This is a genomic window from Blautia hansenii, assembly GCF_013304445.1.
In the GTDB taxonomy this organism is placed as follows: domain Bacteria; phylum Bacillota; class Clostridia; order Lachnospirales; family Lachnospiraceae; genus Blautia.
The window spans coordinates 1-43006 of record NZ_JAAITA010000023.1 but is presented as its reverse complement, the minus strand read 5'-3'; the positions used below and the strand labels follow the sequence as shown (position 1 = coordinate 43006).

The following is a 43006-nucleotide window of genomic DNA, read 5'->3' as shown; positions in this document are numbered from 1 at the left end:
ACAGCAACTATGTGGCTTTCAGCCACTTTCACGGCTGTGCCGTGAATAATCTAGGTTTATTATAGAAATTGCAAACACGTAGATGGCATCTTTCATCTACGTGTTTGATGTAAATATTGCTTAGTATGGATTAGTTTCTTGGCAATTTTAAAAGATTATCATTCGGAGTATCATTTGGCTCTGAACGAACATATTTTTCTTGATTACTGCTGAGTGCAGGGATTAAGTTTGGATAAGGATAAATGTTTACCTGAATGGAATCAGGGTTATTTTTTAGGTAATCATATAAGGATTCTTTAGCAAAGTATCCTGGGTTAGTACATCCTTCTACGTAAATTTCGGATATTTCAGTTGTATTGTTGGACTGTGCACATCCTGTTTTCATTTTTATTTTTGTTGCTTTCATTTTTTATTTCCTTTCAAATTTTTTTGTGAATATTCTATATAAACAATAAGAAAAGAAATCAAGTCGAACAAAGGTTTTGGTTGTCTGGGAAATTGTTCTGTGTTAAACTTACTTTGGATGAAGTACATTTGTACACAGAGGCCAGTATTCTATTCGCTTAGATGCTGGTTTCTTTTTTATTGAAATTTTTTATTTGTTTTAATTTCATAATCACTATAACACGACTTAACAAAAAAAGTCAATTTAAATTTTGTCCCAATATTGACAAAAATGTCCCGTGGAGATATAATTAAGAAAAAGACAGGGGTGGCACATTATGAAGAAGAAAAGCATTCTTAATTTGATAAAATATTATTCAGAAGAAAATGATGCAGGTTTTAGAAGTGAAGCATATGAGATTGCAAAAGACTTTGATAAATCAGGAGATTACCAATTAGCTGAGTATATTATGGCATTAATGTCAAATGCGAATACATTTGTACCTCAAATGAATGAAAGTGACTCAGCGTTATTTGAAAAAATTGAATCATCTGGAGATAGTTTATGGCTTCCAGATTCGGTCACACAGGATATTCTTGGAATTGTACATGCAGTTGCACATAAAGCTGGAATAAATAAATTCCTATTTCAAGGATCGCCGGGAACAGGGAAAACGGAAGCGGTCAAACAATTGTCTCGTATCTTAAATAGAGATATTTATATGGTGGATTTTGCTGCTGTTATTGATAGTAAATTAGGGCAGACACAAAAAAATATTTCTTCTCTATTTAAAGAAATAAATAATTTTGTTCATCCAGAAAATGTAATAATACTATTTGATGAAATAGATGCAATTGCACTAGACAGAACTAATACAAATGATTTGCGAGAAATGGGAAGAGCGACATCTTCTATGCTTAAAGGAATGGATTATATGGATGAAAGAGTTGTACTAGTTGCGACAACCAATTTATATGAACATTTCGATAAAGCTTTAATTAGAAGATTTGATTCTGTGATAGATTTCAACAGATATACAAAAGGAGATTTAATGTCAATCGCAGAAGAATTTTTAAATAAGTTTTTAGTAAAATTTAAATTAGCAAGTAAGGATATCCGCTTATTTCGTAAAATCATTGGATTGATGGAACCAATTCCATATCCAGGAGATTTAAAAAATTTAATAAGGACAGCGGTTGCGTTTAGTGATCCTGATGATGGAATGGATTATTTTAGACGATTGTACTATGCAGTTAATGGTAAACAGCCTCAAAATTTGAAAGAATTAAAATCTCAGAAATTTACAATTAGAGAAATAGAAATTTTATCGAGGATTCCTAGGAGCACTGTAGCTAGAGAACTTAAGGAGAGCATGGATGAATGATATATTACAACTTAGAGGACAGTTTCAGAAGCGGAAAAATGTGAATGGTTTTGGACCGACGAATCTTCCAAAAGGTTCAAAAGTTACAGCTGAGCATGTCGGAAATATGAAACAACAGTTAAAACAATTAGAGAACTATTGGAAAAATGAGATGACGATAGGTGGAGTTCTAATCAGCGTTCATTATAAGTGCATTGTTGCAAAGAGCAATAGGTTGCAGATTTTGCTTGGAGAAAAAAGTTCACATCCCAACATGTCAATTAGAGGGGCAAAATTTGTGGATGAGAATAACGCAAAAAATGAAAAAGTAAAGAAGCATGTTTTTACGTATTTTATTTCTTTTGAAGCTTTGCGGAAATCAATACAATATTTAGAAAAATGTGAATTGGTTCTAAATAAGTATTATAATGGTGAAATAACAGATAAAGATACCCAATTAATAAATAGTGGAAAATATAATGTAAATATAATGGCTAAATCTAGTTTTTTAAGAGTAGTTGTAGATTCTAATTATGTAGAAAGTTTTAGATTAGATCGTGTAGATGAAACAATCAAAGATAGATCAATTGTAACGATTTATAAAACAGGAGTAAATACAGTAGAATTATTAAGCAAATTTGGCATTGATATGATACATGCTAAAATGATTGATGAAACAACTCTTAGACTTGACGGTAGAGAAATTCAGATTTTGCAAAATAATGCCCCATATTTGATTGCAATGCATGTTAGAGATTTAGCAGAAATTGTTATAGATGAAGATATTGTGAAAGATGAATCAGAAAGTTTAATATCGATTCCAGAACCCACAAATGAACCAACAGTTGGTGTTATTGATACTCAATTTGACAAAAGGGTATATTTTCATAATTGGGTCGTTTCACACAATATGGTTGATCCGAACATCACAATTACTACAGAAGATCGTTTCCATGGAACAGCGGTAACTTCAATAATTGTGGATGGACCAGCTTTTAATCCAAAACTGGATGATGGCTGTGGACGATTTAGGGTAAAACATTTTGGAGTAGCAACAGCAGGTGGATTCAGTTCGTTTACAATCCTTAAAATGATTAGAGATATCATAGCGAGTAACAGAGATATTAAAGTATGGAATCTTTCATTAGGATCGGCGATGGAAATCGATCCCAATTTTATATCGCCCGAAGCAGCAGAGTTAGATAAGATTCAATGTGAGTATGATGTTATATTTGTTGTCGCAGGGACAAACAAAACAAGAAAAATGACAGGAACTGTGAAAATAGGTGCTCCAGCAGATTCACTTAACTCATTAATAGTTAATGCTGTTGATTTTAACGGTAAACCAGCTTCATATACAAGGGTAGGACCGGTACTATCTTTCTTTTATAAACCAGATATTTGCTACTATGGGGGAGATAAACAGGAAAAAATTACAGTTTGTGAACCTTTAGGCATGGCAACAGTATGTGGAACTTCATTTGCTGCACCTTGGATTACAAGAAAAATGGCATATCTTATCCATATCGTAGGATTAAGCAGAGAAGTTGCAAAAGCACTGATAATTGATTCGGCAGCAGGATGGAATCGTCAGGATAATAAATATTTTGCCATGGGGTATGGGGTTGTACCAAAACGTATTGAGGATATTACACATTCCAAAGATGATGAAATTAGATTTATTATGAATGGAACCATTGATGAATATGAAACATATACGTATAATATTCCAGTTCCACAAGATATGAAGGCACATCCTTTTTTTGCAAAGGCAACATTGGCATATTTTCCAAAAAGCGATAGAAATCAGGGTGTAGATTATACAAGTACAGAAATGGATCTCCACTTTGGAAGAATAATTGAAAAAGATGGAAAAGCCATGATTAAAGCTATAGATTACAACAAACAAGCAGATGAAGGAATTCAAAATATTTATGAAGAAGATGCACGTAAACTGTATCGAAAATGGGATAATATAAAACATATTAGTGAGGCAATTAAAGAAAATGCAAGGCCTCGAAAAGCTTATTCAGCGGGAATGTGGGGATTGAGTATTAAAACGAAGGAACGACTTGTTCCAAAAGCAGGAAGAGGATTACAATTTGGTGTGGTTGTTACGTTAAAGGAGATGAATGGTATAAATCGTATTGATGAATTTATAAAATTGTGTATGGTAAGAGGATGGCTTGTCAATAGAATCGATATAGAAAATCAGATTGATGTATACAGTAAGGCAGAAGAAGAAATTGAATTTGAATAGAAAATTCAATGAAATAAGTAAGTGTATGGTTTAATGATTGTGCTGAGGAATGGGTATCAATTATTGAAAATGATTTAAATATTGGTTTGGACGACGATGAACATGTTGAAAGTATCGTGTTGCTTTCAAAACTTAAATCAAATAAGTTGAAGCATATCAATGTGGAATACAAGTAAAGAATATTGACATGGATGTAGAATTTCCTTTATTGATTATGCAGACATGGTTATACAGTTATGTGAAAATGTTTTACAGATGAAGATAGAGACTTTGAGAAAACAATGGGGCATAGAAGATGAGATTTCAAAATTGATTATATCTTTATATGATGAGACAGCTAATTCTAGTAAAATGGAAGATAAACAGATTGTTATTCGGCAAATTAAACGCTGCCTTTTCCGTCAGATTAAAACGGGTCTTTCAGAGCACCTAACGATGGGATGAAGCATATATTTTTGGACGCTTCAGGCACGTTATTTTATGAGAAAAAACCATCATGCAGATTATCTTACATGATGGTTTCTAAAGCTATCCGAGTTCACAGTCATTGATTGCCTGCATGACGGCATCGGCGGTTATGATATTTAAATTTGAGCTGTTTCCAACCAACAGACTTGCATTACACAGTTTGTTGATCATACGTGGGGTCCCATTCGCTGCATTGAGGATTGCTTCCAGTGCATTGTCTTCGAATACCGTTTGTGTGCATCCGGCGCCATTCAGTTTGGCAGCAACATAGGAATGCCCTTCTGCTTTTGTCATGCCTTCCAGATTATAATTCATGACAATTCTCTGGCGGAAAGGTTCGTGGATGCTTAGACGCAGGGTGCTGTTGAGCTGTGGCAGACCGGAAAGAAGAACAACAGCCCGGTCTTTGGAATCCATTTCAAAGTTGAACAGCATTTTTAAGTCATTGAGTACAGCGTTTCCGATATAGTTCGCTTCATCTATGATGATGACAGGCGTCTGTCGTTTCTCAAGTACGAGACGGTTGATTTCATCCTGAATGATTTTGAAGTTATCGGTCTTGCGGAATGCAGGCTGGGCTCCAAGTTCAGCGGCAAGATTCCGGTAAAAATCATTTACAGTCAGGGTGGAAAGACTGGAATAAACTACTTTATAAAGGGAAGTATTCAGTCCCGAAGCCCAGTTCCTGACAGCGGTGGTCTTTCCTCTTCCGGCGCTTCCGGTCAGGAGGCCGAAACCTTTTGTGGTAAGCAGGTAGTTCAGACGGAACAGAACCTCCTTGTATTCCTGTGTTTCTACGAGGACTTCCTTTGAGTTCTTTAGGAAAGGATTGAACTCCAATCCATATCTTGCAGTGTAATCCATAATCATTCGTCTCCTTTGCATAAGCGTACTTTTTCTCTTTTTATCAATGCGTTTTCGGTTTTATTGAGAAGCCGGATTGGTGTCAGCGTCCCGTCAGCTTCCACAATGAAGATTTCTTTCATATCCGGGGAATAGCGCAGGCGGATACGCTGCCGTGCAAAACGATAATCAACTTCGTATTCAATCTGGTCGATGACGATTACACTGTCAGCAGATACCCGGCGTTCAATCTCCAGAAGGAAATTTTGACGGATGTCTTCCTCAGAAAGTCTGCGGATCTGCTCCGGTTCCGAAAAGAAACGGTCCTGTGGGGACAGTCCACGGAGGGAAGAATGGGGGGATTGGTTGTATTGCTGGACAAAAGCGTACAGACTTCCCCTCAGTTCTTCCAGTGAATGGAAATCCCGCATATCAAGGGCTGCCATCCACTGATCCTTCATCGTCCGGAACCAGCGTTCAATCTTGGCTTTTCCGGTGGGAGTGTATGGCTGGCAGTAACTGAGTGTTGTACCGATTCTTGCGGCAAGGAGTTCCATCTGCCTGTTTTTGTAAGATTTACCATTGTCAAAGTTGAAAACTTTTGGGCGCCCATACTTTGCTATGGCTGATTTCATAACCGACATCAGGTTGATAAAGTTATCATGATAGAACACATCAATTCCGGTAATGAAGCGGCTGGCATCATCAATCAGGGCAATGATATAGATCCGGTGTTTTTTGCCATCCGAATCTGTAAGGCGGGGACCGACGCTGCTGTCCCCGCACCAGACCTCATTGATATGAGGGCGTTCATAGCGGCGCATATCCTTGTTCGGTGTCTGCCGCAGTTCCGACTGAAGCCGTTTCACAAAGCGGCTGACGGTGGATTCGGATACCTGTCCGTTTATTACAGAGCCATCGGATTTCAGCTGCCTGTAAATAGCGGCCGCAGACATGCGTGGATAGTTGGTCTTGAAATACCGGATTCTCTCCTGAAGTTCTTCGTCAAGCTTGCGGCTCATGCCGGCATCTGACCGCCCTTTCGGGACGAGACCTTCAAAACCATGGTTCTGATAGTCCAGATACCATTTTTCAATGGTGGCGGGAGCATAATGATGGAGCTTCCCGTCGGGTCCCATGAGTCCTTTTGCAGAAATTTCCGTGTAAAAAGCGGTCTTGCTTGGATAACGTTCATCAAGTCCTGCAATAATAGGTGCGATGGCGCCATAGCGCATCAGTGCGATTTCCTGTTGCTTTTCTTGTTTCATAAGTTTCATCTGCCTCCTTTTTCTAAAGGATAAAGGATAAAAGCAGACCTGTCGTGTAAGGTTATGTTGGCAGGATAAAAAGTTGATTGGAGGTTGATTTCATCTGCATGAACTGTCTGGAAAAGAGGGAAAAACATCCTGAAATCAGGCTGGGGATATCGGGGAGGTGAAGCCTCATGGAAAGCAGCCGCTGCTTCCAATGTAAACGGTAGTTCCGGATGATGGATTTCAGGTTGTTTTCATCCACGAGGTATTGTTCTGCCAGTATGTTCCGGAATCCGGTTTCATGCTCATAAGCATGAATCAGACGGACGTGCAGAACCAGAGGGATCTGTGAATAAGAGATCATGGATGAAAGTAACAGTGCATGGGTATGCCCGCATGCCTTGCAGTACACACGAATGACTGAAAGGGAGAGAACCCTGTCAGCAAGCTGGATGCTGCGTCTGTAAGAGCCATAACGGATAAGACAGCCGGAGTGACCGCAGACACATGAAATAAGGTTCAGATCAAGAGAATCTATTGTTTTATTGTAAAAATCCTGAGAAATAAGGTTGTAGTTTTCTGTTTTAATTGTTATCATAGGTATGCATGAATGTAGCGTAAGCTATGTTTGGGTGAAAGCAGAAATCAAACTTTGGTCGGGGAGGTTTCTGCTTTTTTATTTCACGGTTACAAAACCATATGATAACACAAGAGGTCTCAGGATAAAATAATCTGATGGAAAATACGTCAGATTCCTTTATTCCAAGACCTCTTTTATTTTGCATGAAAATTGAAAAATCGGTTTGTTATAAAGTGACTGATAACACAGAGGATGGATGACAGCGTAGCTGAAATTAAAGCATATATTTAGCAGCATAAGAAAATGTTTCCATACCTTGGTGGAAATAAAATTAATAATTATTGGCTTTATGTTATGGAACAGTATACGGACACAAAATTCCATGACCGGGAAAATATTACCGTAGCTCCGGATACTCATGTAATACAGGCGAGTACAAAATTGGGTATTATTACATTGGAAGAGGCGGCACTGCCAAATGTACAGATGCTTGTTGCAGATAGATGGAAGGCAATACTTAAAGATACGGAATATGTACCAATCGATATACATACGCCTATGTGGTTGTGGAGCAGAGGAAAATTTAAGATTGAACTATAATTTAGAATAGAGTGTATTGGGGATTTCATGAGCAAATTAATTGCAAAAGAATATAAGCGATTTGAAGATATTAAGAATATGCGTGAAAATGGATTGGAATTTTGGAGTGCAAGAGAATTAACACTGGCGCTTGATTAGACACGATGGAGACCCCGGTACCCCAGACAGGTTTGAAACTATGAATTTAGATGGAATCAGAGTAATTCAGGGCGATGCCATGAATTACTCTGATGTAGGAAATTCACAAATCCGATACCTTTTACACACACATCTTCGCCAATTCCACAATCACATCCACGCACTTCTCCATGGCCTGCACACACACAAACTCAAAGTGCCCATGGCAGTTATGGTCGCCGGTGCCCAGGTTCGGGCAGGGAAGTCCCTTAAAGGAAAGCTGTGCGCCGTCTGTACCGCCCCGGATAGGAAGTACCTGGGGCCGGATATCCAGCTTCTCATAAACAGTCAGCACATTCTCAATGAGATTCATATGCGGCTCAATCTGCTGCTTCATATTAAAGTAAGAATCCTCAAGCTTCAGTTCCACAGTACCTTTTCCGTACTTCTCATTCATATAAGCTGCCGTCCGTTCCATAAATTGCTTTTTCTCCCGGAACAATTCCATATCGTGGTCACGGATAATGTATTCGGAAACAGTTTTTTCCACAGAACCTTCAATGCCGTCCAGGTGAATGAAACCTTCTCTGTCCTGGGTATACTCAGGCTTCTGGTTTTCAGGCATCATACTCTGAAATTCCATGGCCAGAAGAACGGCATTTATCATTTTGTTCTTGGCAGAGCCGGGATGAATACTGACGCCATGAAATGTAACAAAAGCGCTGGCTGCGTTGAAGTTTTCGTATTCCAGTTCGCCGCATTCGCCGCCGTCCATCGTATACGCAAAATCCGCACCGAATCTTTCTACATCAAAGTGGTCTGTTCCCTGGCCTATTTCCTCGTCCGGCGTGAAACCGATACGAATGGGACCGTGGGGAATTTCCGGGTGAGCCAGCAGGTATTCAGCGGCTGTGAGAATTTCGGCGATTCCCGCTTTATCGTCCCCGCCTAAGAGGGTCAGACCGTCCGTCACAATTAAATCCTGTCCCTGATACTGACTGAGATTGGAAAAATCCTTTGTACGCATAATAATATTTTTCTCAGTGTGAAGCACAATGTCCTTTCCGTCATAATTTTCAATAAGACGCGGAGAAATATTGGCGCCGGAGGCTGCGCTGGAGGTATCCATGTGGGCGATAAAGCCCAGAATTTTTCCCTGATAGTCGGGAATGGTGGAGGGAATGGTGCCGAAAACATAACCGTACTGGTCCAGGGACACCTCTGCAAGTCCCATTTCTTTCATTTCTGCTTCTAAATCTGCTGCAAAGGCCAGCTGGCTTTTGGTGCTTGGAAAAGTTTCTGAGGATGGGTCAGAAGTCGTGTCCACAGAAATGTATTTCAGAAAACGTTCTTTTACATTCATAGTGAAATCTCCTTAAAAAAATTCTTTCTGTAAATTATGCTAACACAAGGAAGGAAGGTTGTCCAGACGGAGAAATTCCGAAATAACAGTCTTTCTTATGCTATCTCTTGACTTTAGCAAAGGACATGCCTATAATAGACTGGTACTACCAGTGAAAAGAGGAAAGAAAGATGAAGTTTTTGAAACAATTCAGTGTTATTTTGCTGCTCTCCTTTTTAGGAGAGCTTTTGCGCAGGCTGATTCCCCTGCCGATACCTGCCAGCGTATACGGACTTGTGCTTATGCTGACAGCCCTGGGAACCGGAATTTTGAAGATTCACCAGGTGAAGGAAGCAGCGGGTTTTCTTATAGAAATTATGCCTGTCATGTTTATTCCGGCAGGCGTAGGTCTGTTGGAGGCCCAAGACGCTCTTTTGCCGGTGTGGATTCCGGTAGTGGTGATTACGGTTGTGACTACCGTGTTTGTTATGGCGGTTACAGGACAGGTGACTCAGGTTATGATTCGGAAAGGGAAGAAGTAAGATGAAAGAATTTTTGAGTAATTCCGTTTTTTTCGGTGCTGTGTTAAGTCTGGTGGCCTACGAAGCAGGGCTGCTCTTAAGAAGAAAATTTAAACTGGCTATTTTAAATCCTCTGCTGATTGCAACCATCTGTGTCATGGCAGTTCTGGTACTTTTTAAAGTAGATTATGACCAGTATAATGAGAGCGCCAAATATATCAGTTATCTTCTGACTCCGGCTACGGTGTGTTTGGCCGTTCCCCTTTACGAACAGATGTCACTTTTAAAGAAAAATTTTAAAGCGGTGGCAGCAGGCATTGTTTCCGGTGTTCTTGCCAGTCTGGTAAGTGTGCTGGTGCTGGCGAAGCTTTTCGGACTGAGCCATGAGCAGTATGTAACCCTGCTTCCCAAATCCATTACAACAGCCATTGGGATGGGAATTTCAGAGGAACTGGGAGGCATTGTAACCATTACCGTGGCAGTTATTATTATCACCGGCATTCTGGGAAATGTGATAGCTGAACTTGTGTGTAAAGTGTTTCACATTCAGGAACCCATAGCCAAGGGACTGGCTCTTGGAACTGCATCCCATGCCATAGGCACTGCGAAAGCTATGGAAATGGGTCCTGTGGAGGGAGCTATGAGCAGTCTTGCTATTGCAGTAGCGGGACTTTTGACAGTAATTGGTGCATCTGTATTTGCAGGATTTGTGTAAGGAGGCAGTTTCATGGAAAAATTAGTGATTACCATTGCCAGACAGTATGGCAGTGGAGGCAAGAAAATCGGACAGGAACTGGCAAAGCGGCTGGGCATTCCTTTTTATGGTAAGGATGAATTAATGGAAATTGCCAAAGGAAAAGAAGATTACGAGGAAGTGCGTTCTTTCTATGAGGAACAGCCGGTCAACAGCCTGCTGTATGCCATTGCCATGAACCAGGGAGAAAGCCGGGCGGGAAGAATCCCTTTTCGCAGGATTCGGGAACTTTGCGGTCAGGAATCCTGTGTGTTGATTGGAAGATGTGGAAATTATATTTTTCAGGAAGAAGAAAATTGTGTCAGGCTGTTTATTTATGCGGATATGGAAGCAAAGCTGGAATGGGTCACCAGCCATGAAGGGATTTCCGTTCACAAGGCAAAAGCTAAAATACAAAAGGCAGAAGAGGAAAGAGCAGAGTTTCACAAATATTATACAGGTCAGGTCTGGGGCTGCATGAATCATTATGATTTGTGCATCAATGCAGGCGTACTGGGAACAGAGAGAACGGTGGAGCTGATATACAGTTATTTGAAAAGCAGAGGTTTGACAGATGAAAAATAAAGGAGATGAAAAAAAAACAGAAAAGACACAGGACACAGAAAAGGTATACCATCTGGTTATTGAACATATTAAAAACCTGGCAGAAAGCGGAGAGGTAGAGTTTGGAAGCAAAATTCCGTCAGAAAGGGAACTGATGTCCACTCTCGGACTAAGCAGAAATTCCGTCAGAGAAGCTTTGCGTTGTCTGGAAAATATGGGAATTATCGAAAGCAGGCACGGACAGGGAAACTTCCTGGTAAATCATGTGGGAAACAGCCTTGGCAGTGTGTTCTCCATTCTGTTGGTAACGCAGCAGAGCAATTATATAGAAATCAGCCAGCTTCGCCGTTTCGTTGAAATTGGAGCATATCTGCTGGCGTCCAGGCAGGCGAAAGAGGAGGAATTGGAACGTTTGGCCTATTTTTTGGAGGAACTGGAGTGTTGTTCCCCTGAGGAACGGCCCAAAAAGGATAAGAATTTTCACGATGAACTGATAAAAATTTCCGGAAATAATCTGTTGGGCATTTTAAATGACGCGCTGTCCGATATGTTTGAGCGGGTTATCAGTAAAGCTTCTGCCCGGGCTGGACAGGCAGAGTGGGAAAAGCTGAGAGATTGCCACAGACGGGTTTATGAAAACCTGCGGAAAAAAGACGTGCAGGAAGGCATTAAGGCTATTCGGGAGCATTATAATGTGCTGGATGAGGAAATCAAAAAGATGGAAGAAAAGCTGCTATGAAAAAACAATCACAACCCCCACACCTTTTGCAGAAGCCTTTTATTGTGTGTTTTCTTGCCATTCTCTGCAACGCCCTCTGGGGCAGCGCTTTTCCGGCGGTAAAGTCAGGATACCGTCTTTTTGCCATTACGGGAGATGACCCGGCTTCACAGATTCTGTTTGCAGGAATCCGGTTTTTCCTGGCGGGATTTCTGGCCCTGCTTTTCGGCAGTTTATTACAGAAGAAAGTGCTGCTTCCAAAGAAGGCCTCTATTCCGCTGGTGTTAAAACTGTCTGTTTTCCAGACGGTTTTGCAGTATATCTTTTTCTATCTGGGCCTGGCTCATACTTCCGGAGTAAAAGGTTCGATTATCATTGCGTCAAACACCTTTGTCGCTATTTTAGTTGCCAGCCTGTTGTTTCATCAGGAGAAGCTGACCGGGAGAAAAATTACGGCCTGTATCATAGGATTTGCAGGTGTAGTGTTGGTGAATTTAAACGGAGAAGACATTGGCATGAGTTTCCGGCTGGACGGAGAAGGATTTCTGCTGATTTCTGTGGTGGCCTACGCTTTTTCCTCCAGCTTGCTGAAAATTTATTCCAAAGAGGAAGACCCTGTGACTTTAAGCGGCTGGCAGTTCATGGCAGGAGGTCTGGTGATGGTGACAGGCGGTTTTTTTCTGGGCGGCCAAATTGCAAACGTGACGTTGCCGGGAATTGCCGTGCTGGTTTATCTGGCTTTGGTTTCTTCGGTTGCGTTTTCCCTCTGGGGAATTCTTCTGAAGTATCATCCAGTGTCTAAAATTGCTATTTTTGGTTTCACCAATCCGGTGTTTGGCGTGCTTTTATCCACTCTGATTCTTCGGGAAGAAAGCCAGACCAAAGGGTGGCAGATTCTCACTGCCCTGGTACTGGTCTGTGCGGGAATCTATCTGGTGAATCAGCCACCGAAAGAGTACACGCAGGAGAATCCGTAGAACATACAAGTGACAAGAAAACACAACAGAAATCCCATGCAGGTGGGCAGCAAAAAGGCCAGCGCTGTCCATTTCCAGCTGTGGGTTTCTTTTTTTATGGTAAGAAGTGTGGTTGCACAGGGCCAGTGAAGAACCGAAAAAATCAGCATGGATACGGCTGTAGAAAGCGTCCATCCCTGTTCCAGAAGAAGAGTGTGCAAAGTGGAAAGATTTTTAAAATCCACCAGGGAGGACTGGGAGGTGTAGGCCATAATGATAATGGGAATCACGATTTCATTTGCAGGTATTCCCAGAATAAAAGCCAGTAAAATGGTGCCGTCCAGACCCAAAAGCCGGGCAAAAGGGTCTAAACATGCAGATATTCGGGTCAGAAGCGTTTGGCCTCCTGCCATGGTATTTGCCATAAGCCAGATAAGTAGTCCGGCAGGAATGGCAGCGGTAACTGCTCTTGTGAGTACCAGCAGTGTCCGATGGACAACGGAGTGCAGCAGCACGGAACAAATCTGCGGTTTGCGGTAGGGCGGCAGTTCCAAAACGAAAGAAGAAGGAACTCCCTTTAAAACGGTTTTGGAAAGAAGCCAGGAAGAGAAAAAAGTCATCAGTACACCAAAGAGAATGACACAGGTCAGCAGCAGGGCAAGCCAGAGGGTATGAAGCAGCGGACATGTCGCTTTTTTGGTGGTAAAGAAAAGAACCAGAACCACCAAAATGGTGGGAAAGCGTCCATTGCAGGGAACAAAGCTGTTTGTCAAAATGGCAATGAGACGTTCTCTGGGAGAATCCACGATTCTGCAGCCGGTTACGCCTACAGCGTTGCAGCCAAAGCCCATAAGCATGGTAAGAGCCTGTTTGCCGCAGGCCTTGCAGCGGGAAAAACAGCAGTCCATATTAAAAGCAGCCCGGGGCAGGTAGCCGAAATCTTCCAAAAGCGTAAACAGAGGAAAAAACAAAGCCATTGGGGGCAGCATGACACTGACAACCCAGGCAGTTACCCGGTAGCAGCCCTGAATGAGCAGTTGACATAATTTTTCCGGGAGAAGGAGAGAAAACTGCTCATACAGCCAAGGCTCCAGACGGAACAGCAGATTGTGAAGCCGGGAAGAAATGTAATTGGCGCCCAGAAGCGTTATCCAGAAAATACACAGAAGAAGCAGCAGCATACAGAAAATGCCGGTGTATTTTCCCGTAAAGAGGTAATCTAAAGTACCATCAAAAGAGCGGGTATCCGGTTTTTCCAGTCGGACGGCTTTCTGGTACAGTTCTGAGGCCATCTCGGCCCGGGGTATGGGATCCTCGGAAAGCTTCTTAAGCATGGGAGGAACGATTGCTTTTTGAAACATACAGGCATCCAGAAATTGTTTTAAACGCCGAATCTCCCGTTTTCGGCGGGCCGTAATACCGATGACAGGAATGTGCAGTTCTTTTTCCAGTGTGCTGCAGGAAATATGTATGCCTTTTTTGGCTGCCTGATCCATGAGATTAATACATAAAATAACATTGGCAGTCACAGAAAGAATTTGCAGCACAAGGTTTAGATTGCGTTCCAGACATACGGCATCACAAATAACGAGCACCCCATCCGGTGCAGTTTCTCTGAGACAGGCACCAGCCAGGCGTTCTTCCTCAGAGCAGGCATGAAGAGAATAACAGCCGGGAAGGTCTGTGAAAGTATAGAGATGTTTTCCCACAGCACAGTGTCCGGTTGCCAGAGAAACGGTTTTTCCGGACCAGTTTCCAGTATGCTGGTGCATACCGGTAAGGCCATTGAAAATCGTACTTTTTCCCACATTGGGATTTCCTGCCAGAGCAATGGTACAAGAAGAGACTGGTTCTGAATGAAGATACAAAATAACCACCTCCATTTACATAGTTTGGGAAGGGTCAGCAGCATGAACCAAAATCATCTGGGCATCTTCGTTGCGTATGGCAATCACACTTCCCCGTATCTGATAAGCATGAGGATTTTTGAAAATACCTGTGTTGATACACTTTACAGGTGTACCCTGGCAGAAACCCAAATCCAGAAAGCGCCGGATGATTTCTGACTTTTCCATCTGATGTTCCGAAGGACAGGAAATTCCTTCTACTATGGCACACTGGTCTTTTTTTAGTTTACATAAAGGTATGGACAGCATGGAAAAACTCCTTTTCGGCAGAAGAATATAGTGTATTATATGAGAGAAAAAAGACAGCGTGACAAAAAATACGGAAACAAAAAAGAAAAAGCCCTTGACTTTCCTGGTCAATGGCTTTTTCTTCAATAGCGGGAACAGGATTTGAACCTGTGACCTTCGGGTTATGAGCCCGACGAGCTTCCAGACTGCTCCATCCCGCGTTAGTTGCTTTTGTATGAATCTAGTATAGACCCTATATTTCTCTTTGTCAAGCATTTGCCTTGTCCCTTTTTGTTTTCTGTGCTATCCTTTTAAAGACAAAACAGCAATTACAGAAACAAAGGAGGCTTTTTCCATGAAACAAACGAAACAAATGTCCGAAACGCACCTGCTGGGAATCTTGCTGGCTGTAGTAGGTGGATTTCTGGATGCCTATACCTATATCTGCCGCGGTCACGTCTTTGCCAATGCCCAGACGGGAAATATTGTGCTTCTGGGTGTTCATCTGACCAATCAGAACTGGGGCAAAGCTTTTTATTACGTGCTTCCCATACTGGCCTTTGTCCTGGGAATTTTCGTCTGTGAAATGATTCAATCCCTGTTTAAATGGAAAGAAAGCATACACTGGAGACAGCTGGTAGTCCTGGTAGAATTGTTCTGCCTGATTCTTGCAGGTTTTCTGCCGCTGGGGAAAACGGATACCCTGGTTAATGTTATGGTTTCCTTTGTCTGTGCTCTGCAGGTGGAAGCATTCCGCAAAATGAACGGCAATTCTTATGCCACCACCATGTGTACCGGAAATTTGCGAAGCGCTACGGAAAATCTCTACCGCTATTTAAAAAACAGAGACGCTCAATGTCTGAAAAACAGTCTGCAGTATTATAATGTAATTGTTTTCTTTATTATAGGCGCTGCCGTGGGAAGCTATCTCACACTGCATATGGGGGCAAATGCTGTATGGGTAAGCTGTATCGGACTTTTGGCAGTTTTTCTTGCCATGTTCCATCACAAGCAGGAGAAAACCATATGATGGCAGATACTTCCAGGTTGAAAGAGCAGAAAGACCATGGAACAGCCGTTTTTCCCTGCGGGCTTTACGAGGTGGAGGAAACCTGTTCCTGGAAGGGGGTAAAACACCATTGGCATGATGAAATCGAAATTCTTTATTTTGGAAAGGGAGAGTTTCTGCTTCGTATTAATATGGAGACTTTTCGGATTCAGGAAGAATGCTTTTACTTTATCAATCCCGGCGAACTGCATTCCATTGAGCCTTTGACACAGGGGCTGGAGTCTGCGGTCCTTTTTCATCCCAGGATTCTCAGCTTCGAACATTATGATATGGCACAGACCCGGCTGCTGCAGCCTTTGTCCAAAGGAGGTATCCGCCTTCCAAGATATCTGGCTGGGGCGTCGCCTACTTTTGCCAGAGTGCGGCAGGAGTACATGGAGATTCTGCGCATTTTTCATGAGACTGGTTCTTTCCTTTCGGAAGAGGGACAGACCGTTACGGAGAATTTGTCCTCTCAGCTTTTTATTCGTGCCGGACTGCTGAATATGCTGGCTGTGTTTTCGTCGTATTCCCTGTTGACGGAACCGGAAAAGGAGGACGATTACCGGGTGGAAATTATTAAGTCTGCTTTGGATTTTATCCGTTCCCATTATCAGGAGAAAATCTATATCCGGGATTTGGCGCAGCAGGCCAACATGAACGAACAGTATTTTTGCCGCTTTTTCAAAAAAGCGCTGGGAAAGTCCCCGATATCTTATCTGAATGCATATCGGATTAAGCAGGCCATTATTCTTTTGCAGACCACGGACATGGCAGTTATGGAGATTTGTCTGGACTGCGGCTTTTACAATCTGGGGAATTTTCTTCGGGAATTCAAGAAGGACACCGGACTTACACCCCTTCAGTATCGAAAGCATTATGTGGATGGAAAGTCATAATATCGTAGTTTTAAATCAAATATTCGTAAGATTTTTGTGTCTCTGCACATTATAATAGAACTCATAAAGAACATACGCAAACGACGGAGGTATTGATTATGACAAAGAAATGGTGGCATGATAAAGTAGCGTATCAGATTTATCCAAAGAGCTTTTATGATTCCAATGGAGACGGAGTCGGAGACATTCCCGGAATCATCAGCAAGCTGGATTACTTAAAAGATTTAGGAGTGGATATTATATGGATTTCTCCCATGTATCCTTCTCCATTCGCAGACCAGGGCTATGATATTTCGGATTATTATAATATTGACCCGGCTTTTGGCACACTGGAAGATATGGAATGCCTGATTGCAGAAGCAAAAAAAAGAGATATGTATATTTTAATGGACCTTGTGGTAAATCACTGTTCCGATGAGCACGAGTGGTTTGAAAAAGCCTGCGAAGACCCGGAAGGCAAGTACGGAAACTTTTTCTACATAGAAGACCGCAAAGAGGGAGAACGTCCCTGCAACTGGAGAAGCTACTTCGGCGGTTCCGTGTGGGAACCCCTGCCGGGACATGAGGATAAGCAGTATCTGCATGCATTCCACAAAAAACAGCCGGATTTGAATTGGGAGAATCCGGAGGTTCGGGAAGAAGTCTACAAAAATATTAACTGGTGGCTGGATAAGGGACTGGGGGGATTCCGCATTGATGCCATTATCAATATTAAGAAAAAACTGCCCTATCAGGACTATCCTTCTGACCGTGCTGATGGTTTAAGCGATATGTCCCTCATGTTGGCAGATGCAAAAGGGGTGGGGGAATTTCTGGGAGAAATGAACAGACGTACCTTTCAACCCCACGATTCTTTTGCCGTAGGAGAGGTATTTAACGAAAAGGAAGAAGAACTTCCTGATTTTATCGGAGACAATGGATATTTTTCCTCTATTTTTGATTTTGCCACAACTTCCTGGGGCAAGAATGATAAAGGCTGGTATGCCAATGAGCGTATTACTCCGGACGCGTACAAACAGTGTTATTTTCATTCCCAGAAAAAAATAGGAGACGTGGGCTTTTATTCTAATATTATTGAGAATCATGATGAACCCCGTGGGGTAAGCTATTATATTCCGGAAGGCGATTTGTGCGACGAAAGCAAGAAGATGCTGGCTGCGCTGTATTTCTTTATGAGAGGACTGCCTTTTATTTATCAGGGACAGGAAATCGGTATGGAAAACCTGGGTGTGATTCCCATTGAAAAAATAGACGACATCAGTGCCCTTGATCAGTATCAGGTATGTCTGGATGCAGGCTATACCAAAGAGGAGGCCTTGAAAATCGTTTCCCTTTACAACCGGGACAATGCCAGAACTCCGGTGCAGTGGAACGATGAAAAAAATGCAGGATTTACCACAGGTATACCGTGGCTTATGGTCAATCCCAACTATACCCAAATTAACGTAGCTGCCCAGGAAACAGACGAAAACTCCGTGCTTGCCTTTTATAAAAAGATGACTGCTTTAAGAAAAACTCCGGAATATAAGGAAACTTTTGTGTACGGAGACGTGATTCCCTTTGAAGAGGAACGGCATAATCTTATGGCTTACCACAGAAAGGCAGACAAAGACATGCTGGTTATTGGAAACTTTCAGAGAGAGAGACAGAGCGTGACCCTGCCTGCAGAAGTGGAGAACATACTGCTCAATAACTATCCGGACATGAAACTGGAGGGGAAAGAGCTGATTCTGGAAGGGTATCAGGCTGTCGTGTTGGAAATGAAACAGAATTAAGAGTGAAAATGTGGAAAAGTGTCCTGGAGAAATGATACTCCCGGGCACTTTTATGATATACTGATGGCAATGAACCCAAAAGGAGTCCTCTCATGTACGAAAAAAATACCATAAAACTCCTGTTCCGCCTCAGCAGAATCCCGGTGGCTGTGTACAACCAGACCTGGGATTTGCAGGAAAGTTTCCCTGCCGTTTTGGAGCAGCCGGAGTCTTTTGAACAGGAAAAATTTGATGAATTGAAAGAATGTCTGCACCAGGAATCCGTGTATTTTCTGCCCTATGATACCCATGTCCCCATTGCCCTGTGCGGTTGCAAAGGAGAGGAGGAATATTTTATCCTGGGGCCTTTTTCCTATGGGAAGACGGACAACTTTCAAGGCAGAAATTTTATCCGGAGCCGCGGGATACGGGAATGTCCTCCCTGCCAGTTAGAGGATTTGTGTGCAATACTGGGATTTTTCATGGGAAAGGCCTTATCGGAAGAGGAGAGTATGCAGCTTCTGGACGGGAAAATGTTTCAGACCAAAGACAAAGAAAACCGCAATCTGATTGTCAACGAAGAACTGCGCCAACTGGATGCCTTTCAGAAAAACCACACTTATATAGAAGAGCAGGTTTTATATGACCACATCAAAGCCGGGGATGTGGAGTATCTGAAAAACAGGGAATTGTATCATACTCCATCCCATCCCGTACTCATAGAGGATTTGAAGAAAAATGAGGAGTATATGGCTGTTATCAGTATTTCTCTGGCAGCCAGAGCCGCCATTGAAGGAGGACTAAGCTCTGCGGAAGGCTTTATCAACAATGACATTTATCTGAAAAAACTGTCTGAATGTAAAACCATATTTGAAATGAATCGTCTGCGCCGGGAAAGTCAGCTTTATTTTGCACGTCTGGTAGCTGCTCACAAGAAGGAGAGCGCTGTCAATTTTCATGTGGAGGAGGCGAAAAAGAATATTCTCACAAAGCGGTTTGGCAGAATTTCCATTCAGGAACTGGCAGAAGCGTCTGGAATTTCCAAAGAATATTTGCAAAAGCTGTTTAAAAAACACGAAGGGATTTCCATTACCGAATACATTGCCAATGTAAAGACAGAGGCTGCCTGCAACCTGTTAAAATATTCTGACCGTCAAATTCAGGAGATTGCCGAGTATCTCCACTATGGAAGCGTCAGTCATTTCAGTAGGGCTTTTCGTAAAAGAATGCACCAGTCTCCCAAAGAATACAGAGAAAAAAACAGGCAGACTGATTTTTAAAAATATATCCGGTTCTGTGAAAGAAATATCCTGGTTTTTATAAACTTTTTTCCGGAAAAAGCCATACAATGTTCCTATAAGAATTGCGAAAGCAGGAGGGAAAATCATGAAGATTTATGTAAATCAAAAAGCTTCCCGCCAGGGAAACGGAAGTAAGGAAATGCCTTTTAAACACATCAACGATGCTGCAAAGGTGGCAGAAGCAGGAGACGAAGTGCTGGTGGCTCCGGGCATTTACCGGGAATACGTTAATCCTGTAAATGCAGGGCGGGAGGACGCCAGAATCGTGTACCGTTCTACAGAACCGCTGGGCGCGGTTATCACCGGTGCAGAGGAGGCAAAGGGCTGGAAACACTATGGAGGAAACACTTGGGTGCTTCGCATAGAGAACGGTGTGTTCGGAGCTTATAATCCCTACACAGAAATTGTGGAGGGGGACTGGTATTTCTCACCCAAAGACCCGCAAACCGGAAAATTTACGGATATGCACAGAGGCGCAGTATATTTAGATGACCGTATGCTGTACGAGACCGCAACTTTGGAAGAATGTCTAAAAGGAGAAGTGTTTCCGGCTTCCTGGGAACCGGAATATTCCATATACAAATGGTACACAGAGCAGGACGGCAGGGAAACCGTGATTTATGCCAACTTCCAGGGTAAAAATCCCAATGAGGAAAATGTGGAAATTAATGTGCGCCGCAACTGTTTCATGCCGGACAAAAAGGGCGTGGGATACATTACTTTAAGCGGATTTCAGGTTAGCAAGGCAGCGACGAACTGGGCGCCTCCGGCTGCCTATCAGGACGGTATGATTGGCGCGCACTGGAGCAAGGGCTGGATTATTGAGGACTGTGACATTTCCAACAGCAAGTGCTGCGGGATTTCTCTGGGAAATTATCATCAGACAGAGAAGGAGAATGACAATTATTTTACCCGCAAACATGTGAAAAGCCCTACCCAGATGGAACGGGATGCGGTATGTATTGCCCAGTATGACGGCTGGACCAAAGAAACTGTGGGTTCTCATATTGTGCGCCGCTGCCATATCCACGACTGCGGACAGGCGGGAATTGTAGGGCGTATGGGCTGTGTCTTTTCTATTATTGAAGACAACCACATTCATCATATTAACAACATGCAGCAGCTGACCGGGGCTGAAGTGGCAGGAATTAAATTCCATGCGGCAATTGATGTGATTTTCAGAAGAAATCACATTCACCACTGCACCATGGGGATTTGGACAGACTGGCAGGCCCAGGGAACCAGAATCACCCAGAATCTGCTTCATGACAACTTCCTGCCGGAATTTCTTCCTATGAAAGACAATGGCATGGGATTTGGCATGGATTTGTTTATCGAAGTGGGACATGGACCTATTTTGGTGGACAATAATTTCCTTTTGTCCAGAACAGCGCTGCGCTGGGCTACCCAGGGTGTGGCTTTGGTACACAATCTGATTTGCGGCTCCTTTTCAGCAGTGGGCGTTGGCACAGATATGACAGCCAACGGTAAGAATCAGCCCCGTTACACCCCTTATCACATCAAACACCGCACAGAGGTGGCAGGCTTTATGACCATTCTTCATGGGGACAACCGGATTTACAACAACATTTTTATACAAAACTGGACGCCCCAAGAGAGAATTCCGGCAGACATGGTACTTCCGGATACGGAAAAGCTGGATGTGGGAAGCTTTGTTTTTAATGGGTATCCCACATATGAGGAATGGATTGCCAAATTTAAGCTGGGTGAAAGAGCGGATATGGATACCATGCATGAACTGATGCACGCCCATTTTGACCACCTGCCTGTCTGGATTGATGGTAATGCATATTTTAATGGCGCAAAACCGTGGAACCGGGAGGAAAACAAGCTGGTGGATACCGAGCATGAGGTCTTTGTGAAGCTGACGGAAGAAAAGGGAAACTGTAAAGTGAAAACCAATGTTTATGAATTTCTGGAGGGGATGCAAGACGGTATTATCAACAGCGATATTCTGGGTGAGGCGTTTGAGCCGGAAGAACGATATGAAAATCCGGACGGAACCGACCTTATTCTGAATGAGGACTATTTCGGAAATCACAGAGGCTTATCTGCGCTTCCGGGACCGGCAGTCAGTGGAGAAAATCTGGAAGCATTTGTCTGGGAAAACAATCGAAGCAAAATCAAATAAAGAGAGACAAGAAAGGGTTTCTTCTCCGCAAGGAGGGAAGCCCTTTAAAAATTTGCAGAAACAGAAAGAAAAAGAATGACGGAACTGCAATCGGAATGTTATAATAAGATAAAGTGTTACAAAAACTGAATTCTATATGGGGAAGGAGTTGGCCTATGGGGAATCGAAAAAATGAATGCAGCCTCTGCGGCGGAAAGTTAAGAAACGGAATCTGTATGGAATGTGGTATGGATAACCGTAAGTGTGATGATATGTATACCGGTGTTCTGAATCGAGGGCAATATCAGACACGGGAATCTGCGGCAAAGGAACCTCAGGCACAGGGGCAGAGGGAGGAAAGACAAGAAGTTTTGCAGCAGCCCGAAACCTCTCCAGGAGAGAAACAGCCGTTAAAGCAGCAGGTTTACCCGCCTTCCGGAACGCGTACAGCAGCCGGACCGTATGCTTCTGCCGGGCCTTATGCGTCACTAAGGAGTAATAGTGCAGCCCGGAGAGGGAACAAGGGAAGAAGTGGTCTCATGGTGTTCTTTTTGGGAATGTTTATTCTTATCGTGATACTGTGTATAGTGGGAGTTTCTCAATCCCATGAGTCGGATTCCTATTTGGAAACAGATACACAGGGGGAGAACTACGATGATTTTATGGAGGAGTATGACCCTTACCAGTATATAGAAGACCAGATTTCGCCTATAGGAGATACCTGGGAGCAGGCGCTCCCGGCAGGGCTGTATGTGGTTGGCACAGACATTCCGGAAGGAGAGTATGTGATTACAGGGGAAGAGGGCAGTTCCTGTGCAATTCGTGATGTAAATCATGCAGTATATGCTTCGTATTCTTTCGGAACGGAGGAATATGATACAGACGCTGCCCAAGGACAAAAGCTGTTTGCCGGTACGCTTGTCAGCGTTACGGGAATGAATCCGGTGGCTTTTTCTACACAGAATGCCCAGACAGAGGCTATGACAGAAAAAATGGCGAACCCTCTTACAGAGAGTGTGGAAATTGAGACAGGGACGGAGGTTGTTGTGGGACAGGATTTTCCGGCCGGTGTATATGATATAGAAAGCACAGGGGCGGAATTTGGACTTTTAGAGATGAAGCTGGATGAAGAAAAAGAGGGACTGTTCCTGGACAGTGTCCTTTTACTGGAAACAAACCCTACACAGGAAAATCCCAATTATTTTTCCTCCTATAAAAGCATGATATTGCCTGAAGGAACGAAGATTACCACAGATATCAGTGTAAGACTGGTTCCCAGTCCGGAAATTTCGGGGGAAGATTATATGGGAATTTACGAAAATACTACAGGATATGAGGGACAGGAATAAACATGAGCAAAAAAGAAAAGAAAAAACGGACAGCAGGGGACATAATACGCAATCTCATCTTAGTGATTGCCATAGGTGTGTTTGCGTTTTCCGCTTTCCAGCTTGGAAAAATCTTCCTGGAATACAAGGCAGGAACAGATGAATATAATAGAGTGCGGGAATATGTTACCGTAACAGAGCCGGAACCGGAGCAAGAGCAGGAGGAAACCCAGACTGAGCCGGAAGCAGAGGAAGCGAAGCCTGTGCCGCCCCAGGTGGATTTTGACAGCCTAAAAGCCATTAACCCGGATGTTATCGGCTGGATTCAGATAGAAGGCACTTCTATCAGTTACCCTATTATGAAGGGGACGGACAATGAGTATTATCTGAAACATACCTTTGAAGGGAATTATAATGCCGCCGGTTCCATTTTCATTGACTATACCAATAATAGCAATTTTGAAGACTGCAATACCATTATTTACGGACATAATATGAAAAACGGTTCCATGTTCGGACTTTTAAGAAAACATTTTAAAGACCAGGAATCCGTTCCGGGACGTTACATATGGATTTGCACACCGGATAAAAATTACAGATACGAAATTTTCAGCAGCCATGTGGTAGACGCGGCAGGAGAAGTATACACCCTGTTTTCCGCTCCGGATGAGCAGTTTGCGTCCTATCTGGAAAAGATGAAAAGCCAGTCCCTGGTGGATTTCCAGACAGAGGTGACGGCTGAGGATAAGGTGATTACTCTTTCCACCTGTACGGGAAATGACGCTACCCGCTTTGTGGTGCAGGCCAAGAGAGAGGGAACGTATTAGGCAGGAATGGTAAGGAGGCAGGCATATGGAAACAGTAGAAAAACTGAGAGAAATCATTGCACATACAGAGAATCTGGTGTTTTTCGGAGGGGCAGGCGTGTCCACGGAAAGCGGGATTCCCGACTTCAGAAGTGTAGACGGTCTGTATCACCAGCAGTGGGATTACCCGCCGGAAACCATTTTAAGCCATACTTTTTTTCAAAGGAATCCCGAAGAATTTTACCGCTTTTATCGGGCTAAAATGTTGTGTGATACCGCAAAGCCAAACGCGGCCCACAAGTATTTGGCACATTTGGAGAAGGAAGGCAAATTGAAAGCTGTGATTACCCAGAATATCGACAATCTGCACCAGATGGCAGGAAGCCGTAAAGTTCTGGAACTGCACGGCAGTGTTTACCGGAATCACTGCACGAAATGCGGCGCTTTTTATGATTTTTCATATGTGAAGCAGAGCAGCGGCATGCCCAGATGTGAAACCTGCGGCGGCATGATTAAGCCGGATGTGGTTTTATACGAAGAGGCACTGGACCAAAAGGTGCTGTCAGAAGCGGTTCATGCTATTTCCGAAGCAGATGTACTGATTATCGGCGGCACGTCTCTGTCTGTGTATCCGGCAGCTTCGCTGATAGATGATTTCCGGGGACGTTATCTGGTGGTTATCAATAAGGACAGAACCCCCAGAGACCGTATTGCGGATTTGGTTATCAATGCCCCTATTGGTGAAGTTTGCAGGTATCTGGAAGAGAAGAGGACAGAATAGAAAGTGAAACCAAAGGAGAAACAAAATCTTGAAAGACAGAAATTTTGATTATGAAGTGGGAGACATTGTAAAACTGAAAAAGCAGCATCCCTGCGGCAGTCAGGAGTGGGAAATTCTGAGAGTAGGAGCAGATTTCCGTCTGAAATGCATGGGCTGCGAACATCAGGTCATGCTGTCCCGCAGACTGGTGGAAAAAAACACCAGAGAATTGAAAAAAAAGGCTTGAAATCCCAGTCCTCTTATGGTAAAATCGGGAATTGTGATATATTATTATCCTTGTTCCCTGCTCATCAGGGAGCCAAAAGACCAAAAGGAGGTACAACAAGCATGAACAAATACGAATTAGCATTAGTCGTAAATGCAAAGATTGAAGATGACGCTCGTGCAGCAGTAGTGGAAAAAGCAAAAGGCTACATTGCCCGTTACAACGGAAACGTAACAGAAGTTGAAGAATGGGGCAAGAAAAGATTAGCTTACGAAATCCAGAAAATGCGCGAAGGATACTACTACTTCATCCAGTTCGAAGCTGATGCAGCATGCCCTGCAGAAATAGAACGTCATATCCGCATTATGGACAATGTGTTAAGATATTTAGTTGTTAAGAAAGAGGCTTAATTCTTTTGACGGCACGAATCGGCTCATTGAAAAACAGCCTTTTCTTTCCAGATTTATGAGGTGATAAGATGAATAAAGTAATTTTAATGGGTCGTTTGACAAGAGACCCTGAGGTAAGATATTCCGCAGGGGAAAATTCTATGGCGATTGCCAGATATACACTGGCTGTTGACCGCCGTTTCAGGAGAGACGGAGAGGCAACCGCTGATTTTATCGGCTGTGTGGCTTTCGGAAGACAGGCAGAATTTGCAGAGAGATATTTCCGTCAGGGAATCCGTATTGTAGTGACTGGACGTATTCAGACCGGCAGCTACACAAACAGAGACGGCAACAAGGTTTATACCACAGATGTAGTTGTGGAAGAGCAGGAGTTTGCTGAGAGCAAATCTGTAAGCGACGGTCATGTAGGACAGGCTTCTATGGGAGCACCTGCACAGGCTGCACCGTCTCCAAGCGCTGCATCAGCAGACGGATTTATGAACATTCCCGATGGAATTGACGAGGAACTGCCATTTAGCTAAGGCTGGCAGTAATATGGATAGGAGGTAAACAATCATGGCTTACGAAAAAGGTAATAGACCGGATTCTCCAATGAAGAGAAGAGGCGGACGCAGAAGAAAAAAAGTTTGCGTATTCTGCGGACAGGAAAATAACGAAATCAGCTACAAGGATGCAAACAAGCTGAAAAGATACGTATCTGAAAGAGGTAAAATTCTTCCTAGAAGAATCACAGGAAACTGTGCTAAACATCAGAGAGCGTTAACAGTAGAAATCAAGAGAGCAAGACATCTGGCAATTATGCCTTATGTTCAGGACTAATTGAGATGACAGGCGCACTGCTTCGGCGGTGCGCTTTTTTCTTGTGTAAAATCTTAAAAGATGATATAATACTGTTACCTATTAATCAAAAGATGGAATTCTTTTGGGATTTATCGGCAGGTGAAGAGATGAATGGAAAATTAAAAATTAAAGGCCAGCTGAAATTTTATATGCAGTGGCCCTTCATTCTGACCATAGTGCTGCTGGTCATGGATATACTGGTATTTACCGTGAATGTAAAAGCCGGGGCACTGGTGACAGGATTCCTTGCAGTCTATATGCTCATTGCGGTTTTCATGTATTTCCACAGCAGAGCTACGATTATGAGTGAGTTGATTTCCTTTGCGACTCAGTACGGGCAGGTACAGAAAACTTTGTTGAATGAATTTATTGTACCCTATGCCCTTTTGGATTATAAGGGAAAAATTTTATGGCTGAATGAAGAATTTGCAAAACTGACAGGGAAGAACAGGAGATACCGTAAGGCTATCAGCAGTCTGTTTCCGGAAATCACGCAGGAAAAACTTCCGAAAGAAGAGGATGCAGAAATTGCTTTTCAGTTTGAGAAAAGAGATTATAAGGCGGTTATGCGCCGGATTTCCATGAAAAAGCTGCTGGAGGAGTCTGGTCTGCTGGAAATTGAGGAAGGCAGTGATTTGATTGCCTGCTATTTCTTTGATGAGACAGAACTGAATCAGTACATTCGCCAGAAGGAAGACGAAAAGCTGGTAACAGGGCTTTTGTATCTGGATAATTATGAAGAAGCGCTGAACAGTGTAGAGGAAGTCAGACGTTCTCTTCTGGTAGCGCTTATTGAGCGAAAGCTGAACAAATATTTCAGCGATGTGGATGGACTCATTAAGAAGCTGGAGAAGGATAAATTCATTCTGGTTATGCGTCAGCGTTCTCTGGAAGAGTTAAAGCAAAAACGTTTTAACATTCTGGAAGAGGTGAAAACGGTTAATATCGGAAATGATATGGCCGTTACTATTAGTATCGGAATCGGTATCAATGCACCTACTTATGCCCAGAATTATGAATATTCCCGTATCGCTATTGATTTGGCATTGGGCCGCGGCGGTGACCAGGTGGTTATCAAAGATAGGGACCAGATGACATATTACGGCGGCAAATCCCAGCAAATGGGTAAAAATACCAGGGTAAAAGCCCGGGTGAAAGCCCATGCTCTCCGGGAATTTATGGTCAGCAAGGATAAGGTTGTAGTCATGGGACACAAGATTTCCGATGTGGACTCTATCGGTGCAGGTATCGGTATCTACAGGGCGGCAAAATCTCTGAACAAAAAAGCTCACATTGTGGTAAATCATCCCACCATGTCAGTGCGTCCGATTATGGAAAATTTCCTGAAAAATCCGGATTATGATGAGCATATGTTTATAGACAGCGATGAAGCAAAAGAAATTGTGGATAACAATACAGTCGTTGTGGTGGTAGATACCAATAAGCCGAGTTATACAGAATGCGAAGAACTTCTGCATAAGACCAAGACCATTGTGGTGCTTGACCACCACCGTCAGGGCAGCGAAGTGATTCAGAATGCAGTGCTGTCCTATATTGAGCCTTACGCGTCTTCGGCCTGTGAAATGGTAGCAGAGATTCTGCAGTATTTTTCTGATGATATCAGGATTTACAATATTGAAGCAGACGCGTTGTATTCAGGCATTATTATTGACACCAATAACTTTACGGCAAAGACCGGTGTGCGTACCTTTGAGGCTGCAGCGTTCCTGCGAAGATGCGGGGCTGATGTAACCAGAGTGCGCAAAATGTTCCGCGATGATGTGAAATCTTACAGGGCTAAGGCAGAAGCCATTCGCCATGTAGAGACGTATAAAACCTGTTTTGCCATTGCCGTATGCCCCAGTGAGGGTATTGATAGTCCCACCGTAGTGGCTTCCCAGGCGGCCAATGAACTGCTGAATGTGGACAGCATTAAGGCAACCTTCGTGCTGACGGATTATCAGGGCAAAATTTTTATCAGTGCCAGGGCTATTGATGAAGTCAATGTGCAGCTGATTATGGAGAAAATGGGTGGCGGCGGCCATATTAATATGGCAGGTGCCCAGCTTCCGGGTGTAACTGTGGAAGAAGCAATCCGGCAGTTAAAAGCAACACTTGACCAGATGATGAAAGAAGGAGACATAGAAGTATGAAAGTAATACTGATTGAAGACGTAAAATCTTTGGGCAAAAAAGGACAGATGGTAAATGTAAGCGACGGATACGCAAGAAACATGCTGTTTCCCAAAAAGTTAGGCGTAGAGGCAACCCCGAAGAATATCAATGATTTGAAGCTTCAGAAAGCACACGAAGACAAAGTGGCAAAAGAAAATCTGGAAGCGGCAAAACAGTTTAAGACAGAACTGGAAACCAAACAGGTGATGGTAAGCATTAAGGTGGGAGAAAACGGCAGAACCTTCGGTTCTGTTTCTACAAAGGAAATTTCCGAAGCAGCCAAAGCGCAGCTTGGTTATGACATTGACAAGAAGAAAATGCAGCTTGCAAATCCAATCCGGGAATTAGGCACCACACTGGTTCCGGTAAAACTGCATCCACAGGTGACTGCAGACTTGAAAGTTGTAGTAAAAGAAGCGTAAGAAGGGAGTTCCCGCCGAAATGGAAGAAGCACTGATTAAGAGAATCCTGCCCCACAGTATGGAGGCAGAACAGTCGGTCATCGGCTCTATGATTATGAGCAGAGACGCTATTGTAGAGGCGTCGGAGATGATTACAGGGGCGGATTTTTACCAGCAGCAGTATGGTATCGTGTTTGAGGCCATGGTGGAGCTTCATGACGAGGGAAAAGCAGTTGACCTTGTAACATTGCAGGAGAGACTGAAAGAAAAGGATTTGCCGCCGGAAATTTCCAGCATGGAATTTGTCCGGGATTTGCTGGCAGCAGTTCCCACCTCAGCCAATGTAAAATACTATGCCGAAATCGTAGCAGAGAAATCCATGCTACGGAAACTGATTAAGACCACAGAGGAAATCAGCAATGCCTGCTATCTGGGCAAAGAGAAGACTCAGGACATTCTGGAAGTGACGGAGAAAAAAATCTTTGACTTGGTGCAGAATAGGGGAAGTGAAGAGTTTGTGCCTATCCGCCAGGTGGTGTTAAACGCCATTGAAAAAATCGAGAAGGCTTCCAGAACCCAGGGCAGCGTTACCGGTATTCCCACAGGTTTTATCGATTTGGATTATAAGATGTCGGGATTTCAGCCTTCGGATTTGATTCTGGTGGCGGCCAGACCTTCTATGGGAAAAACGGCTTTTGTATTGAATATTGCCCAGTATATGGCCTTTCACAGCGATGTGACAACGGCTATATTCAGTCTGGAAATGTCAAAGGAGCAGTTGGTAAACCGTCTCCTGGCTCTGGAATCCAAGGTGGATTCCCAGAATATTCGAACCGGTAATCTGGAAGACGAGGAATGGGCGAAGCTGATTGAAGGCGCCAATATTATCGGAAAATCAAACCTGATTATTGATGATAAACCTGGTATTTCTATCTCGGAACTGCGTTCCAAGTGCAGAAAATATAAGATGGAACACAATCTGGGCATTATCTTTATCGACTACCTGCAGCTGATGACGGGGAGCGGAAGAAGCGAGTCCAGACAGCAGGAAATTTCAGAGATTTCCCGTTCTCTAAAGGCACTGGCAAGAGAACTGCATGTACCGGTGGTGGCTCTTTCCCAGTTGAGCCGTGCAGTAGAGCAGCGTCCCGACCACAGACCCATGCTTTCAGACTTGCGAGAGTCAGGGGCCATTGAGCAGGATGCGGACGTGGTTATGTTTATTTATCGTGATGATTATTATAATAAAGATTCCGAGAACAAAAACATTGCGGAAATCATCATTGCAAAACAGAGAAATGGTCCTATTGGTACCGTAAATCTGGTTTGGATGCCGAATTATACGAAATTTGTGAATATGAAAAAATAAGAGGCAGCCGCTTTCATGCGGCTGCCTCTTGGAATATCCGGTATCACTCGTCATAGATGCTGACAATTTCCCCTTCCAGAATCCGGTTCATATTTTTTACAGCGCAGAAGTTTCCGCACATACTGCAGGTATCTTCTTTTTCCGGTTTGGCCTCTGCCCGGTAGCGTCTGGCTTTTTCCGGGTCCATACTGAGCCGGAACATTTCTTCCCAGTCCAGCCTTTTTCGAGCCGTGCTCATGGCATAATCCCAGTCAGAAGCCCCATGGATTCCTTTGGCAATGTCCGCAGCATGGGCCGCTATTTTAGAAGCGATAATCCCTTCTTTTACGTCCTGTTCGTCCGGCAGACGCAGATGTTCTGCGGGAGTGACATAGCACAGGAAAGATGCACCGTGGGAAGCTGCTACAGCGCCGCCTATGGCAGCTGTAATGTGGTCATATCCCGGTGCAATGTCTGTCACCAGAGGACCCAGTACATAAAAAGGTGCACCCTGACATACGGTCTGCTGGATTTTCATATTGGCTTCAATCTGATTTAAAGGCATGTGCCCCGGCCCCTCGATAATGACCTGTACATTCTTTTCCCAGGCCCGTCGGGTTAACTCGCCCAGTGTCACCAGTTCTTCTATCTGGGAAATGTCCCCGGCATCTGCGATACAGCCGGGACGGCAGGCATCTCCCAAGCTTAAAGTCACATCGTATTTTTGACAGATATCCAGAATCCAGTCATAGTGTTCATAAAACGGATTTTCCAGTCCGGTCATTTCCATCCAGGCAAAGATAATAGAGCCCCCTCTGGAAACAATGTTGGTAAGCCGCTTGTTTTCTTTGAAACGGCAGGCAGTGCTTTTATTGATACCCACATGAATAGTCATAAAGTCCACGCCGTCTTTGGCATGCATTTCTACAATATCCAGCCATTCCTGTGTGGTGATGTCTTTTAATGGTTTATGGTAGTAAACCACAGCGTCATAAATCGGTACAGTTCCAATAATGGCAGGGCACTCCTGAGTCAGCTTCCGGCGGAACTTTCTGGTATCCCCGTAAGAACTTAAATCCATAATGGATTCTGCACCCATTTCCACGGCGCTTTGTACCTTCTGCAATTCCATATCAACGTCTTTCCAGTCCCTTGAAGTTCCCAGATTCACATTGATTTTCGTTTTCAGCATAGAGCCCACGCCGTTGGGATTTAGACATTTGTGCAGTTTGTTGGCCGGAATGACGGCTTTTCCCTCTGCCATGTACTGACGCAGTTCTTCGGGAGAGATACCTTCCTTTTCGGCAACAAGTTCCATTTCCTTTGTGATGATACCCTGCCTTGCGGCATGCATTTGTGTAGTGTAAGTCATAGGTTTTCTCCAATCTTTTATTTTTTAAACCAGAGAATCCGAACCTGCGGCACAGCCATTTTCCACAAAAAAGAAAAAGTCTGTGCCGAAAGGATGCACAGACATATAAAATCAGTATGTGTAAACTCCCTACGTTGGCATAATCCAAATCAGGTAATACAGGTCGAAGCCAAACTTCCTCTCAGCCCATGGGGCTCCCTGGTTATTTTTTATCAGTTTAGCACCGCTTTAAGTAGTTGTCAACAGTTTTTGTCGAACGTATTTTCTTGCAATTTAACAGGGGTTTGTTATAATAATTAGGAGAAACAAAGAAAGGGGTCAGTATATGCAGAAGGCCATTTATTCGGTTTCGGAGGCAGTTCACTTTCTGGGAATTCAATCCCATGTGCTCAGGTACTGGGAAGAAGAACTGTGCCTTCCGATTGGAAGAAACGAAATGGGACACAGATACTACACCCGATGGGATATTCAGGTTTTTCTGAGTATTAGAGAACTAAAGAAAAAAGGGTATGCACTGAAAGAAATAGGAGAACTGACAACCCTTTTTTATAAAAATCAGGCAGAGAAAAAACAACCTGAACATAGAACGGCGACCCTTTCCGTATCAAGGGAATTTATGGAAATTATCAGTAAACTTGTAACGGACAGGCTTCAGGAAAAAAATTCCGGGGAAGAGAGGTATAAAAGACTGGATGAGCGAATCCGCAGCTGCCAGCAGTACAGGCGGGAAGCGGCAGCGGCTGTGGAGAAGGAAGGGCAGAAAAAGAAACGGTTTTTTCAGAAAAAATAAAACGAAGAGGCAGGAATCACGAAAATTCCTGCCTCTTCGTATACGCTTCATGATACAAAACATCATAGATGTTTCTGTATTATGTAAATCTTAGCCTTCTACGATAGCTTCTGTAGGACAAACACCAGCGCATGTTCCGCAGTCAACGCATGTATCAGCGTCGATAACGTATTTGTCATCACCTTCGGAAATAGCTTCCACTGGACATTCACCAGCGCATGTTCCGCAGCTTACACATTCATCTGTAATAACGTATGCCATGATTGTACCCTCCTTATATATTCTGAACCTTGCGATTCAGTTCTTAGGGTTATTCTAATATATTTATTTCTATAATACAAGTCTTAATTTAGAAACATAGCAGGATTTTTTTGTGCATACAGGGGAAAAAAGGGAAGCGTAAAATGGAGAAAAACAGTTGAATATAATGAGAAAAGAGATTATAATAAGATAATAGAAAATTTTAAGGAGGAATTACCCATGAAAGTAACACCAGATATGACAATTGGTGAACTGCTTCGTTTAGATGAAAATATTGTGCCGATTCTTATGAGAGCAGGCATGCACTGCATCGGCTGTCCTTCCGCACAGGGAGAATCACTGGCAGAAGCAGCTATGGTTCACGGAATTGACGGAAATATGTTAGTTGCTCAGATTAACGATTTTCTGGAAAATAAATAAAAATGTGAAAAACCTCCGGGCAGAGATTCTGCTGCGGAGGTTTTTTGCTTGCATCTTAGAGTTTTGTCAGCTGTGTCAGTGCATTTTGCGGAATCATGCAACCGCCGTGCTCCTCCAGATAAGCCTGCTTGGCCGGGGAGAAAGAGGTACCGCATCCATATTCGGAAAGTATGTTGCATACTTTGTTGAAATCTTCCGGCAGGGTTTTCTCCTGACGCAGTATCAGTGAATAGGTACCGTCCTTTTCGTTTTTATACAAAGCGCTGAAACCTTGGAAAAAATTATTCAGTCCGTGAGCGGCTTCAATGACAGTATCCAGATTCCGGAATGTGTACTCGCGCATTAAATTTACGGAAACCGGAGTTTCCTCAGAAATCTCAGTCTTTTTTGTCTCTTTTGTAGTTTCTTCAGAATTTCTTTCTTTCTTTTTGCGTTCCATGGCTCTGGATTTTGCCTCATAAATTTTCTGGAAAATACCCAGAATATCGTCTGCACCTTCTACTTCCACCGGAGGGGCTTCCTCAGACGATGTTCCGGAATTGCCCAGAGGAGTAAATTTGGAAAAACGTGTATCCAGTTCTTCTGGGTCGTCTACCTTGGAAATAATTAAAATAATGCTGTCTGCAGATACGGGAATGGCCTCAATCATCAGAGGGGTATTGTCTGCTTCAAAGCCAAATTCCAGGTTAGCCTGCTGCATCATATCGCGAAAGAGACTTTTGGCATTTTCACTTCCGTAAGCCAGTTCGCTTAAACGAATATGCCGCTCTTCCAAATCAGCTCTGGTAAGTGTGCAGCGTATTTGATTTTCATTTATTTTTTCTATTTTCATAACATCACATCCTGTCTGGTTATTTATCTAAAGATGCTATTTTTCCTTTTATATTATATACTATGCACCGTCGGATTGTAAAGAAGAAATACTTGCTAATTTACCGTACAGATGCTATAATAGGGAACAGATAGAGAAGACTGCCCTGTAAATTTTACAGGAAGGAGTGAAACTCAGGTAGTCTTTTCATGTTCGGCAGATTTTATGATTCAAGAAATGCAGCATTCTGCTGCAGCAGGCGGATACATTCTGTATCACTGCAAATTTCCACTTATACCAGAACATACGGGGAGTCTTTCTTTATCTGTTTGTAACTGAATGAGGCGTTTTGTGCGGAAAAAAAGAAGAAGCAGGATAATAATATATCACAAACATTTGCATTCTGCGGGAGGAAAGTATGGATAAAAACGAAAGGAAGATTCTGCACCGGGAACTGGAGACTTATGAGGATATGGGGGTGACGTTGTATCTGAACGGAAGGTCTACCACACCGAAACGTATTGAGAAAGCATATAAGATGGCAGAAGAAGGCGGTTATATGCGGGATTACATTCAAGATGAAGATGGAAAGCTTCAGGCCGTTTCCTTTGATTTGGTAAAGGGCTGAATCACCATAATTGTGTATAAAAAAGAAAAAAATCTGAAAAAAACATGAAATCCTGGAAGAAATAGATGACGAAAGAAAAAAATATGCTATAATACACATAAAAAGAGAGTTTAAAAGGAGCTGGAAAATGGCAAAACGAAGGAAAAGAAGAAGACGCAGGAGAGGGATTCCTCCCGTGTTTATAGCATTATTTCTTATCGTAATTGTTGGTGCAGCAGGTATTATTACAAGTTATGTAAAGAAATATACACCGTCAGATACCAGAATGGATTTGGAACAGTACTATAAGCTGGAAGGTCAGGAGGAAGCTGCTTTGATTCTGCAGGATACGGTCAGTGACAGCAAAGGCCGGGTGGCAGACGGAAAAATCTATATCCCCTACAGCGTGGTAACGGATACGCTGGACGGAAGATTTTACTGGGATGAAGAGACACAGAAAATGCTGTATACCACACCCGATGCGGTGATGGAGATTCAGCCGGAAACTACGTTCAGTACAACCGCCGGGACAGAGCAGGAGGAAGGTTATGTTCTTGTAAAGGAATTTGACGGCAGTTATTACATTGCTCTGAACTTTCTGGAGAAATACATGCAGATAACAAGTCAGGTATATGAAAGTCCGGCAAGGGCTGTGATTTCTTATAAATGGCAGAGCATGCAGACTGTGGAAGCAAAAAAGGATACCGTGGTGCGTTATCAGGGGGGGATTAAAAGTCCGATTCTTTCAGAAGTGAAAGAGGGTGATTCCCTGCAGCTTCTGGAGGAAATGGAAAACTGGTCCAGAGTTATGACTGCGGACGGTTTGGATGGCTATGTGCAGAAAGAAGATTTAAAAGCAGCAGAAGAAACGGAACTGGTATATGAGGGCAGCTATGAAGAGAATTATACCAGTCTTACCAGAGATTATAAGATTAACCTGGCCTGGCATCAGGTAACATCCGAGGCAGCCAATTCTGCATTTGACCAGACGATGGAGGAGGTAAAGGGGGTGAATGTCGTTTCTCCCACCTGGTTTTCCGTTACGGGAGGCGAGGGTACCATTTCTTCCCTGGCCAGCGCTGAGTATGTGGACAAGGCTCATGCAAAAGGCATGGAGGTATGGGGACTGATTGATAATTTTGATGAAAATGTAAGCACACTGGAAACTCTGTCAAAGAGAAGCGCTCGGACTCATATTATCGAAATGCTTCTAAGTGAGGCAAAAAGAGTGGGAATGGATGGCATTAATGTGGATTTTGAAGCCCTGACAGAGGAAGAGGCACCGCATTTTATCCAGTTTATCCGGGAGCTGTCTGTCACCTGCAGGGCAAACAATCTGGTTTTGTCTATTGATGACCCGGTGCCGCAGTATACGGCTTTCTATAACCGAAAGGAACAGGGAATTGTGGCGGATTATGTGATTATCATGGGATATGATGAGCATACCACAGGTTCCGAAAGTGCCGGCTCAGTGGCTTCTCTGCCGTTTGTGGAGGAAGGAATTGTGCAGACGCTCAAAGAAGTTCCCAGGGAAAAGGTGATTAACGCTGTACCATTCTATACCAGATTATGGACAGAGAATAACAACGGTATGGTATCCAGTGAGGTCTTTGGCATGGACCAGGCGGACAAGTATGTCCAGGAAAAGGGGATGGAGGTCTACTGGAACAAAGACGTCTCCCAGAATTACGGAGAACTTGTTACAGCTGAGGGAACACAGAAAATCTGGCTGGAAGATGAAAAATCCCTGGAGGAGAAAATGAAGCTGGTTCAGCAGTATGAGCTGGCTGGTGTAGCTGCATGGAAACTGGGATTTGAACGGGCAGATGTCTGGGAAATCATCAGTAAATATTTACAGTAAGAAAAGAAAATACGAGGTGGAGTATCATGGCAGAATACGAAATGTTTAAGACAACCCTTATGGGCGGATATGACAAGGAAGAAGTGCAGGAACTGATTCAGAAGCTGAAAGACGAAATGGCAGAGATTCAGGTCAACTATAAGAAGCAGATTGCAGACCGGGATACAAAGATTGCAGAGCTTCAGAAACGAATTGAATTAAAAGAAGCTTATCAGGCCCGCATGGAGGAAGATATCAAGGAAAAATACCAGAAGTATATTGACAATTACGAAAGTATCGGAAAGCTGGTATTTGAAGCCCAGATAAAGGCGGAGGGCATGGAAAATGAAGCACGGGAAAAGTGTGAAAAAATGATAGCGGAAGCAGAAGAAGAAGCCAAACGCCGGGTGGAAGCTGTACAGTCAGAGATTGATGATAAACTTCTGGAAGGTAAGAAGAAATATGTGGCTGTACAGGAAGAAATGAACGGTATCGTAGAGCTGATTAATCAGGCTCAGAGAAGATTTATGTCTTCTTATAAGGAGGTACATCAGATTATCAGCAGTATGCCTACATCTCTGAGCGATATCGGGGAGGATACGGAACTGGAAATCCATAAAATCGAAATCCCGGAGGAAGAACATCCGGAAGCAGAAGTGGACGACGAACTGCATCTGGGAGATACCCAGGAACTGGACATCATGGATGCCATGGAGGATATTGCGGAACTGGAAGAGTTTGACGAAGAGGACGAGGAAGACGAAGACAGTAAGCTGGCGCTCCAGATTTCAAAACTGCTCAGCGAAGAGGATGAGGCCATGCTGGAAGAAGAACTGGATGGTCTTCTCAAAGAATAAAAGGTGGATAAAAGCGAGAATAGCAGAAAGGCTGCAGGATGCTCTTTTTAATAAAAAATGGAGCAGGCTGCAGCCTTTTGTTGTCTGTCAGTCTTCTTCAATAATCTGTAGTTCCAGATAGTCAAAGTCCAGGATTTCAATAAAATTATCCTGCGAAAACCGTACTTTTGAAAATTTCTGAAAGTCTTTGATGTTGGCATCCAGCCATATGGGGGATGGAAGATCAAACTCATGGCAGATGCAGTCCAGACAGTGAAATACCTTTTTTGTCCGGCTGTTTTTGGTATCATCACAGATCACCGTGCTTTTCTGAATGCGTGTGTCTTTATAAATATTTCCCATTAATCGGAACATGAAAAACGTCCTTTCTGTATTGTAATCGCTTCTATTTCGCATTGTGATATTTATTATAAGGAAGATGAGAAGGGCTGTAAAGCCTGTTTTCAAATCTTTTATGGACAGGTTGTATAGATTGTATATGGAATTTCTGAAAATCAGTCAAAATGACGGGATTGGTTAGGGGATTGTCCATGCTTACAAAGACTTAAAGTAATATTTGGGCATTTGACCTATGGAAAAAAAGCAGGGATAGAGGTATACTAAACACAGTTCAAACGAGAGCAATCGCATATGTTTAGGAGGATAATTAAAATGGCAAGTTTATCATTACAGCATATTAACAAGACTTACCCAAATGGCTTTGAAGCAGTAAAAGATTTCAATCTTGAAATTGCAGATAAAGAATTCATCATCTTCGTAGGACCTTCAGGTTGTGGTAAATCTACAACACTTCGTATGATTGCAGGTCTGGAAGAAATCACAGGCGGTACATTAAAGATTGGCGACAAAGTAGTAAACGATGTAGAACCAAAAGACAGAGATATTGCAATGGTATTCCAGAACTATGCTCTGTATCCACATATGACAGTTTATGACAACATGGCATTTGGTCTGAAACTGAGAAAAGTTCCAAAAGACCAGATTGACAAAATGGTAAAAGAAGCAGCTAAGATTCTTGACCTGGAAAAATTATTAGACCGTAAACCGAAAGCTCTTTCCGGTGGTCAGAGACAGCGTGTTGCTATGGGACGTGCTATCGTGCGTGAGCCTAAAGTATTCTTAATGGACGAACCTCTGTCAAACCTGGATGCAAAACTTCGTGTTCAGATGCGTACTGAGATTTCCAAATTACATGAAAGATTAGGTGCTACCATCATCTACGTTACACATGACCAGACAGAGGCTATGACACTGGGTACAAGAATCGTTGTTATGAAAGACGGTGTTGTACAGCAGGTAGATACACCGCAGACATTATACAATGCTCCATGTAACTTATTCGTTGCTGGATTCATCGGTTCTCCTCAGATGAACTTCTTAGATGCAGTTGTACATGTAAAAGGAAACGATGTTGAATTACAGATTGGCAGCACTACACTTCAGGTACCTGCTTCCAAGAAAAAAGCCCTTATCGAAGGCGGATATGATGGAAAAACTGTTGTTATGGGTATTCGTCCAGAGCATGTATATGACGATGAAGCTCGTATCCAGGCATTCCCGAACAGCACAATCGAAGGAAAAATTACTGTTTACGAATTACTTGGTGCTGAAGTTTATCTGTACTTTGATACAGAAGGATTCTCTATGACAGCAAGGGTAAATCCTCGTACAACAGCAAGAACAGGCGATACTGTTAAATTTGCATTAGACATGGAAAAAGTTCATGTATTTGACAAAGAAACAGAGCAGGTTATTACAAACTAAAAAATGTGAATGAGAATAGAATCCCGTCTGGAGTTTCCAGGCGGGATTTTTGAAAATCGGTGATATTTATTTTAGTCCAACAGCCGTGACCCGGAAAGCGTGGGATTAAAGTTTCCTTTCATACTCTTGATAGAGCGTGAAGTCAGCACATAATCTTCAGGAAGTTCACGAGGAGAAAATCCGGTCATTTCTTTGAAAGTTCTGTTAAAGTGTCGTATGGTATCAAACCCGCACAGAGTAGCGATTTCCGTAATGGACAGGTGTTTTGTGTTGTGCCGAAGCATGTCAATAGCTTTTTCAAGCCGTATGATATTCAGATATCTGGAAAAAGTCATTCCGGAAATGTTTTTAAAAAATTTAGAAAAATAAGGTTGAGACAGTCCCATAAAGCTGCTGGCGTCCGCAAAGGTGAGATAGCTGTATTTTTCTTCAATTTCACTGAGCAGGTTTTTATAATTTTCCATGGAAGTATGGAAGCGGTTTGCTTTTGGTTCCACAAGATTATGTGTCGACAGCGCTTCACAGCGGTAAATGTCCACTAAAAGACTGCGGATAAGGCTGGTGATTTTCAGTTCATAAAAGGGCTGTTTTTCCTTTAATTCATTTTTTACAGTCTGACAGAGCCCCGGAATCAAGGCAGCCATCCAGGAGTCCAGAAGAGGAGAGGCGAGTTGTGCCCGTCGGGTAATCTCCTGAATGATAGAGCCGTCAAACATGAGAATGGACGTAATGCTTCCCGGTTCCCCTTTAATATAGTGGATTTCCCCGCTTTCAATGAGAGCCGCTTCTCTGCTGTGAAGGTCATAGGCAGTATGGTTGAGGGAAACCGTTACGCTTCCTTTTTCAATATAAATCAGTTCAAATTCCAGGTGCCAGTGAGGCAAATTGTGCAGGTTTTCATAGCGTCCTGTCCAGGCTCGTTCTTTTCCTTCCCGTTTTTCAAAATTAGCCAGCATATGCAGCCCTCCTTTTGGTATACTGAAACTTTTCTTATACTGTAACAAAAAAGATAATAAATGTCCATATTGCGGCAACAAAGTTCTTTCTTTTTTTGCGCTGGAGAGTATACTGAAACGTAGAAAAAGGAACGAAAAATTGCCGGATGGCAGAGTATAATAGGAGGAAAATTAATATGTTGGAAATGAAAAATTATCAGTTCTGGTTTTGTACAGGTTCACAGGATTTATATGGACAGGAATGTCTGGAGCACGTGGCAGAGCACTCCAAAATTATGGTAGACAGATTAAATGAATCAGGGGTACTTCCCTATGAAGTGGTATGGAAACCAACTCTTTTGACAAATGCTATGATTCGTCAGACCTTTAATGAGGCCAATGCAGAGGAGACCTGTGCAGGTGTGATTACCTGGATGCACACCTTTTCGCCTGCAAAATCCTGGATTTTGGGACTGCAGGAATACAGAAAACCGCTGCTGCATTTGCACACACAGTTTAACAGAGAAATTCCATATGATTCCATTGATATGGATTTCATGAACGAAAACCAGTCTGCTCACGGAGACAGAGAATACGGTCACATTGTTAGCCGCATGAGAATGGAGCGCAAGGTGATTGTAGGCTTCTGGGACGACAAAGAAGTGCAAAAGAGAATAGCTTCCTGGATGCGTACCGCAGTAGGGGTGATTGAAAGCAGCCATATCCGTGTTATGAGAATTGCGGATAACATGAGAAATGTAGCGGTTACAGAAGGTGATAAGGTAGAAGCGCAGATTAAGTTCGGCTGGGAAGTAGACGCTTATCCGGTCAATGAGATTGCAGACGCAGTAAATCAGGTTTCTAAGGGAGATACCGATGCCCTGGTGGAAGAATATTATGATAAATATGACATTCTTCTGGAAGGCAGAGATGCGGATGAATTCCGAAGACATGTGGCTGTACAGGCACAGATTGAAATTGGTTTTGAACGTTTCCTGGAAGAGAAAAACTATCAGGCTATTGTGACACATTTCGGTGATTTGGGCTGTCTGCAGCAGCTTCCGGGTCTGGCTATTCAGAGGCTTATGGAAAAAGGCTATGGCTTCGGCGGAGAAGGTGACTGGAAAACAGCGGCCATGGTTCGTCTGATGAAAATTATGACACAGGGCAAAAAAGACGCAAAAGGAACTTCCTTTATGGAAGATTACACATACAATCTGGTTCCGGGAAAAGAAGGAATTCTGGAGGCTCACATGCTGGAAGTGTGCCCGACGATTGCAGAAGGGCCAATCAGCATCAAATGCCAGCCGCTGTCCATGGGAGACCGGGAAGACCCGGCAAGACTGGTGTTTACATCCAAGACAGGAAAGGGTATTGCAACTTCTCTTATTGATTTAGGAGACAGATTCCGTCTGATTATCAATGAGGTAAACTGCAAAAAGGTGGAACAGCCAATGCCGAAGCTTCCGGTAGCTACGGCTTTCTGGACACCGGAACCAAGTCTGCAGACAGGTGCTGAGGCGTGGATTCTGGCAGGCGGTGCGCACCACACAGCATTCTCCTACGATTTAACCTCAGAGCAGATGGGAGACTGGGCAGCAGCCATGGGCATTGAGGCGGTTTACATTGACAAAGATACCACCATTTGCAATCTGAAAAATGAACTTCGCTGGAATGAGGCAGCCTATAGACTAAACCTTTAAAATTCCAATATACCTGAAGAATCAAGATAAGAGTCCTCCGGGGAAGCGGTATCTGACCGTTTACCCGGGGGACTTTTGCCATATACGGCTTGCCAATTAAAAAAAAATAATGTATTATTATTTTAGAAAATCCCGGGACGGACCCAAAGGAGAGAGGAATTATGATTTCAAGCCAGGTAATACAAAAAACATTAGATGAACTGAGAATGATTACAAGAATTGATTTGTGTGTCATGGATATAGATGGGAAAGTCAACTCTACCACGTTTGCTACAGAGGAAGAAGATTTCGGTGATGTGAGAGCTTTTGCAGAATCTATGGCAGACAGCCAGGTGATGAAGGGCTGCCATTTCTTTAAGATTTATGATAATCAGACAGTAGAATATATACTGGTTGCCAAAGGAGGCAATGAAGATGCCTACATGATTGGCCGTGTGGCAGTAGCGGAGATTCAGAACCTGATTGTGGCTTACAAAGAGCGTTTTGACAAATCCAACTTTATTCAGAACCTGATTCTGGACAACCTGCTTTTGGTAGATGTTTACAACAGAGCAAAAAAACTGCACATTCCTGTGGAATCTAAGAGAGTAGTCCTGCTGGTGGAAACCAGAAATGAAAAGGACCAGGATTCCATGGAAATTTTGAAAAATCTGTTCATTGCCAGAAACAATGACTTTATTACTGCTATTGATGAGAAGAACATTATCATTGTCCGCACTTTGGAAGAGAGCGACGGATACGAAGAAATCGAAAATATTGCAAGTATGATTGTGGATATGTTAAATGCAGAGGCCATGTCTCAGGTTCGTGTTTCTTATGGTAACATTATTCACGAAATCAAGGATGTATCACGCTCCTATAAAGAAGCGAAGATGGCTCTGGACGTAGGAAAAATCTTCTATGTGGAGAAAAATATTGTAGGCTATAACAATCTGGGAATCGGACGTTTGATTTATCAGCTTCCTATGCCTCTTTGTGAAATGTTCATGAAAGAAGTATTTGGGGGCAAACTTCCGGAATCTCTGGATGATGAGACGCTCAATACCATTAACAAATTCTTTGACAACAACCTGAATATTTCTGAGACTTCCAGACAGCTGTTTCTGCACAGAAATACACTGGTGTACAGACTGGAAAAAATTCAGAAGAGTACAGGACTGGATATCCGCGTTTTTGATGACGCGCTGACCTTTAAGATTGCGCTGATGGTATCCAGCTACATGGATTTCATGAAAAATCAGGATTAATTGATAAGTATAACATAAAACTGCTGCAGAAAACAGGGAACAGAAAGTGTTCAAAACCGGTTTTCTGCAGCAGTTTCTTATTGTGTCAGCAATGAAATAAACCACCTGCTATGCGGGTGGTGGGAGAAATCTTTA

43 protein-coding genes, 1 tRNA gene and 1 riboswitch are annotated in these 43006 nt (G+C 43.1%); of the genes, 31 read left to right on the top strand and 13 right to left on the bottom strand.

Annotated features, from left to right (window positions below; all coding sequences use genetic code 11):
* Positions 1-130: 130 nt before the first annotated feature.
* Positions 131-406 (bottom strand): DUF3892 domain-containing protein, encoded by a 276-nt coding sequence (locus tag G5A70_RS13350; RefSeq protein WP_173750064.1) that lies wholly within the window; start codon positions 404-406, stop codon positions 131-133.
* A 316-nt stretch (positions 407-722) separates the two neighbouring features.
* On the opposite strand from G5A70_RS13350, the gene G5A70_RS13345 reads away from it, so the two are divergent.
* Positions 723-1769 (top strand): ATP-binding protein, encoded by a 1047-nt coding sequence (locus tag G5A70_RS13345; protein WP_173750063.1) that lies wholly within the window; start codon positions 723-725, stop codon positions 1767-1769.
* Positions 1762-4008, top strand: a complete 2247-nt coding sequence (locus G5A70_RS13340; protein WP_173750062.1) for a S8 family peptidase — start codon at positions 1762-1764, stop codon at positions 4006-4008. Before G5A70_RS13345 ends, G5A70_RS13340 begins: the two co-directional genes overlap by 8 nt.
* 528 nt (positions 4009-4536) lie before the next feature.
* On the opposite strand, the gene G5A70_RS13335 is transcribed toward G5A70_RS13340, so the two are convergent.
* From G5A70_RS13335 to G5A70_RS15785, 3 genes are read right to left on the bottom strand one after another with little or no spacing between them, the layout of a single operon-like run.
* Positions 4537-5340 (bottom strand): ExeA family protein, encoded by an 804-nt coding sequence (locus G5A70_RS13335; protein ID WP_217218428.1) that lies wholly within the window; start codon positions 5338-5340, stop codon positions 4537-4539.
* Between the two features lie 2 nt (positions 5341-5342).
* Positions 5343-6596, bottom strand: a complete 1254-nt coding sequence (locus tag G5A70_RS13330; RefSeq protein ID WP_226853722.1) for a DDE-type integrase/transposase/recombinase — start codon at positions 6594-6596, stop codon at positions 5343-5345.
* 52 nt (positions 6597-6648) lie between these two features.
* On the bottom strand, positions 6649-7170 hold the full coding sequence (locus G5A70_RS15785) for a hypothetical protein (protein WP_226853720.1): 522 nt from the start codon (positions 7168-7170) through the stop codon (positions 6649-6651).
* Positions 7171-7506: 336 nt separating this feature from the next.
* Between G5A70_RS15785 and G5A70_RS13320 the strand changes: the two genes are divergently transcribed.
* Positions 7507-7752: a hypothetical protein gene (locus tag G5A70_RS13320; RefSeq protein WP_173750061.1), complete on the top strand. Its 246-nt coding sequence runs from the start codon at positions 7507-7509 to the stop codon at positions 7750-7752.
* 259 nt (positions 7753-8011) lie between these two features.
* On the opposite strand, the gene pepT is transcribed toward G5A70_RS13320, so the two are convergent.
* Positions 8012-9232 (bottom strand): peptidase T, encoded by a 1221-nt coding sequence (gene pepT, locus G5A70_RS13310; protein WP_173750059.1) that lies wholly within the window; start codon positions 9230-9232, stop codon positions 8012-8014.
* A 170-nt stretch (positions 9233-9402) separates the two neighbouring features.
* Between pepT and G5A70_RS13305 the strand changes: the two genes are divergently transcribed.
* Genes G5A70_RS13305 through G5A70_RS13285 form a run of 5 tightly spaced genes read left to right on the top strand, consistent with a single transcriptional unit; the run spans position 9403 to position 12724 of the window.
* The gene (locus G5A70_RS13305; RefSeq protein WP_173750058.1) at positions 9403-9753 is read left to right on the top strand and encodes a CidA/LrgA family protein; all 351 of its coding nucleotides are present in this window, start codon (positions 9403-9405) and stop codon (positions 9751-9753) included.
* Between the two features lies 1 nt (position 9754).
* A complete protein-coding gene (locus G5A70_RS13300) occupies positions 9755-10447 on the top strand; it encodes an LrgB family protein (protein WP_173750057.1) in 693 nt (230 codons plus the stop codon).
* Positions 10448-10459: 12 nt separating this feature from the next.
* Entirely contained in the window at positions 10460-11050 is a 591-nt protein-coding gene (locus G5A70_RS13295; RefSeq protein WP_173750056.1) for an AAA family ATPase, read from the top strand.
* Positions 11040-11768, top strand: a complete 729-nt coding sequence (locus tag G5A70_RS13290; RefSeq protein ID WP_173750055.1) for a FadR/GntR family transcriptional regulator — start codon at positions 11040-11042, stop codon at positions 11766-11768. Before G5A70_RS13295 ends, G5A70_RS13290 begins: the two co-directional genes overlap by 11 nt.
* On the top strand, positions 11765-12724 hold the full coding sequence (locus G5A70_RS13285; RefSeq protein WP_173750054.1) for a DMT family transporter: 960 nt from the start codon (positions 11765-11767) through the stop codon (positions 12722-12724). The genes G5A70_RS13290 and G5A70_RS13285 overlap by 4 nt, the downstream gene beginning before the upstream one ends.
* Here G5A70_RS13285 and feoB read toward each other — a convergent pair.
* From feoB to G5A70_RS13270, 3 genes are all read right to left on the bottom strand, one after another.
* A complete protein-coding gene (gene feoB, locus G5A70_RS13280) occupies positions 12688-14580 on the bottom strand; it encodes a ferrous iron transporter B (RefSeq protein WP_370779620.1) in 1893 nt (630 codons plus the stop codon). The two genes, G5A70_RS13285 and feoB, sit on opposite strands and share 37 nt — an antisense overlap.
* Positions 14581-14586: 6 nt before the next feature.
* Positions 14587-14859: a FeoA family protein gene (locus tag G5A70_RS13275; RefSeq protein WP_173750052.1), complete on the bottom strand. Its 273-nt coding sequence runs from the start codon at positions 14857-14859 to the stop codon at positions 14587-14589.
* A 126-nt stretch (positions 14860-14985) separates the two neighbouring features.
* Positions 14986-15059, bottom strand: a tRNA-Met gene (locus G5A70_RS13270).
* 134 nt (positions 15060-15193) lie between these two features.
* On the opposite strand from G5A70_RS13270, the gene G5A70_RS13265 reads away from it, so the two are divergent.
* From G5A70_RS13265 to dnaB, 15 genes are all read left to right on the top strand, one after another.
* Positions 15194-15868: a YoaK family protein gene (locus G5A70_RS13265; protein ID WP_173750051.1), complete on the top strand. Its 675-nt coding sequence runs from the start codon at positions 15194-15196 to the stop codon at positions 15866-15868.
* Positions 15865-16785 carry an AraC family transcriptional regulator gene (locus G5A70_RS13260; RefSeq protein ID WP_173750050.1) on the top strand — a complete coding sequence of 307 codons (921 nt, stop codon included), beginning with the start codon at positions 15865-15867 and terminating at the stop codon, positions 16783-16785. Before G5A70_RS13265 ends, G5A70_RS13260 begins: the two co-directional genes overlap by 4 nt.
* 98 nt (positions 16786-16883) lie before the next feature.
* A complete protein-coding gene (locus G5A70_RS13255; RefSeq protein WP_173750049.1) occupies positions 16884-18560 on the top strand; it encodes an alpha-glucosidase in 1677 nt (558 codons plus the stop codon).
* Positions 18561-18652: 92 nt separating this feature from the next.
* Positions 18653-19819 carry a helix-turn-helix domain-containing protein gene (locus G5A70_RS13250; protein WP_173750048.1) on the top strand — a complete coding sequence of 389 codons (1167 nt, stop codon included), beginning with the start codon at positions 18653-18655 and terminating at the stop codon, positions 19817-19819.
* A 106-nt stretch (positions 19820-19925) separates the two neighbouring features.
* Entirely contained in the window at positions 19926-21992 is a 2067-nt protein-coding gene (locus G5A70_RS13245) for a right-handed parallel beta-helix repeat-containing protein (protein WP_173750047.1), read from the top strand.
* Positions 21993-22147: 155 nt separating this feature from the next.
* Positions 22148-23320 carry a hypothetical protein gene (locus tag G5A70_RS13240; RefSeq protein ID WP_173750046.1) on the top strand — a complete coding sequence of 391 codons (1173 nt, stop codon included), beginning with the start codon at positions 22148-22150 and terminating at the stop codon, positions 23318-23320.
* A gap of 2 nt (positions 23321-23322) precedes the next feature.
* Complete coding sequence (gene srtB, locus G5A70_RS13235; protein ID WP_173750045.1) at positions 23323-24126, top strand: class B sortase; 804 nt, start codon at positions 23323-23325, stop codon at positions 24124-24126.
* Between the two features lie 25 nt (positions 24127-24151).
* Positions 24152-24886, top strand: a complete 735-nt coding sequence (locus tag G5A70_RS13230) for an NAD-dependent protein deacylase (protein ID WP_173750044.1) — start codon at positions 24152-24154, stop codon at positions 24884-24886.
* 28 nt (positions 24887-24914) lie between these two features.
* Positions 24915-25112: a DUF951 domain-containing protein gene (locus G5A70_RS13225; protein WP_173750043.1), complete on the top strand. Its 198-nt coding sequence runs from the start codon at positions 24915-24917 to the stop codon at positions 25110-25112.
* A 101-nt stretch (positions 25113-25213) separates the two neighbouring features.
* Positions 25214-25501, top strand: a complete 288-nt coding sequence (rpsF, locus tag G5A70_RS13220) for a 30S ribosomal protein S6 (RefSeq protein WP_173750042.1) — start codon at positions 25214-25216, stop codon at positions 25499-25501.
* Between the two features lie 68 nt (positions 25502-25569).
* Entirely contained in the window at positions 25570-26022 is a 453-nt protein-coding gene (locus tag G5A70_RS13215) for a single-stranded DNA-binding protein (protein WP_173750041.1), read from the top strand.
* Positions 26023-26056: 34 nt separating this feature from the next.
* A complete protein-coding gene (rpsR, locus tag G5A70_RS13210) occupies positions 26057-26320 on the top strand; it encodes a 30S ribosomal protein S18 (RefSeq protein ID WP_022268174.1) in 264 nt (87 codons plus the stop codon).
* Positions 26321-26448: 128 nt separating this feature from the next.
* Entirely contained in the window at positions 26449-28494 is a 2046-nt protein-coding gene (locus G5A70_RS13205; RefSeq protein ID WP_173750040.1) for a DHH family phosphoesterase, read from the top strand.
* Positions 28491-28937, top strand: coding sequence for a 50S ribosomal protein L9 (gene rplI, locus G5A70_RS13200; protein ID WP_173750039.1), 447 nt, complete (start codon positions 28491-28493; stop codon positions 28935-28937). Before G5A70_RS13205 ends, rplI begins: the two co-directional genes overlap by 4 nt.
* A gap of 19 nt (positions 28938-28956) precedes the next feature.
* Positions 28957-30285 carry a replicative DNA helicase gene (gene dnaB / locus G5A70_RS13195; RefSeq protein WP_173750038.1) on the top strand — a complete coding sequence of 443 codons (1329 nt, stop codon included), beginning with the start codon at positions 28957-28959 and terminating at the stop codon, positions 30283-30285.
* 43 nt (positions 30286-30328) lie between these two features.
* Here dnaB and thiC read toward each other — a convergent pair whose 3' ends face one another.
* On the bottom strand, positions 30329-31636 hold the full coding sequence (gene thiC / locus G5A70_RS13190) for a phosphomethylpyrimidine synthase ThiC (protein WP_173750037.1): 1308 nt from the start codon (positions 31634-31636) through the stop codon (positions 30329-30331).
* A gap of 109 nt (positions 31637-31745) precedes the next feature.
* Positions 31746-31847: riboswitch (TPP riboswitch) on the bottom strand.
* Between the two features lie 114 nt (positions 31848-31961).
* Between thiC and G5A70_RS13185 the strand changes: the two genes are divergently transcribed.
* Entirely contained in the window at positions 31962-32426 is a 465-nt protein-coding gene (locus G5A70_RS13185) for a MerR family transcriptional regulator (protein ID WP_173750036.1), read from the top strand.
* A gap of 90 nt (positions 32427-32516) precedes the next feature.
* On the opposite strand, the gene G5A70_RS13180 is transcribed toward G5A70_RS13185, so the two are convergent.
* Positions 32517-32687, bottom strand: coding sequence for a DUF362 domain-containing protein (locus G5A70_RS13180; RefSeq protein WP_009247091.1), 171 nt, complete (start codon positions 32685-32687; stop codon positions 32517-32519).
* 219 nt (positions 32688-32906) lie between these two features.
* On the opposite strand from G5A70_RS13180, the gene G5A70_RS13175 reads away from it, so the two are divergent.
* Entirely contained in the window at positions 32907-33107 is a 201-nt protein-coding gene (locus tag G5A70_RS13175; protein ID WP_173750035.1) for a DUF1858 domain-containing protein, read from the top strand.
* A gap of 55 nt (positions 33108-33162) precedes the next feature.
* On the opposite strand, the gene G5A70_RS13170 is transcribed toward G5A70_RS13175, so the two are convergent.
* Positions 33163-33939, bottom strand: coding sequence for an adaptor protein MecA (locus G5A70_RS13170; RefSeq protein WP_173750034.1), 777 nt, complete (start codon positions 33937-33939; stop codon positions 33163-33165).
* A 397-nt stretch (positions 33940-34336) separates the two neighbouring features.
* Between G5A70_RS13170 and G5A70_RS13165 the strand changes: the two genes are divergently transcribed.
* From G5A70_RS13165 to G5A70_RS13155, 3 genes are all read left to right on the top strand, one after another.
* Complete coding sequence (locus G5A70_RS13165; protein WP_173750033.1) at positions 34337-34546, top strand: hypothetical protein; 210 nt, start codon at positions 34337-34339, stop codon at positions 34544-34546.
* 127 nt (positions 34547-34673) lie between these two features.
* A complete protein-coding gene (locus G5A70_RS13160) occupies positions 34674-36386 on the top strand; it encodes a glycosyl hydrolase family 18 protein (RefSeq protein ID WP_173750032.1) in 1713 nt (570 codons plus the stop codon).
* Positions 36387-36412: 26 nt separating this feature from the next.
* Positions 36413-37222: a DUF3135 domain-containing protein gene (locus G5A70_RS13155; protein WP_173750031.1), complete on the top strand. Its 810-nt coding sequence runs from the start codon at positions 36413-36415 to the stop codon at positions 37220-37222.
* Positions 37223-37309: 87 nt separating this feature from the next.
* On the opposite strand, the gene G5A70_RS13150 is transcribed toward G5A70_RS13155, so the two are convergent.
* On the bottom strand, positions 37310-37576 hold the full coding sequence (locus tag G5A70_RS13150) for a hypothetical protein (protein ID WP_173750030.1): 267 nt from the start codon (positions 37574-37576) through the stop codon (positions 37310-37312).
* Positions 37577-37873: 297 nt separating this feature from the next.
* Here G5A70_RS13150 and G5A70_RS13145 point away from each other — a divergent pair, with 297 nt between their 5' ends.
* Complete coding sequence (locus G5A70_RS13145; RefSeq protein WP_173750029.1) at positions 37874-38986, top strand: ABC transporter ATP-binding protein; 1113 nt, start codon at positions 37874-37876, stop codon at positions 38984-38986.
* A gap of 71 nt (positions 38987-39057) precedes the next feature.
* Here G5A70_RS13145 and G5A70_RS13140 read toward each other — a convergent pair whose 3' ends face one another.
* The gene (locus G5A70_RS13140) at positions 39058-39942 is read right to left on the bottom strand and encodes a helix-turn-helix transcriptional regulator (protein WP_173750028.1); all 885 of its coding nucleotides are present in this window, start codon (positions 39940-39942) and stop codon (positions 39058-39060) included.
* A 176-nt stretch (positions 39943-40118) separates the two neighbouring features.
* Here G5A70_RS13140 and araA point away from each other — a divergent pair, with 176 nt between their 5' ends.
* Both araA and G5A70_RS13130 read left to right on the top strand, forming a co-directional pair.
* Complete coding sequence (gene araA / locus G5A70_RS13135) at positions 40119-41624, top strand: L-arabinose isomerase (protein ID WP_173750027.1); 1506 nt, start codon at positions 40119-40121, stop codon at positions 41622-41624.
* 161 nt (positions 41625-41785) lie between these two features.
* Positions 41786-42871, top strand: coding sequence for a PucR family transcriptional regulator (locus tag G5A70_RS13130; RefSeq protein ID WP_173750026.1), 1086 nt, complete (start codon positions 41786-41788; stop codon positions 42869-42871).
* The last annotated feature ends 135 nt before the right edge of the window (positions 42872-43006 follow it).

What these genes read in the sequence shown, in the direction of transcription:
- G5A70_RS15785 (WP_226853720.1), bottom strand. Translation starts at nt 7,170, where the DNA reads ATGATAACAATTAAAACAGAAAACTACAACCTTATTTCTCAGGATTTT.
- G5A70_RS13250 (WP_173750048.1), top strand. Translation starts at nt 18,653, where the DNA reads ATGTACGAAAAAAATACCATAAAACTCCTGTTCCGCCTCAGCAGAATC.
- G5A70_RS13320 (WP_173750061.1), top strand. Translation starts at nt 7,507, where the DNA reads ATGGAACAGTATACGGACACAAAATTCCATGACCGGGAAAATATTACC.
- rpsF (WP_173750042.1), top strand. Translation starts at nt 25,214, where the DNA reads ATGAACAAATACGAATTAGCATTAGTCGTAAATGCAAAGATTGAAGAT.
- G5A70_RS13155 (WP_173750031.1), top strand. Translation starts at nt 36,413, where the DNA reads ATGGCAGAATACGAAATGTTTAAGACAACCCTTATGGGCGGATATGAC.
- G5A70_RS13175 (WP_173750035.1), top strand. Translation starts at nt 32,907, where the DNA reads ATGAAAGTAACACCAGATATGACAATTGGTGAACTGCTTCGTTTAGAT.
- G5A70_RS13345 (WP_173750063.1), top strand. Translation starts at nt 723, where the DNA reads ATGAAGAAGAAAAGCATTCTTAATTTGATAAAATATTATTCAGAAGAA.
- G5A70_RS13260 (WP_173750050.1), top strand. Translation starts at nt 15,865, where the DNA reads ATGATGGCAGATACTTCCAGGTTGAAAGAGCAGAAAGACCATGGAACA.
- G5A70_RS13340 (WP_173750062.1), top strand. Translation starts at nt 1,762, where the DNA reads ATGAATGATATATTACAACTTAGAGGACAGTTTCAGAAGCGGAAAAAT.
- G5A70_RS13305 (WP_173750058.1), top strand. Translation starts at nt 9,403, where the DNA reads ATGAAGTTTTTGAAACAATTCAGTGTTATTTTGCTGCTCTCCTTTTTA.
- G5A70_RS13230 (WP_173750044.1), top strand. Translation starts at nt 24,152, where the DNA reads ATGGAAACAGTAGAAAAACTGAGAGAAATCATTGCACATACAGAGAAT.
- G5A70_RS13240 (WP_173750046.1), top strand. Translation starts at nt 22,148, where the DNA reads ATGGGGAATCGAAAAAATGAATGCAGCCTCTGCGGCGGAAAGTTAAGA.
- rpsR (WP_022268174.1), top strand. Translation starts at nt 26,057, where the DNA reads ATGGCTTACGAAAAAGGTAATAGACCGGATTCTCCAATGAAGAGAAGA.
- G5A70_RS13350 (WP_173750064.1), bottom strand. Translation starts at nt 406, where the DNA reads ATGAAAGCAACAAAAATAAAAATGAAAACAGGATGTGCACAGTCCAAC.
- G5A70_RS13170 (WP_173750034.1), bottom strand. Translation starts at nt 33,939, where the DNA reads ATGAAAATAGAAAAAATAAATGAAAATCAAATACGCTGCACACTTACC.
- G5A70_RS13150 (WP_173750030.1), bottom strand. Translation starts at nt 37,576, where the DNA reads ATGTTCCGATTAATGGGAAATATTTATAAAGACACACGCATTCAGAAA.
- G5A70_RS13185 (WP_173750036.1), top strand. Translation starts at nt 31,962, where the DNA reads ATGCAGAAGGCCATTTATTCGGTTTCGGAGGCAGTTCACTTTCTGGGA.
- G5A70_RS13300 (WP_173750057.1), top strand. Translation starts at nt 9,755, where the DNA reads ATGAAAGAATTTTTGAGTAATTCCGTTTTTTTCGGTGCTGTGTTAAGT.
- srtB (WP_173750045.1), top strand. Translation starts at nt 23,323, where the DNA reads ATGAGCAAAAAAGAAAAGAAAAAACGGACAGCAGGGGACATAATACGC.
- dnaB (WP_173750038.1), top strand. Translation starts at nt 28,957, where the DNA reads ATGGAAGAAGCACTGATTAAGAGAATCCTGCCCCACAGTATGGAGGCA.
- G5A70_RS13285 (WP_173750054.1), top strand. Translation starts at nt 11,765, where the DNA reads ATGAAAAAACAATCACAACCCCCACACCTTTTGCAGAAGCCTTTTATT.
- G5A70_RS13335 (WP_217218428.1), bottom strand. Translation starts at nt 5,340, where the DNA reads ATGGATTACACTGCAAGATATGGATTGGAGTTCAATCCTTTCCTAAAG.
- thiC (WP_173750037.1), bottom strand. Translation starts at nt 31,636, where the DNA reads ATGACTTACACTACACAAATGCATGCCGCAAGGCAGGGTATCATCACA.
- G5A70_RS13205 (WP_173750040.1), top strand. Translation starts at nt 26,449, where the DNA reads ATGAATGGAAAATTAAAAATTAAAGGCCAGCTGAAATTTTATATGCAG.
- G5A70_RS13290 (WP_173750055.1), top strand. Translation starts at nt 11,040, where the DNA reads ATGAAAAATAAAGGAGATGAAAAAAAAACAGAAAAGACACAGGACACA.
- G5A70_RS13160 (WP_173750032.1), top strand. Translation starts at nt 34,674, where the DNA reads ATGGCAAAACGAAGGAAAAGAAGAAGACGCAGGAGAGGGATTCCTCCC.
- G5A70_RS13265 (WP_173750051.1), top strand. Translation starts at nt 15,194, where the DNA reads ATGAAACAAACGAAACAAATGTCCGAAACGCACCTGCTGGGAATCTTG.
- G5A70_RS13140 (WP_173750028.1), bottom strand. Translation starts at nt 39,942, where the DNA reads ATGCTGGCTAATTTTGAAAAACGGGAAGGAAAAGAACGAGCCTGGACA.
- pepT (WP_173750059.1), bottom strand. Translation starts at nt 9,232, where the DNA reads ATGAATGTAAAAGAACGTTTTCTGAAATACATTTCTGTGGACACGACT.
- G5A70_RS13145 (WP_173750029.1), top strand. Translation starts at nt 37,874, where the DNA reads ATGGCAAGTTTATCATTACAGCATATTAACAAGACTTACCCAAATGGC.
- G5A70_RS13255 (WP_173750049.1), top strand. Translation starts at nt 16,884, where the DNA reads ATGACAAAGAAATGGTGGCATGATAAAGTAGCGTATCAGATTTATCCA.
- araA (WP_173750027.1), top strand. Translation starts at nt 40,119, where the DNA reads ATGTTGGAAATGAAAAATTATCAGTTCTGGTTTTGTACAGGTTCACAG.
- G5A70_RS13275 (WP_173750052.1), bottom strand. Translation starts at nt 14,859, where the DNA reads ATGCTGTCCATACCTTTATGTAAACTAAAAAAAGACCAGTGTGCCATA.
- G5A70_RS13295 (WP_173750056.1), top strand. Translation starts at nt 10,460, where the DNA reads ATGGAAAAATTAGTGATTACCATTGCCAGACAGTATGGCAGTGGAGGC.
- G5A70_RS13330 (WP_226853722.1), bottom strand. Translation starts at nt 6,596, where the DNA reads ATGAAACTTATGAAACAAGAAAAGCAACAGGAAATCGCACTGATGCGC.
- rplI (WP_173750039.1), top strand. Translation starts at nt 28,491, where the DNA reads ATGAAAGTAATACTGATTGAAGACGTAAAATCTTTGGGCAAAAAAGGA.
- G5A70_RS13215 (WP_173750041.1), top strand. Translation starts at nt 25,570, where the DNA reads ATGAATAAAGTAATTTTAATGGGTCGTTTGACAAGAGACCCTGAGGTA.
- G5A70_RS13165 (WP_173750033.1), top strand. Translation starts at nt 34,337, where the DNA reads ATGGATAAAAACGAAAGGAAGATTCTGCACCGGGAACTGGAGACTTAT.
- G5A70_RS13130 (WP_173750026.1), top strand. Translation starts at nt 41,786, where the DNA reads ATGATTTCAAGCCAGGTAATACAAAAAACATTAGATGAACTGAGAATG.
- G5A70_RS13180 (WP_009247091.1), bottom strand. Translation starts at nt 32,687, where the DNA reads ATGGCATACGTTATTACAGATGAATGTGTAAGCTGCGGAACATGCGCT.
- G5A70_RS13245 (WP_173750047.1), top strand. Translation starts at nt 19,926, where the DNA reads ATGAAGATTTATGTAAATCAAAAAGCTTCCCGCCAGGGAAACGGAAGT.